Source organism: Streptomyces polyrhachis, assembly GCF_042663125.1.
Classification (GTDB): domain Bacteria; phylum Actinomycetota; class Actinomycetes; order Streptomycetales; family Streptomycetaceae; genus Streptomyces; species Streptomyces polyrhachii.
Genome location: NZ_JBHSZO010000031.1, coordinates 1 through 57,671, shown reverse-complemented (window position 1 = coordinate 57,671; position 57,671 = coordinate 1). Strand labels below are relative to the sequence as shown.

The following is a 57,671-nucleotide window of genomic DNA, read 5'->3' as shown; positions in this document are numbered from 1 at the left end:
CAGGCTCGCCGGTCCGGGTTACGCGCTGCCCACCGCCGGGTGAACGCAACGCGGCGGAGCGGCAGGGGCCGTGCGGCGTACGGGCGTACGCCGAAGCCCCGGCCCCCTCTTTGGGCGAGGGGCCGGGGCTTCGTACAGCGGGCCTGGGTCAGGCGCCCGCGCGTCCCACAGGATCTGGCGCGGGATCATCTCCGCATCAGCGGAGCCGACGTGGGGTGAGATCAGCTTACGGGCAATGCCGCCAGCTGGCTCCCGATCCGTGCGATCCCCTCATCCGCCATCGCCAGTCGGGCGCGGATCTTCTCCACTACCTGGTCAGGAGCCTTCGCCAGGAAGTCGCTGTTCCCGAGCTTGGCCTCCGCCTGCTGCTTGTCCTTGTGTGCCGCCGCCAGGTCCTTCTCCAGCCGCTTGCGCTCCGCGGCGAAGTCGATCGCGCCGGAGAGGTCGAGGGCGACCGTCGCGCCGGCCACCGGGAGGGAGGCCGTGGCGGCGAAGCCCTCGCCCTCGGGCTGCAGGCGCAGCAGTTGGCGGATCGCGCCCTCGTGGGCCGCGAGGCCCGTACCGGAGAGCTCCAGGCGGGCGGGGACGCGCTGGCCGTCCTTGAGGCCCTGGTCCTTGCGGAAGCGGCGGACCTCGGTGACGACCTGCTGGACCTGGGCGATCTCGGCCTCGGCCGCCGCGTCGCGGAAGCCGGAGTCGGTCGGCCAGTCGGTGATGACGATGGACTCGCCGCCGGTGAGCGTCGTCCACAACTGCTCGGTGACGAACGGCATCACGGGGTGCAGCAGCCGCAACGTCACGTCCAGGACCTCGCCCAGGACGCGGCGGGTGGCGGGGGCGCCCTCACCGGCCAGGGCGGTCTTGGACAGCTCCAGGTACCAGTCGAAGACCTCGTCCCAGGCGAAGTGGTAGAGCAGGTCGGAGAGTTTGGCGAACTGGAAGTCCTCGTAGAGCGCGTCCACGTCGGCCACGACCGTGTTGAGCCGGGAGAGGATCCAGCGGTCGGCGGCCGACAGCTCGGCGGCGTCGGGCAACGGGCCCTCCACCGTGGCCTCGCTCATCAGGGCGAAACGGGTGGCGTTCCAGACCTTGTTGGCGAAGTTGCGCGAGGCCTTGACCCAGTCCTCGCCGATCGGCACGTCCACGCCGGGGTTGGCACCGGAGGCGAGGGTGAAGCGCAGGGCGTCGGAGCCGTAGGCGTCCATCCAGTCGAGCGGGTTGACCGCGTTGCCGAAGGACTTCGACATCTTCTTGCCGCGCTCGTCGCGGACCATGCCGTGCAGCACGATCTTCTCGAACGGGATCTGGCCGTCCATCGCGTACAGGCCGAACATCATCATCCGGGCGACCCAGAAGAAGAGGATGTCGTAGCCGGTGACCAGCACGGAGTTCGGGTAGAACTTCGCGAGGCTGTCGGTGCGTTCGGGCCAGCCCAGCGTGGAGAAGGGCCACAGGCCGGAGGAGAACCAGGTGTCCAGGACGTCCGTGTCCTGCTTCCAGCCCTCGGCCTCGGTGCCGGGCGGCTCCTCGTCGGGGCCGACGCAGACGACCTCGCCGTTGGGGCCGTACCAGACCGGGATGCGGTGGCCCCACCAGAGCTGGCGCGAGATGCACCAGTCGTGGAGGTTGTCGACCCAGTCGAAGTAGCGCTTCTCCATCTCCTGCGGGTGGATCGCCACCCGGCCGTCGCGCACCGCGTCGCCGGCGGCCTTGGCCAGCGGGCCGACCTTGACCCACCACTGCATCGACAGCCGCGGCTCGATGGTCGTCTTGCAGCGCGAGCAGTGGCCGACGGAGTGGGTGTACGGGCGCTTCTCGGCGACGATGCGGCCCTCGGCGCGCAGCGCGGCGACGATGGCCGAGCGGGCCTCCAGTCGGTCCTGGCCCTGGAAGGGGCCGGGGACGGTGATCACCGCGTGCTCGTCCATGACGGTGGGCATCGGCAGGTCGTGGCGGCGGCCGATCTCGAAGTCGTTGGGGTCGTGGGCGGGGGTGACCTTGACGGCGCCGGTGCCGAAGGCGGGGTCGACATGCTCGTCCGCGACGACGGGGATGCGCCGTCCGGTGAGCGGGAGTTCGATCTCGGTGCCGACGAGGTGGGCGTAGCGCTCGTCCTCGGGGTGGACGGCGACGGCGGTGTCGCCGAGCATCGTCTCGGCGCGGGTGGTGGCCACCACGATGGAGGCGTCGCCCTCGCCGTAGCGGATGGAGACCAGCTCGCCGTCGTCGTCCTGGTACTCCACCTCGATGTCGGAGATCGCGGTGAGGCAGCGCGGGCACCAGTTGATGATGCGCTCGGCGCGGTAGATCAGCTCGTCGTCGTAGAGCCGCTTGAAGATCGTCTGGACGGCCTCGGAGAGGCCCTCGTCCATGGTGAAGCGCTCGCGGTCCCAGGCGACGCCGTCGCCCAGGCGGCGCATCTGGCCGGAGATCTGGCCGCCGGACTCGCCCTTCCACTGCCAGACGCGCTCGACGAACGCCTCGCGGCCCAGGTCGTGGCGGGACTTGCCCTCCTTGCCCAGCTCGCGTTCGACGACGTTCTGCGTCGCGATGCCGGCGTGGTCCATGCCGGGCTGCCAGAGGACCTCGTAGCCCTGCATCCGCTTGCGGCGGGTGAGGGCGTCGATCAGCGTGTGCTCGAAGGCGTGGCCGAGGTGGAGGCTGCCGGTGACGTTGGGCGGGGGGATGACGACGGTGTAGGGCTCCTTGCCGCTGCTCGCGTCGGCGTCGAAGTAACCACGCTCCACCCAGCGTTCGTACAGGGGACCCTCTACCTCGGAGGGCGTGTACTGCGTGGGGAGCTCTGCTGCGGACTCGGGCTGCGGCTGCGTGTGGTCACTCACGGGCACAGTGTACGGGCCCCGCTGCCCCGCCCGTGAACCGGTTAAACCTCTGCGTAACGGATCGGACACCGTTGTGGTCGCACCCCCGGCCCACTGTCGTGGTGATCAGACAGGATGGGCGCACAGGCAGTCGCAGGAGGGGACCGAGATGAGCTACAACCAGCCACCGCCGGGACCGTACGGGGGCGCCGGGCAGCAGGGGCCGTACGGCTCGCCGCCCGGACCGTACGGCGCGCAGGGGGCACCCAGTCCGTACGGGCAGCCGCCGCAGGGGGGTTACCCGCCCCCGGGACAGCAGCCCGGCCCGTACGGGCAGCCGCCGCAGCCCGGATACGGGCAGCAGCCCTACGGGCACCCCGGCTTCCCCGCCCCGCCGCAGCCGCCGGGGAGGGGCGGGCGGACCGCCGCCGCCGTCATCGCCGCGGCCGTGACGCTGGTGGTGATCGTCGGCGGCGCGGCCTACCTCATCGGCTCCGGTGGCGAGGAGGGCGGCGGGGACGGCAAGCGCACCTCGGCGGGCGGCGGCGAGGAGCCGACGGCGAAGCCCGTGAAGTACCGGCTCACCACCCCCGCCACGCTCGCGGGCGACTGGACGCAGGACACCTCCAAGTCCGGCGGCAAGTCGCTGGGTACGAGCGAGGTCGAGCATCTGGAGGAGCTGGGTGTGAGCGCCGACGGCACGGTGGGCGCCCACTACAAGGACGGCACGAAGGCCGCCCCCAGGCAGCTGCAGTTCTCCGGTGTCTACGGCACGGTGACGGACCCGGGGCGCGCGGTGGACGGCGCCTTCGAGAAGCTCACCGCCGACTCCGCGGGCGAGTCCTCCGACGGCGCGAAGGCGGAGCCGGTCGGCGCCCCGCAGTCCTTCCGGCCGGCCGGGCTGGAGGAGGGGGCGGTGCTGAAGTGCGTCAGCGTGCGCTTCACCAAGACCAGCGACAGCGGCAAGGAGCTGAGCTTCGAGTTCCCCAGCTGCGTGTGGGGTGACGCCAGCACCGTCGGCTACACCGCCGTCAGCGATCCGGCCGCCCTCTTCAACGGCCGCACCATGGAGCTGAGCGAGGCGGCGGACCTCACCGCGCGGGTGCGCTCCGAGGCGCGCCAGGAGCAGGCGGTCGCGGGCTGACCGCGTCCGTACGGGAGGCCGGCCGCGTCCGTACGGCAACGGGAAGGGCCGCCCGGATCACACCGGGCGGCCCCCTCGTCGTCCGTACGGCCGCGGGCTACGCGCTCTTCTCGTGCCGCGCGCCCTGCTGCTCGCCGACGCGCGAGCGCGGCACCAGGGTGGGGTTGACGTTGGAGTGGACGACGTCGGCCGTGATGAGCACGCGCGCCACGTCCTTGCGGGACGGCACCTCGTACATCACCGACATCAGCACCTCCTCCATGATCGCGCGCAGGCCCCGCGCGCCCGTGCCGCGCAGGATCGCCTGGTCGGCGATGGCCTCCAGCGCGGGGAGGTCGAACTCCAGCTCCACACCGTCGAGTTCGAAGAGCCGCTGGTACTGCTTGACCAGTGCGTTGCGCGGCTCGACCAGGATCTGCAGCAGGGCGTCGCGGTCGAGGTTGTGCACGGAGGTGATGACCGGGAGGCGGCCGATGAACTCCGGGATCATCCCGAACTTCACCAGGTCCTCCGGCATGACCTCGCGGAAGTGGTCGGAGGAGTCGATCTCGCGCTTGGAGCGGATCGTCCCCCCGAAGCCGATGCCCTTGGCGCCGGCCCGCGACTCGACGATCCGCTCCAGCCCGGCGAAGGCGCCGCCCACGATGAACAGCACGTTCGTCGTGTCGATCTGGATGAACTCCTGGTGCGGGTGCTTGCGCCCGCCCTGCGGCGGCACCGAGGCGGTGGTCCCCTCCAGGATCTTCAGCAGGGCCTGCTGGACGCCCTCGCCGCTGACGTCGCGCGTGATCGACGGGTTCTCGCTCTTGCGGGCGACCTTGTCGATCTCGTCGATGTAGATGATGCCGGTCTCGGCCTTCTTGACGTCGTAGTCGGCGGCCTGGATCAGCTTGAGCAGGATGTTCTCGACGTCCTCGCCGACATAGCCGGCCTCGGTCAGCGCGGTGGCGTCCGCGATGGCGAAGGGGACGTTTAGCATCCGCGCGAGGGTCTGGGCCAGCAGCGTCTTGCCCGAGCCCGTCGGGCCCAGGAGCAGGATGTTGGACTTGGCCAGCTCGATGCCGTCCTCGCGGCCGGCGGTCTCCCCCGCCTGCACCCGCTTGTAGTGGTTGTAGACGGCGACCGAGAGGGCCTTCTTCGCGGCCTCCTGGCCGACGACGTAGCCCTCCAGGAACTCGTAGATCTCGCGCGGCTTGGGGAGCTCCTCCCAGCTCACCTCGGAGGACTCGGCCAGCTCCTCCTCGATGATCTCGTTGCAGAGGTCGATGCACTCGTCGCAGATGTACACGCCGGGACCTGCGATGAGCTTCTTCACCTGCTTCTGGCTCTTTCCGCAGAACGAGCACTTCAGCAGGTCGCCGCCGTCACCGATGCGTGCCACGAGGTGTTTCCCCTTCGCCGTGCGTTCCGTCTGGGATCTTTGAGGTTCGCTACGACGGAACCTGGGTTGCCTATCGAAGGTACCTTGCCGGAAGCCCCGAACGGCCCCCCTTGGAACGAACTCACTTGGTCGTGAGGGTCACAGGAGGGCCGTTGTGGTATGGGCCCCGGCTTCGAACCGAGCTTCGAACCGAGCTGCGGACCGAACCGCTGATCGGACCGCGAACCGCGGGTCAGCCGCCCATCGGGACGGAGGTCTTGCGGGTCGAGACGATCTGGTCGATCAGCCCGTACGCCAGCGCCTCCTCGGCCGTGAGGATCTTGTCGCGCTCGATGTCGTCGCGGATCTTCTCGATCGGGTGGGTGGAGTGCTTGGCCAGCATCTCCTCCAGCAGCGCGCGCATGCGCAGGATCTCGTTCGCGGCGATCTCCAGGTCCGAGACCTGGCCGCGGCCGGTCTGACCCTGCGGCTGGTGGATCAGGATGCGGGCGTTCGGCAGCGCCATGCGCTTGCCCGGCGTGCCCGCCGCCAGCAGCACCGCGGCGGCGGAGGCCGCCTGGCCCATGCAGACCGTCTGGATGTCGGGCTTGACGAACTGCATCGTGTCGTAGATCGCGGTCAGCGCGGTGAAGTCGCCGCCGGGGCTGTTGATGTAGACCGAGATGTCGCGGTCGGGGTCCATCGACTCCAGGCACAGCAGCTGCGCCATGACGTCGTTGGCGGAGGTGTCGTCGATGGGCGCGCCGAGGAAGATCACCCGCTCCTCGAAGAGCTTGGCGTACGGGTCGTACTCGCGGACACCCTGGGAGGTGCGCTCGATGAAGCGCGGGATCATGTAACGGGACTCGGCGGCGAGGGCGCCGCGACCGTCCGCCTGGTAGCGGTCGAACAGGCCGCCGGGGAAGTTCTGCATGGTTCGGATCCGTCCGTGAGAGCTGTTACGAATACGGGGGCTGAGGCCCGACGGGGCGACTCAGGCGCCCGTGCCGCCGCCGCCCGGGATGTCCGTGGCGGAGCCGATGACCTCGTCGATGAGGCCGTAGTCCTTGGCCTCCTGGGCGCTGAACCAGCGGTCGCGGTCGGCGTCACGCGTCCACTGCTCCAGGCTCTGGCCCGTGTGCTGCGCGGAGAGCTCGCCCAGGCGCTTCTTCGTACGGATCAGCTGCTCGGCGTGGATCTTGATGTCCGAGGCGGAGCCCGCCAGGCCGGCCGACGGCTGGTGGATCAGGATCTCGGCGTTCGGCAGCGCGAAGCGCTTGCCCGGGGCGCCGGCGCTGAGCAGGAACTGGCCCATGGAGGCCGCCAGGCCCATGGCGATGGTGACGACGTCGTTCTTGATGAACTGCATCGTGTCGTAGATCGCCATGCCGGCCGTGACGGAGCCGCCCGGGCTGTTGATGTAGAGGTTGATGTCCTTGTCCGGGTCGGCGGCCAGGAGCAGGAGCTGCGCGGTGATCTTGTTGGCGATGTCGTCGTCGACCGGCTGGCCGAGGAAGATGATCCGCTCGTTGAGCAGCCGGTTGTAGACCTGGTCGCCGAGGCCGCCGAAGGCCGGCTCGCCCGCACCGGAAAGCATCGGGTTCGTCACGTTCCACCTGCTCGCTAGTCCGACGGCCACTTCCTGGCCGTCTCATGTCTTCTCAACTTGCTATGGACCCTAACGCGCGGCCTGGCGGGTGCCATCCCGGTTCCGGAACTGTTCGCTGTGAGCGCAGGGCACGGGAGCGCGGGGCCGTTCGGCGCCGATACGCGTCCCCGGACACGGCAACGGGGCCCCGGCGCGCACACCGCGCGCCGAAGCCCCGTACACCTGCGTCAGACGATCACGCCTTGCCGGCGTCCCCGTCCGTGTCGGCCGCGTCGGTGCCGGCCGCTTCGGTGGCGTCGGCCGCCGAGGCCTCGACGGTCTCCGTCTCGTCCTCGCCGTCGAGTTCGTCGAGGTCCACGACCTCGCCGTTGCTGTCCTTGACCGTCGCCGACTCCACGACCAGCGCCAGCGCCTTGCCGCGGGCGACCTCGCCCACGAGCACCGGCACCTGGCCGCCCTCGACGACCGCCTGCGCGAACTGGTCGGGCGACATGCCGGAGGAGGCCGCGCGGCGCAGCAGGTGCTCCGTCAGCTCGTCCTGGCCGACGTTGACCTTCTCGCGGGCGACCAGCTCGTCCAGGACGAACTGCGTCTTGATGCCCTTGACGGCCTGCTCGCGCAGCTCCGCGTCGAACTCCTCGGCGGTCTTCTCCTGCACCTTGAGGTAGCCCTCGATGTCCAGGCCCATCCGGGAGAGCTGGTGGTGCTCCAGGTTGTGCTTGCGGGTGTTGACCTCGTCCTCGAGGAGCTTCTCGGGGACGGGGATCTCGATCATCTCGACGAGGGCCTCGAGGACCTTCTCCTGCGCGGCGGTGGCCTGGTCGTACTTCTTCATCTGCTCAAGGCGCTTGACGCTGTCGGCCTTCAGCTCGTCCAGCGTGTCGAACTCCGAGGCCAGCTGGGCGAAGTCGTCGTCCAGCTCGGGCAGCGTACGCTCGGCGACGGCGGTCACCTTGACGCCGATCTCGGCCTCCTTGCCCGCGGCGGTGCCGCCCTTGAGCTCGGAGGTGAAGACGGCCTCGCCGCCGGCCTCCAGGCCGGTGACGGCGGCGTCGATGCCGTCGAGCAGCTCGCCGGAGCCGATGGTGTACGAGACACCCTCGGCGACGCCGTCCTCCAGGACCTCGCCGTCGACCTTGGCCTCAAGGTCGACGGTGACGACGTCGCCCTCGGCGGCGGCGCGCTCCACCGGCGTGGTGGAGGCGAAGCGCTCGCGGAGCTGCTCGATGGACTGCGCGACGTCCTCGTCGGTCACCTCGACGGCGTCGACCTCGACGGCGATGTTCGAGAAGTCCTCGGGGAGCTCAAGGGAGGGGCGGACGTCGACCTCGGCGGTGAAGGACAGCAGCTCGCCGTCCTTCAGGTCGGTGATGTCGACGTCGGGCTGGCCCAGCGGGTTGACCCCGGCCTCGTTGACGGCCTCCGTGTAGAACTTCGGCAGCGCGTCGTTGATGGCCTCCTCCAGCACCGCGCCGCGACCGACCCGCTGGTCGATGACGCGCGCCGGGATCTTGCCCTTGCGGAAGCCCGGGACCGCGATCTGCTGGTTGATCTTCTTGTACGCCGCGTCGAGGCTGTCCTTGAGCTCCTCGAAGGGCACCTCGACAGTGAGCCGAACCCGAGTCGGGTTCAGGGTCTCCACGGCGCTCTTCACGGTTCGGTCTCCTTGGGGCTGACTGCTGTGGTTGTGGCTCTATGGCTCTGGCCGACGGCCGGGTGCGGCGCGGCGACTCGTCCGAGAGGCGCTGCCCGTCACGTCCGCGTGTGATGCGCCGGACACAGGGGAGCGCAGCATGCATAGTACCGGCAGCGGGAAGGGGCCCCGAAAGGCGCGCCTCCCGCCCGTGGACGCTCGGCGCCGACCATGCCGACGATGCCGACGCCCACGATGCCGGAAGGCACCTCGCGCTCTGCAGTCGGGGTGGCCGGATTCGAACCGACGACCTTCCGCTCCCAAAGCGGACGCGCTACCAAGCTGCGCCACACCCCGCAGGTGCGCGAGTAGACTACCGCGCCGCGACCACGCCCCGTACCGGATCGCCACCCTCCGCCGCCGGCGTGCGGATCACCCCCGCGACCCGCTACGATGCCTCCGGTACCGCGTCGTGGACGCGGTGCACGCGGGCGTAGCTCAATGGTAGAGCTCCAGTCTTCCAAACTGACTACGCGGGTTCGATTCCCGTCGCCCGCTCCACACGGCCCGGGGCCGGGTCGGAGGATCATCCTCCGACCCGGCCCCGACGCGTTCGCGGTCTTCATTCCAACCCTGCGCGCCGACTCGGTCCGCGGTTCGGAACCCCAGCCAGGTCACCGCCGCCATCCGGCAGAACCGGCCCTTCCCCCGACTCCCGCCCGGCCCCGTCCGCCCGTTACGATCGAAGCCACCCGCGGAGGGGGACGAGGCCGTGAACGAGGAGCACTCCGTCACGCGGGGCGAGGCCGCGCCCAGGCCGCACCCGCGCGCGGCCCGTGGCTGCACGGCCGTCTTCCTTTTCGCCTGCGCCGTGCTTGCGGTGCTGTTGAGCTTCATGGCGACCTCCGAGATGGAGTCGTCTCCCGGACTGCGGGAGAACATGGCGCCATTGGCCGTCTGCACACTGGCGTTCGGAGCGTTGTCGGCCGTTGGCGGACTGGCGCTCACCGGCCGGCGGTCCTACGGCGGATCGGCCGCCGCCATCTGCCTCGGCCTCCTCATAGCCCTGCGGATGTGGACACTCGCGCCGGCACTTCACTGCTGGTCGTACGACAGCGTGGGACGCGATGCCGACGGCTCGTACCGCTGCGTCAACCGGGAGCACACGGCTCCCTGAGGTTTTCTCAACGCCCTAGTGCGTTTCGCGGTTGGAGGAGTAAGTGCATGGCCAAGAACCGTCCGCGCAGCGTGACACTCGCCGAGATTGTCGCCTCTTTGCCGCCGGCCCCGGAGCCGTCCGTGGAGGGGGTGCTGTCGCCTGCCGGTCGCAAGGAGTTCGTGGACGACACGGGCCGGCGCTGGCTGAGGGTCCGCGGACCACTGGATCCCAGGGTCGCGCGGCGGTTGGTGGCCAGGGCAGACGCGTTGATCGTGGGGGAGGTGGGCGGCGGGCGGCTCCGGCACGTGCCTCCCGCCGACCGGGAGACGACCTGGCACCGGGTCAAGGAAAGACCCACGGGGGACTCCGTGCCGGGTTACGCCCCGTACGAGTTCGTCTCCGAGGACGGGATGACGCTGCTGTACTTCGAGGAGGGCTGTTGAGCGTCCCTCCCGGGCCGGCGGCAGCATCCGCCGTACCACCCGCGGGGGTTGGTCAGCATCCGTGGTGCAGGGGGTTGAGGGGGCTGCCGGTTCGAGGGGCGAGTTCCACTGTGTACGTCCGGCCGCCGGCGTCCGTGAGGAGCAGGCGGTCGGGTGTGGCCCAGGTGGTGCTCTTCAACGCGTATGCCTCGCCGTCGCCGTTGAGGCAAGCGACCTGCCACTCCCGGGCGTTGAGGCCGCCCCCCTGGATGACCGTCACCCGGAAGAGCAGGTCGATCAGGGCCGATCCGTGCCAGAGCACCGCGCGGCGGTCGGCTCCGTTCGGGGCAGGGAGCGTTTCCACCTCGGTCCAGTTGTCGTCGACGAGGAGGCTGGGAAGGAGACCCGACAGCAGGACGAGAATGCCTCCCGCCAGGATCGGGATGCACAGGATGAGCGGAAGCGGGCGTATCGCCGCGCCGGCCATGGCGATTGCCGCCACTGCCGCGGCCCATTCGATCAGGGAGACAGGGCCGTCGAAGACCCTGAGCAGGACGACCAGATGCGTGCTCTGCGCGTAGTGGCCTCCCACCGGGTAGGCAGCCGCCAGGAGGAGTGCCGCGCACAGCAGGGCCGAGCCCGTTCCGCGGTGGTGGCGCTGCCAGGGGCGTGCGGTCTTCCCGGTCGGCGCCTCCGTGGTCGCCTCCATAGCCGCCGTCTCCCTAGTCGCGGCAGATCAGGAGGAGGGCGCGGTCGTCCTTGATGTGTTTGGCGACTGATTCGATCAGGTGCCAGGCCGCGCCTCGGAAGCTGGTGGCCACGTAGCGGTCCGCTTCGCCGGTGAGGCGGTCCATGCCGTCGGAGAGGTCGCGGTCGGGGCCTTCGACCAGGCCGTCCGTGAAGAGCATCAGGACGTCGCCGCGGCGCAGGCGGCCTTTCGCCGGGTCGAAGTGGGCCTCCTCCAGGACGCCCAGGAGGGGGCCTTCGGCTGTCTTCTCCTCCCAGCGGCCCGTGCCCGCGCTCAGTTGGACGCCGGGGACGTGGCCGGCCGAGAGGAGTTCGTAGTCGCCGGACTCCAGGTCCAGGACCAGGTGGACGGAGGTGGCGAAGCCCTCGTCCCACTCCTGGCGCAGCAGGTAGCCGTTGGCCGCCGGGAGGAAGTCCTGCGGGGGGAGGGAGCCGAGCAGGCCGCCGAAGGCGCCGGAGAGGAGCAGGGCGCGCGAGCCGGCCGCCATGCCCTTGCCGGAGACGTCCGTGAGGACGACCTCCAGGACCTGGCCCTCGTGGGTGCGGGCGGCGACCACGAAGTCGCCGGAGAAGGACTGGCCGCCGGCCGGGCGCAGGGACATCTCCGCGTGCCAACCGCTCGGCAGGGAGGGCAGCTTGCTCTGGACGCGGATGCGCTCGCGCAGGTCGAAGAGCATCGTCCCGCCGCGCCGCCAGGGGACGCCGACGCGCTGGCGGAACTGGGCGAAGACCAGCCCGGTCAGCCCCACCGCCGCCACCACCAGCACCGTCCCCGGTGTCACGCGGGCCGGCCCCTGCGCGTACGGGCCCAGCGCCATCGTCTCCACGATCAGCGCGGCCGCCGCGGCGGCGTACAGCGCGAGCAGGCTGGCCGGGCGCAGCAGCAGGCCGCCCAGGACTATCGGCAGGACGAGGGCGGAGGCGGAGACCCACTCCGGCTGGGTGATCGTCCCGAGCGCGAGGGCGGGGACGGCGAGCAGCAGGGCGACCAGGGCTATCCAGTCGGAGCCGTCGCCGCGGAAGTAGTCGACGGCGGAGCGGCGCAGGCTGACGCGCGCCCGGTGCAGCGACTTGCGCCACCGGGGCCCCGGAGCGCTCCTCCGGCCCGTCCGAACTCCACCTGCCATGCCCCGGGACCCTATCCACCCGGACGGCCGTGCGTCGATCTCCCGGACCGTCACCCGTATGCAATTACGAAAGGGTATGCGAAATTCGCTCGCGTGGCTGTGAAACCCCTGTTAGGGATGGGGACATGGGCATGGAACTGCGTGAGATCGAGGCCGCCGGGTGGGATGCCTGGTTCGGCCAGGTGATGGTCGCCTTCGGCGGGGTGACGGACGGCGTCGAGGAGCAGCGCTTCTACCGCAGCGTCAACGAGCCCGAGCGCTCCATCGCCGCCTTCGACGGCGGACACATCGTCGGTACGGCGGGGGCGTTCTCCTTCCGGATGGCGGTGCCGGGCGGTGCTGTGGTCCCCGTGGCGGGGGTGACCTGCGTGGGGGTGGAGCCGACGCACCGACGGCGGGGCGTGCTGACCGCGATGATGCGCCGCCAGCTCGACGACGTACGCCGTCGCGGTGAGGCACTGTCGGTGCTGCTGGCCTCCGAGCCGCAGATCTATCCGCGCTTCGGGTACGGGGTGGGCTGCTCGACGCTGCGGGCGGAGGTCGACACCGCGCGGGTGGGGCTGCGGATGCCGGCGGGGGCCGAGCGCATCCGGCTGGTACGGGCCGACGTGCACGCCTCGCTCGCGGAGTGCGAGCGGCTCTACGCGGCGCGCTTTCGCGGGCGGCCGGGGATGTTCGAGCGGGCGCCGGGGTGGGAGTACCGGCCGGTCCTGGACGAGCCCTCCGAGCGCGGTGGGGCGTCTGCGCTTTTCTGCGTACAGGCTTTCGACGGCGAGGAGTTGGCGGGCTACGCCCGTTACGCCGTCGCACCCCGGTGGTCGCCCAGCGGGCCGGACGGCGCCGTGTACGTACGGGACGTCGAGGCGCTCTCCCCCGCGGCGTACGCGGCGCTGTGGCGCTACCTCTTCGACATGGACCTCACCTCCACCCTGCACGCCCGCCATCTGCCGGTGGACGATGCGCTGCTGCGGCTGGTCACCGATCAGCGCCGCTGCCGACTCCAGCTGCGGGACGGGCTGTTCGTCCGCGTGGTGGACGTGCCCAAGGCACTCGCGGCGCGCACGTACCAGCTGCCGGTGCGGGTGGTGCTGGAGGTGTCCGACCCCTTCTGCCCCTGGAACGAGGGGCGTTGGCTGCTGAGCGGCGACGCGCAGGGGGCGACGTGCAAGCGCACGGAGGAGGCGGCCGAACTGGCGCTGGGCGCCGAGGAGTTGGGCGCGGTCTACCTCGGGGACACCTCGCTGCTCTCGCTGGCGGGCGCGGGGCGGGTCGCCGAGCTGCGGCCGGGGGCGCTGGCGGAGGCGTCGGCGGCCTTCGGGAGCGCGGTGGCGCCGTTCTTCTCGCACGGGTTCTGAGCGCGGGCCCCGAGCGGGTTCTAGGCAGGGGCCGGCGGCTGGCAGCCCGGGCACCAGAAGAGGTTGCGGGCGGCCAGTCGCTCGGTGCGGACCTCCGTGCCGCAGACGTGGCAGGGCAGGCCCGCGCGGCGGTAGACGTACACCTCGCCGCCGTGGTCGTCCACGCGCGGCGGGCGGCCCATCGCTTCCGGGAGATGCTCGGGGCGCACGGTGTCGATGCGGTTGTTGCGGACGCCCTCGCGCATCAGCGCCGCCAGGTCCGCCCAGATCGCCGTCCACTGCCCGTGCGTGAGGCGGTTGCCGGGGAGGCGGGGGTCGATGCCGTGGCGGAAGAGGACCTCGGCGCGGTAGACGTTGCCGACGCCGGCGAGGGTCGCCTGGTCCATCAGGAGCGTCGCGAGGGGTGTGCGGCTGCGGGAGATCCGGGCCCAGGCGGCCTCGCCGTCGTCGCCGCGCAGCGGGTCGTCGCCCAGGCGGGCGTGGAGGGCGTCCTTGTCGGCGTCCGTGAGCAGTTCGCAGGTGCTGGGGCCGCGCAGGTCCGCGTAGCCGGCGCCGGTGTGCAGGCGCAGGCGCACGGCGCCGACGGGCTCGGGCGCGGGTCCGTCGCCGAAGGCGACCTTGCCGTACAGCCCGAGGTGGACGTGGACCCAGCCCGCGCCCGCGAAGCCCAGGAAGAGGTGCTTGCCGTGGGCGTCGGTGCCGGTCAGCCGCTTGCCGTCGACCAGCGCGGCGCCCTCGGCGAAGCGCCCCTGCGGACTGGCCGCGCGCAGTGCGCGGCCGCCGAAGCGGATGCCGAGGTCGCCGGCCAGCCGGTGGATGGTGTGCCCTTCGGGCATCAGCCCTGCTGCTGGGGGTGGTGCGCGGGGATGGGGGGCAGTTCGTGGGTGCGCTCGTAGTCGCCCAGCATGTCGATGCGGCGGACGTGGCGGGGGTCGCCCGTGAAGGGGGTGGTGAGGAAGACCTCAAGCATCGACTCGGCCTGCTCGGGGGTGTGCATCCGGGCGCCGATGCTGAGGACGTTGGCGTTGTTGTGCTCGCGGCCCAGCCTGGCGGTCTCGTCCGACCAGGCGAGGATCGCCCGCACGCCGGGCACCTTGTTCGCGGCGATCTGCTCGCCGTTGCCCGAGCCGCCGATGACGATGCCCAGCGCGTCGGGGTCGGCGGCGGTCTTCTCGGCCGCCCGCAGGCAGAAGGGGGGATAGTCGTCGGCCGCGTCGTAGATGTGCGGTCCGCAGTCGACAGGCTCGTGGCCATGGGCCTTCAGCCAGTCGACGAGGCGGTTCTTCAGTTCGTAGCCGGCATGGTCGCTGCCCAGGTACACGCGCATGGCAACGAGTGTGGCATGCCGGTCCGGGCCTGGCTCCCCGGGGTCGCGGGCCGCTTCCCGGGTACGGCGAAGGGCCGCCACCCGGGCGGCCCTTCCTCTCGTACGGGCGTCTCGTACGGGTGTCTCGTACGGACCGACGCGCCCGGTGTCAGCCGCGGTCGCCCAGCAGCTTCCACGCGGTGGGCAGGACGCCCATCGCCAGCGCGGCCTTGAGCGCGTCGCCGAGCAGGAACGGCGTCAGGCCCGCGGCCACGGCGGCGGAGGCGGACATGTCCAGGGAGAGGGCGAGGTACGGGACGCCGACGGCGTAGATGACCGCGCTGCCCAGGAGCATCGTGCCGGCGGTGCGCCACACGTCGCGGTCGCCGCCGCGGCGGGCGAGGGCGCCCACCAGGGTGGCGGCGAGCGCCATGCCCAGGACGTAGCCGAAGGACGGCAGCGCGAAGGAGCCGGAGGCGCCGCCGGCGAACCACGGCATCCCGGCCATCCCGGCGAGCGCGTAGAGCAGCAGCGAGGCGAAGGCGCGGCCCGTACCCAGCGAGGCGCCCACCAGCAGTGCGGCGAAGGTCTGCCCGGTGACGGGGACCGGCGAGCCCGGGATCGGCACGGAGAGCTGCGCGGCGGCGCCGACCAGGGCGGCGCCGCCGACGACGAGCGCGACGTCCCGGACGCGGGCGCCGGGCAGCAGGTCGGCCAGCGTGGCGCGGGTGGCCCGCGGGGTCAGGACGGCGGTGGTCATCAGTGCTCCATGTTCGATGGGGGCGCCGGAGGCGCGGGGCGCGGACCTACGGGGGGACGGTGCGACCCTAACGCCCGGCGTCGGGGCGCGGCTTGGTCAGAGTCCGACAAAGGTGCGGCGTGCTCTTTTGTCGCCCTCCACCCCAGCGGGCGGTCAACCACGCAGGTCGCGTGAGGTAGGTCACGCGGGAGGGTAGTGGGGGGTGCTGTGGGATTCCTCCAATCCGGGGTGGGAGGTAGCGGGAGGTGGGGGCGGGGCGTCGCGGGACGCTGTCAGTGCCGCGGCCTACCCTTGGGCGGGTGTGGGGGCTTTACGGGGAGTTGGAGCTTTTGCGGGTATCGGCATTCCTTCGCCGCGCCTGATCCCCCTCCACCGACCCGCTCCCCCTCGCCACCGCCCCCTCTCTCGCCACCGCCCCCTCCTCCCCCCGTGACATGATTTCGGCGTCTGTCCGTATGTCGAAGGAGACGGCGAAGTGCCTGGTGAGAATCTGACCCGCGAGGAAGCCCGGGAGCGGGCCCGGCTGCTGTCGGTGGACTCCTACGACGTCGAGCTGGATCTGCGCGGCGCCCCGCTGGCGGAGGAGAAGACCTTCCGCTCGGTGAGCACCGTGCGCTTCCGCGCCGCCGAGCCGGGCGCCTCGACCTTCGTGGACCTGCTGGCCCCCGAGGTGCGCGCGGTGACCCTCAACGGGCGCGCGCTGGACCCGGCCGAGGTCTTCGACGGCACCCGGATCCGGCTGGACGGCCTGGCAGCCGACAACGAGCTGACGGTGGACGCCCGTTGCGCCTACAGCCGCACCGGTGAGGGCATGCACCGCTTCACCGACCCGGAGGACGGCGAGGTCTACCTCTACACGCAGTACGAGCCCGCCGACGCCCGCCGGGTCTTCGCCACCTTCGAACAGCCGGACCTGAAGGCGCCGTTCACCTTCACCGTGACCGCGCCCGCCGACTGGCTCGTCCTGGGCAACTCCGCCGAGAGCGGCCCCGCCGAGCGGCACGACGACGGCTCCGCCACCCGGCGCTTCGCACCGACGCCGCCCATCTCCACGTACATCACCGCCGTGCTGGCGGGCCCGTACCACCACGAGGCCGACCACTACACGCGCGTCCTGCCGGACGGCTCCGTGCTGGAGATCGAGCTGGGCGCGCAGTGCCGGCGCTCGCTGGCCAAGCACTTCGACGCCGACGCGGTCTTCGACGTGACCAAGCAGGGGCTGGACTTCTTCCACGACAACTTCGACTACCCCTACCCGTGGGGGAAGTACGACCAGGCGTTCGTGCCCGAGTACAACCTCGGCGCGATGGAGAACCCCGGACTGGTCACCTTCCGCGAGGAGTTCATCTACCGGGGCAAGGTGACGCGCGCGGCCTACGAGCGCCGGGCGAACGTCATCCTGCACGAGATGGCGCACATGTGGTTCGGCGACCTGGTCACCATGCAGTGGTGGGACGACCTGTGGCTGAAGGAGTCCTTCGCCGACTTCATGGGCTCCTTCGTCCTGGCCGAGGCGACGGAGTTCACCGAGGCGTGGACGACCTTCGCCAACCAGCGCAAGGCGTGGGCCTACCGGGCCGACCAGCTGCCGACCACCCACCCGATCACGGCGGACATCCGCGATCTGGAGGACGCCAAGCTCAACTTCGACGGCATCACCTACGCCAAGGGCGCCGGCGTCCTGAAGCAGCTGGTGGCGTACGTCGGCCGGAACGCCTTCCTGGAGGGCGCCCGGCGCTACTTCAAGCGCCACGCCTACGGCAACACCCGCCTGGCTGACCTGCTGGCCGTGCTGGAGGAGGTCTCCGGCCGCGACATGGCCGCCTGGTCGCGCGCCTGGCTGCAGACGGCCGGCGTCAACACGCTGACCCCGCAGGTCGTCTACGACGCCGAGGACCGCATCACCGAGCTGGCGGTCCTGCAGGAGGCGGCGGCGGAGTACCCGCAGCTGCGCCCGCACCGGGTGGCGGTGGGCCTCTACCGGCGCGAGCCCCAGGACGGCACCCTGGTGCGCTACGCCCGCGCCGAGGCGGACGTCACCGGGGCCCGTACGGTCGTGGCGGAGCTGGCCGGCGCCGAGCGCCCCGACCTGGTCCTGGTCAACGACGACGACCTCACCTTCTGCAAGATCCGCTTCGACGAGCAGTCGCTGGCCACCCTGCGCGACCACCTCGGGGACCTCACCGACCCCCTGGCCCGCGCGCTGGCCTGGTCGGCGGTGTGGAACCTGACGCGGGACGGGCTGATGCCGGCCCGCGACTTCCTGCGGCTGGTCACCGCCTTCGCCGGCACCGAGTCCGACATCGGCGTGCTGCAGAACCTCCAGGCGCAGGCCCGCCTGGCCGTCGACCGCTACCTGGACCCCGCGCACCGCGCGGACGCCGAGCGGGCGTTGGCCGAGGCGGCGCTGCGGGAGCTGCGCCAGGCGGAGCCGGGCAGCGGCCACCAGCTGGCCTGGGCGCGGTTCTTCGCCGCAGTGGCGCACCAGGAGTCCGAGCTGCAGCTGCTGGAGCAGCTCCTCGACGGGCACGCGGTGATCGACGGGCTGGCGGTCGAGGCGGAGCTGCGCTGGTCCTTCCTGCTGCCGCTGGCCGCGAGCGGGCGGGCCGACGAGGCCCGGATCCGCGCGGAGTCGGCGCGCGACCACACCGCCTCCGGGGAGCGCCACGCGGTGCGCGCGCTGGCCGCGCGGCCCGAGGCGGGGGTCAAGGCGGCGGCCTGGGAGTCGGTCGTGGACTCCGACGCCCTGTCCAACGCGCTGGTCGAGGCGACCATCGCGGGCTTCGACCAGGCGGGGCAGCGCGAGCTGCTGGCGCCGTACGCGGCGCGCTACTTCGAGGTGATCGAGCGGGTCTGGCGCGAGCGGTCGATCGAGATCGGCATGGCGGTGGTACGGGGCCTGTACCCGGCGCTGCAGGACTCGCCCGGGACGCTGGCGGCCACCGACGCCTGGCTGGCGGCGCACGGGGAGGCGGCGCCGGCGCTGCGGCGGCTGGTGCTGGAGGCCCGCGACGATCTGGCGCGGGCGCTGCGGGCGCAGGAGTGCGACCGGCGGTGAGCTGAGGGTCCGGCAGGCGAAGGCCCCCTGTACCCGCCGCGCGGCGGGTACAGGGGGCCTTCGTACGGGACGTGTTACTCCTTGACGTCGATCCGCACGATCTGCGGGTCGTGGTCGCTCGCCTGGTCGGCGAACTCGGCGTTGATGTGCACCACGTCGTAGTCGTACGAGCGCACCCCGGGGCTGACCAGGGTGTGGTCCAGCGTCTGCGAGTTGCCGTCGAAGACGTAGGTGTAGCGCTCGGCGGCGGGCAGCGTGGTGATCAGCGGCTTGAGGACCTTCCCGCCGTCGGTGAGGGTGGTCACCGTCTGGGAGAACTCGAAGTCGTTGAGGTCGCCCAGGACGAGCACCCGGGTGCTCTTGTCGGCGGCGAGCAGCTTGTCGACGAAGGCGTTGACCTCGGCGGCCTGCTGGTGGCGCTTGGCCTCCGAGGAGCGCGCGGGCTCCTGATAGCGGCCGTGCAGGGGCTGGTCGCCGCCCTTGGAGGTGAAGTGGTTGGCGATCAGGAAGACCCGCTCGCCGCGGAAGGTGAACTCGCCCACCAGCGGCTTGCGGCTGTCCTCCCAGGCCGCACTGGCCGGGTTGATGCGGCCGGGCGAGTGGGTGAGCTGCGGGCCCCTGTTGGTCTTCACGACGGAGGTCGCGGTGGTCGCGTCGCCGGCGGAGCGGTCGTTGAAGGTGACGCGCTCGGGGTTGAAGAGGTAGGCGAGGCGGATGTTGCCGCCGGGCTCGCCGCCGTCCTGGTTGTTCTCCGGGGCTATGTAGCGCCAGGAGTAGCGCGGGCCGCCGGCGGCGACGATCGCGTCGGTGAACCGGGCCAGGGTGCCCTCGGAGCCGACCGTGCCGTCGTTGACCGCGCCGTTGTCGTCCTGGATCTCCTCCAGGGTGACGATGTCGGGGGAGGCCAGGCTGACGGCGACCCCTTCGGCGAGGCGGTCGAACTTCTCCTGCGGGTCGAGCGCGTCGAGGTTCTCCACGTTGTACGTGGCGACCGCCAGTTCCTTGTCGTGCTGGGCCCGGGTCACCTCGCGCTCCAGCCCGGCCGGGGTGTGCGCGCCGAGCCGGGTGGCCTGGAGGGTGTAGCCGCCGAAGGAGGCGTAGTCCAGGGGGCCCTCGGTGGTGCCCGCCAGGGTGTCGCCGACGTTCGCCGTCGGGATCGGGGCGGCGGCGTCGAGGGACATCACCTTGATGCGGCCGGTGTTGGGCTGCGTGTAGGCGCCGTAGACGGTGCCGCCGCGCGGGGTCGGGTTCTCCCCGGGCTTGGCCGTCACCCACACCTCCTTGAACGGGGTGGTGGCGCTGACCGCCCGCGCGTCGGTGACCGCGGTGCGCATGCCCTCCAGGGACTCGTAGCGGTCCAGGGCGTAGGCGGCGGGCTCCAGGGGGAGCGCGTCGATGCTCGCGCCGCCGGCGCTGGGCGCGTAACCGCCGGGGATGGTCTGGGCGTTGAGCGCGGCGGCCTCGGGCAGCGCGTTGCCGGCGCTCAGGACCGTGGCGGTGGGCGCGGTGAGCTGGGTGAGGGACTGGGCGGTGCTGGACGGGTAGTACTCGCCGACCTTGCCGCTGACCAGGACGCTGTCCCCGGGCTTGACGGTGGGCAGCGCCGAGCCGGTGTAGACGAAGATGCCCTCGCTGGTACGGGCGTCGGCGTCGGCCTGCGGGTCCTGGATCCAGTAGCCCCTGGAGCCGGTGGTGCGCACGGCGGTGACGACGCCCGGGACGGCGGTGACGCTCTGCCCGGCGAGCGGCGACAGGCGCGTGGTGCCCTGGATGTCGTGGACGCGGACGGGGCCGGGCTCGGTCGGGTCCGTCGGGTCGGTGCCGCCGCCCGAACCGGGCGTCTGGCCGGCCGCGTTGACCGGCGTGGGCGCGCCCGCGCCCAGGTCGGCGGCGTTGTCGTCGGTGTCGGAGGCGGCGGTCAGGGTCGCGCGGGCGACGGAGGCGGTGTTGGAGGCGCCGGCCGCCGGGCCCGAGCCCTCGCGGACGACCGCGCTGCCGTAGCCCACGAGGTCGACGATCCGGCTGTCGGCGGCGCAGTCAGCGGCGGTCTTGCAGGTCAGCGCCTCGGTGCCGGAGACCAGGGCGATCGTGCCGGAGGTGGCGCTCATGGCGATCGAGCCACTGGCGTCCGGGGTGGGCAGCGCGGTGGTGCCGCCGGCGCCCGGGGCCTCGGCGATCAGGTAGCGGGCGCCCGGGGCGATCGAGCCGCTGAGCGCGGTGACGCCCCACTGCGAGGTGGCGGACGGGGTGCCGGGCAGGTACTGCACGGTGTAGCCGGCCAGGTCGTGGGCGGCGGTGCCCGCGTTGCCCAGCTCGATGAAGTCCCGGGTGAGGGTCGCGCCGGAGTTGCCGCCGCCGCCGTACACCTCGGTGATCATCGCGGTGCTCGACGGCGCCGCGAAGGCGGGCAGCGCGCTCAGCGCGAGGGCGCCGACGACACCGGTCGTGAGGAGGGGGTAGGCGGCGCGTCGGCACCAACGGGGTATGCCGTCTGCGGACTTGGGCACTCTGGCTGTCTCCTTGCACGGATACGCGCCGCGGACGGGCAGCGCGTGAGGCGGGGCTAGGGCACGCCCTAGGGAAATCAGCTCAAGTTACGCGCGTAGAGCCCGGTCCGCCAAGAGGTCGCGGGTTAATTTCGGGCAACAAGTGGGCAATGCGTGCATGCGGCACCGGGCCGCACACGCGCCTGCCGCGTGCTGTTTCTCCCGCACGCCTTCCGCTTCGGCCACTTGATGGCACGATGGTCGAAGGTGGGGCGTGCGGGCCGCGCGCCTCTGGCTTGCGCGCTACGTACAAGGGGTGACGGACGTGGTTATCTCACTGTCCCTGGTGCTGCTCTTCGCGATCGTCACCGTGGTGCTGATCCGCGGCGGGACGCTGAAGGCCGGACCGGCGGTCGTGGCGATCCTCTTCGGCTTCTTCCTGGCACAGACCGCCATGCAGGACGACATAAACAGCTTCCTCACCGAGATCACCAGGACGATCAGCGCGATCGGCACGTAGCCGGGTCCCGCGGTCCGGCATGCGGTACGGGACCGGGGGTGGCCCCGGACGGAGCAGCGGCTCCGATCTCGGCAGTCGAACGCCTGCGCTTTAGTGCCGCCTTGTCCCTGTTTGTCGACGGGCGTGTAACAGCGGTTAGCCCGCACGGCGGTGGTGGAATCCCCTCGCCATGAACCACGAGACCCCCCACTCCCCCCGTACCTCCTCCGTCTCCTGCAACCCCCTCCCCCTCAGCCATCTCGGCGGCGTACGACCCGCGTTGCTCACCGCGCACCAGCTCCGCGAGCACGGGGTCAGCGCCGCCGTCGCCGAGCGGCGGTGCCGGCCGGGCGGGCCGTGGCAGCAACTCCTGCCGGGCGTCTACCTGTTGCACTCCGGTGCGCCGACCGGCTGGGAGCGGCTGCACTCCGCGCTGCTCTACGCCGGGCGCGCGGACGGCGCCGTGCCCCGGCAGGGCGCCGACCCCGAGTCCCCCGGGCACGGTCCGGCGATGCTCACCGGGATGGCCGCGCTCGCCCTGCACGGCTTCGCCGACGCGCCCCGGCTGCCGGAACTGGCGGCCGTCGACGTCCTGCTCCCCCGCGAGCGCAGGCTGCGCTCCACCGGGCACGCCCGGCTCGTACGGGCGCACACGCCGCCGGCGGCCGAGGAGATCGCGGGGCTGCCCGTGGCGCCGGCGCCCCGGGCGCTGGCGGATGCGGTGGCGCGGCTGCGGGACGCCTCGCTGGTGCGCCGGCTGCTGGTCGAGGCGGTGCGCGCCGGACACTGCGACGCCGCCTCCCTGGTACGGGAGCTGGCCGGGCAGCGGCTGCTGGACGAGCCCCATGTGGCGGGCGGGGTAGCGGCGTTGCTGGCGGAGGGGCGCAGCCGGGCGGAGGAGCTGCTCTACGCGATGGTGCGGCTGCACGAGCTGCCCGACCCGCTCTGGCAGGTGGACCTGCGCCTGCCCGGCGGTCCGCATCTGGGCGGCCTGGACGCGTACTGGCCGGAGTACGCGGTGGCCCTGGAGCTGGACTGCCGCACGCCCGGCGCGGAGGAGGGCTCAGCGGGGGACGCGCTGTGGGAGGGGCACGTCGCCAAGCGCGAGACGCTGGAGCGGCTGGGGATCACCGTCGTGCACGTCACGCCGCGCAAGCTGGGCGAGTCGATGGGGCAGCAGGCGGAGGTCGTCCGCGCGGCGCTGCTGGCGGCGGCCGAGCGGGAGCCCTCGGCGTACGTGGTGGTGCTGCCGCAGTAGGGGCCGTCCGGCGCGGTGGCCACCACCTGCGAGCACGTGACCGGGACATGGCGGATATCCGCCATTCGTCACCCGAGGCTGCCGAACCTGCTTTAAAAAACGGGGAGTTGGTGCAGATTATGCGGACAGCCCACACCGGATGCCGACCACATCCCCCGAGAGGAAGCCCATGTCCCGTCCCCGCGTCCGCAGACGCACCCCGCGCACCGTCCGCATAGTCCTGGCGGCCGGACTGGCGGCGACGCTGGCCGCCACCGGCGCCGGCAGCCTCGCCACCGCCGCCCCCACCGCCGAGGAGCCGGGCGCGCCCTCCCCCACCGCGCCCAAGGAGCCGCACGCCAAGCTCGGCGCCCACGACGCCGAGCTGCTCGCCGAGGCCAAGAGCGGGCACGCGAAGAACGTGACGCTGCTGGTGGCCACCGCCCCGGGCGCGACCGGGCAGGCCGCGCGGGCGCTCGACGCCGTCCAGGGCGCCTCGCTGGGCCGGGTCGACGACAGGCTCGGCTACGTCCGGGCCACCGTCCCCACCCGGCAGGCCGACGCCGCCATCGCCAAGGCGGCCGAGCTCTCCTCGGTCGCCGCCATCGACCTCAACGAGCGCATCCAACTCCCCGACCCGCGCCCGGAGTCGGCGGACACGAAGGCCGCCGCCACGGGTACGTACCCGGGCCCCGATGCGAGCACCCCGGCGAGGAACCCCTACCAGCCGGCCTTCGAGACCGGCGCCGTGGACTTCGTCGAACGCCACCGCGGGGCGGACGGGCGGGGCGTCACCATCGGCATCCTGGACTCGGGCGTGGACCTTGGGCACCCGGCGCTGCAGAAGACCACCACCGGCGAGCGCAAGATCGTCGACTGGGTGACGGCCACCGACCCCCTCGTCGACGGCGACGGCACCTGGCGGGCGATGCTCACCTCCGTCGAGGGCCCGAGCTTCGCCTACCGCGAGCGGACCTGGACGGCGCCCGCGGGCGCGTACCGGATCAACCGGATCGTGGAGGCCGCCACCGCCGGCGGCGACATGGCCGGCGACCTCAACCGCGACGGCGACACCACCGACTGGTGGGGCGTGCTCTACGACCCGGCCACCGGCACCGTGCGCGTGGACCTGGACGACGACGGCGACTTCACCGACAACGCCGCGATGCGCCCGTACAACCAGGCTTACGACATCGGCTACTTCGGCACCGACGACCCGGCCACCGCGATCGCCGAGCGCATCCCCTTCACCGTGGAGATCCGCGAGGACGTCCCCCTGGACCCGCTGGGCGGCTCCAACATCGGGCAGAAGGCGGACTTCGTCAACATCGGCGTCGTCGAGAGCGCCCACGGCACGCACGTCGCGGGCATCACCGCCGCCAAGGGCCTCTTCGGCGGGCGGATGAACGGCGCGGCGCCCGGCGCCAAGCTGGTCTCCTCGCGCGCCTGCACCTGGACGGGCGGCTGCACCGCCGTCGCGCTCACCGAGGGCATGATCGACCTGGTGACCAGGCGGGGCGTGGACGTCGTCAACGTCTCCATCGGCGGGCTGCCGCAGCTCAACGACGGCAACAACGCCCGCGCCGAGCTGTACGGCCGGCTGATCGACGAGTACGGCGTCCAGCTGGTCATCTCGGCCGGCAACTCCGGACCCGGCACCAACACCATCGGCGACCCCGGACTGGCCGACAAGGTCCTCGGCGTCGGCGCGGCGGTCTCCAGGGAGACCTGGGCGGCCAACTACGGCTCGCAGGTGGAGCGTTCGTACGCCATGTTCCCCTTCTCCTCGCGCGGCCCGCGTGAGGACGGCGGCTTCAAGCCGGACATCAGCGCCCCCGGCGCCTCGGTCAACTCCATCCCGACCTGGCTGCCCGGCGCCCCGGTCGCCGAGGCCGGCTACCCGCTGCCGCCGGGCTACGGCATGCTGCAGGGCACCTCGATGGCCTCCCCGCAGGCGGCCGGTGTGGCGGCGCTGCTGCTCTCGGCGGCCAAGCACGAGCGCGTCGCGCTCTCCCCGCTGACCCTGCGCACCGCGCTGACCAGCAGCGCGGCCCACATCCCCGGCACCAAGGTGCACGAGGAGGGCGCGGGACTGATCAACGTGGAGCGGGCCTGGCGGCTCGTCGAGGACGGCGCCACCGCCTACGGCTACGACGTCAAGGCGCCGGTGGACACCGGCCTGGCGCCGTACCTGAAGACGCCGGGCTTCGGCGCGGGGCTCTACGACCGGGAGAACGGGCCCGCCCCCGGTGCCTCGAAGACGTACGACATCACCATCACCCGCACCTCGGGCCCCGGTTCGGCCGGCTGGCACGAGCTGGACTGGCGCGGCAACGACGGCACCTTCCGGCTGCTGGGCGACGACGAGGTCTGGCTGCCGCTGCGCAAGCCGGTCACCGTCAAGGTCCGTGCCACGCCCGGGAGTTCCGGTATCCACTCGGCGGCGCTGCTCGTGGACAGCGAGCGCACCGAGGGAATCGACCGGCAGGTCATGACGACGGTGGTGGCCGCGAAGGACCAGGTCCAGCCGTCCTACGCGGTCGCGGAGTCCGGCTCGGTGCAGCGCAACGCCACCCGCTCGTACTTCGTCACCGTCCCCGAGGGCGCCAGGTCCCTGCAGGTGGCGCTCGGCGGGCTCGCGGCGGGCAGCCAGACGCGGTTCATCGCCATCGACCCGTGGGGCATCCCCAACGACCCGACGGCCACCACCGCCTGCTACCCGAACTACAACCCGGCCAACACCTGCCGCCCGGACCTGCGTTCGTACGCGGACCCGCTGCCGGGCGTCTGGGAGATCGAGGTCGAGTCGCGGCGCACCTCGCCGCTGCTGGACAACCCCTACGAGCTGACCGCCACCGCGCTGGGCACGGACTTCGAGCCGGAGGTCCTGCACGTGGCGGAGGCGGCCGTCGGTACGCCGCTGCCGGTCGCCTGGCAGGTCACCAACGGCTTCGCACCGCTGGAGGGCACCCTGCGCGGCGGCTCGCTGGGCTCCGCCAAGACCGCCCGGCCGACCATCGCCCACCACGCGCTGCAGACCAGCACGCTGACCATCGGCGCGGGCGTGGAGCGCCTCGACGTGGCGATCGGCTCCGTCTCCGACCCGGGCGCCGACCTCGACCTGTACGTCAGGCTCGACGGGGTGGTGGTCGGCCAGGCGGCGGACGGCGACTCGGAGGAGGCGGTGACCCTGCGCAATCCGAAGCCGGGCACCTACACCATCGAGGTCGACGCCTACTCGGTGCCGTCCGGCAGCACGCAGTACGACTACTCGGACGTCTACTACGCGCCGTCCCTGGGCGCGGTGGGCGTCGACCCCTCGGCGGTCGTCTCCCTGGCCAACGGCGCCTCCACCGAGGTGGAGGCCCAGGTGACGGTGGGGTCGGCCGCTCCGGAGGGGCGGACGTTCTTCGGCCGGGTGGAGCTGCTCAACGAGAAGGGCACGGTGACCGGTTCGGGCAGCGTGTCCATCGGGCGGGTGGTAGGCCCGTAGGTCCTCCACGGGGGAACTCCGTACAGGACCTGGGAACACCGCGGGGCGGGCGCTGTCGCAGCGCCCGCCCCGCGGGTCGACTCCCCGGCGGGGCCGGCGCCTTCACAGCGCCCGCCCCGCCGTCGTGCTCAGCCCTCGTCGGCGGCTGCCGCCGCGTCCGCCGCCTGCGCCTTCAGCGCCCGCTCGACGCCCGCGCGCGACTCCACGACCATCCGGCGCAGGGCCGGGGCCGGGTCGGCGGCCGCCAGCCAGGCGTCGGTGGCGTCCAGCGTGGCCTGCGAGACCTGCACCGCCGGGTAGAGGCCGACGATGATCTGCTGGCCGATCTCGTGCGAGCGGGTGGCGAAGACGTCCGCGATCGAGGCGAAGTACCGCTCCGTGTACGGCGCCAGCAGCTCGCGCTGACCGGTCTGCACGAAGCCGCCGATCACGGCCTCCTGCACGGCGTTGGCGAGCTTGTCGCCCTCCACCACCGCCGCCCACGCCTCGGCCTTGGCCTCCGGCGTCGGGCGGGCGGCGCGCGCGGTCGCGGCGTGGCACTCGCCGGCGGCGGTCGCGTCGCGGCGCAGCTCCTCGGCGATGCGCTCCTCGTCGGCGCGGCCGACCGCGGCCAGGCGCTGCAGCAGCGCCCAGCGCAGCTCGGTGTCCACCGCCAGGCCCTCGATCTCCACCGAGCCGTCCAGCAGGCCGGCCAGCAGGCCGAGCTGCTCCTCGGTGCGGGCGGTGGCGGCCAGGGCGCGGGCCCAGGAGAGCTGGTGGTCGCTGCCGGGCGCGGCGGCGCGCAGCTGCGCCACGGTCGCCTCGCTCCAGCGGGCCAGGCCCTCCGCGCGCCAGGCGGGGTCGGCGTAGAGGTCCAGGGCGAGCTTGACCTGCCGCTGCAGCGACTGCACGACGCCGATGTCGCTCTCCTTGGCGATGCCGGAGAGGACCAGGTCGAGGTAGTCGCGGGCGGGCAGCTCGCCGTCGCGGGTCATGTCCCAGGCGGAGGCCCAGCTCAGGGCGCGCGGCAGGGAGTCGGCGAAGTCGCCGAGGTGCTCGGTGACGAAGGCCAGCGACAGCGGGTCCAGGCGCACCTTGGCGTAGGAGAGGTCGTCGTCGTTGAGCAGGACGACGTCCGGGCGGGCACGGCCGGCCAGCTCGGGCACCTCGGTCAGCTCGCCGTCGACGTCCAGCTCGATGCGGTCGGTGCGCACCAGGCTGCCGCCGTCCAGGTCGTACAGGCCGATGGCGATGCGGTGCGGGCGCAGGGTGGAGGCGCCCTTGGCGCCGGCGGGCAGCGCGGGGGCCTCCTGGCGGACGGCGAAGGAGGTGATGACGCCGTCGGCGTCGGTGATGATCTCCGGGCGCAGGATGTTGATGCCGGCGGTCTCCAGCCACGCCTTCGACCAGGACTTCAGATCGCGTCCGGAGGTCTCCTCCAGGGCGCCGAGCAGGTCGGGCAGGCGGGTGTTGCCGAAGGCGTGGCGCTTGAAGTACGCCTGGACGCCGCGGAAGAAGGCGTCCTCGCCGACGTAGGCCACCAGCTGCTTCAGGACGCTGGCGCCCTTGGCGTAGGTGATGCCGTCGAAGTTGACCATGACGTCCTCGAGATCGTTGATCTCGGCCATGATCGGGTGGGTGGAGGGCAGCTGGTCCTGGCGGTAGGCCCAGGTCTTCTCCGAGTTGGCGAAGGTGGTCCAGGAGTTGGGCCAGCGGCTGCCGGGGGCGGCGGCCTGGCAGGCGACCGAGGTGAAGGTGGCGAACGACTCGTTGAGCCAGAGGTCGTTCCACCACTCCATGGTCACCAGGTCGCCGAACCACATGTGGGCCAGCTCGTGCAGGATGGTCTCCGCGCGGCGCTCGTAGGCGGCGTCGGTGACCTTGGAGCGGAAGACGTACTGGTCGCGGAAGGTGACCGCGCCCGCGTTCTCCATCGCGCCCGCGTTGAACTCCGGGACGAAGAGCTGGTCGTACTTGGCGAAGGGGTACGGGTAGTCGAACTTCTCCTGGAACCAGTCGAAGCCCTGGCGGGTGACGGCGAAGATGTCCTCGGCGTCCAGGAACTCCGCCAGCGAGGGGCGGCAGTAGATGCTCATCGGCACCGTGCGCCCGTCGCCCTCCCAGCTGCTGTGCACGCCGACGTACGGGCCCGCGATGATCGCGGTGATGTACGTGGAGATGCGCGGGGTGGGCTCGAAGGCCCACACGCCGTCCACCGGCTCGGGGGTCGGGGAGTTGGAGTTCACGATCCAGCCCTCGGGGGCCGTCACGGTGAACTGGAAGGTCCCCTTGAGGTCGGGCTGCTCGAAGCTGGCGAACACCCGGCGGGCGTCGGGGACCTCGAACTGGGTGTAGAGGTAGGTCTCGCCGTCCACCGGGTCGGTGAAGCGGTGCAGGCCCTCACCGGTGTTGGTGTAGGCGCAGTCGGCGACGACCGTGAGGGTGTTGGCGGCGGCCAGGCCCGGCAGCGCGATGCGCGAGTCGTGGAAGACCTCGGCCGGGTCCAGGGCGGTGCCGTTGAGGGTCACCTCCAGGACGGCGGGGGCGGCCAGGTCGATGAAGGTGTCGGCGCCGGGCTCGGCCGAGAAGGTGACGGTCGTGGTGGACCGGAAGGTGTCCGCCTCCTTGGCCTTCGACAGGTCGAGGTCGATGACGTACGAGTCGACGTCCAGCAGGCGGGCGCGGCGCTGCGCCTCGTCGCGGGTCAGGTTCGTGCCTGGCACCAGGAAACTCCTTATTGCATAGGTCTGCGGCCATCCTCGCATGCGGGCGGCGGGCGGCGCCGCCGGGTTTCCGGGCCCACGCGGAACGCACCGGGCGGCCCGGCGCGGGGGGCGCGGGGCCGCCCGGTGGGGCGGTGCGGGGGGCGCGGGGCCGCCCGGTGGGGCGGTGCGGGGGGGGCGGGTCAGCCCTTCAGCTCCGCGGCCACCAGCTCCGCGATCTGTACGGCGTTCAGGGCGGCGCCCTTGCGGAGGTTGTCGCCGGAGACGAAGAAGGCCAGGCCCGTACCGGCGGGCTCCACGGTCTCGTCGGCCCGCACCCGGCCGACGAAGGACTCGTCGCGGCCGGCCGCGGTCAGCGGGGTGGGCACCTCGGTGACGACGACGCCCTCGGCGGCGCGCAGGACCTCCAGCGCGCGCCCGGGGCTGATCGGGCGCTCGAAGCGGGCGTTGACCTGGAGGGAGTGCCCGGTGAAGACGGGGACGCGCACGCAGGTGCCGGAGACCCTCAGCCCGGGGATCTCCAGGATCCGGCGCGACTCATGGCGGAGCTTCTGCTCCTCGTCGGTCTCGTTCAGCCCGTCGTCGACGATCGCACCGGCCATCGGCAGCACGTTGTACGCGATGGGGGCGACGTACTTCTCCGGGGCGGGGAAGTCGGCGGCGGCGCCGTCGCGGGCGAGCCCGGGGGCGTCCGCGCCGACGGCGGCGATCTGCCCGTACAGCTCCTCGACGCCCGCGAGGCCGGAGCCGGAGACGGCCTGGTAGGTGGCGATGACGAGGGCCTTGAGGCCGGCCTCCGCGTGCAGGGCCTTCAGGGCCGGCATCGCGGCCATGGTGGTGCAGTTGGGGTTGGCGATGATGCCCTTGGGGCGGTCCTTGACCGCGTGCGGGTTGACCTCGGAGACGACGAGGGGGACCTCGGGGTCGCGGCGCCAGGCGGAGGAGTTGTCGATGACGACGGGGCCCTGCGCGGCGACCCGGGGGGCCAGCTCGCGGGAGGTGGCGCCGCCGGCGGAGAAGAGCACGATGTCGAGGCCGGAGTAGTCCGCGGTGGCGGCGTCCTCGATGGTGATCTCCCGCCCCTGCCACTCGACGGCCTTGCCGGCGGAGCGGGGGGAGGCGAAGAGCCGCAGCTCGTCCACGGGGAACTTCCGCTCGGCGAGGATGTCGCGCATCACTCCGCCGACCTGTCCGGTCGCTCCGACGATTCCGATCCGCATGCGTGCTCCTGAGGGTGGGAGGGGGGATGGGGTGCTGCTGTCCCGTGCCGGCGATTCCCTGTCCATGCTGCCGGATGCGCGACGGGGCGCCAAACCCGTTCCCGGCAGGTGAGACGGGGCTGCGGACGGTAACGGGGGGCCGCGGCCCGGCACGCACGGCGGCCCCGTCCCGGGTCGAAGCCGGGGCGGGGCCGCCGTGTACGTGTGAGCGGTGTGCGCCAGGGGGTCAGAGAGTCTTGGCGGCCTTGGTCGCCTTGTCGCCCTTGGTGTCCGCGCCGGCGCCGCCGGTCCGCGTCTGCAGGCCCATGCCGACCTGGTGGGGCTTGTAGAGCACCATGACCAGGCCCGCGATGACCAGGCAGGCCAGCAGGGGGATGCCCACGTAGAGGCCGAGCGTCTGGCCGACGCTCAGGCCGGAGCCCGGGTCGTCGCCGTCATCACGGGTGAGGGCGAAGGCGGGGGACGACAGCAGCAGCGTCAGCGTCGTACCGGCCGTGACAGTACCGGCGCGCAGGGCGTTCTTAGTGACCACGGTCCCAACGTAGCGAACCTCTGAGCGACCCGCGCGCTCGGGGGTCTGCTTTAGCGGCCGGGGTTGCGACGCCCGGCACGCGCCCCCAAGCTGCTTCGAGCAGGGGGCACCCCCGGCCGCACGGGGGCCTTGGCCAGGTGACTCCGCCACATGACCTTCACCCCCGCACGCCGAGAGCTGGGGTATCCCCTGCTCGAAGAGCTTGGGGAGGCACCGGACGCCGCTGTCAGCCCCGAATGCTTGGGGTCGCGCTTCAGGTGTCGTCCTGTATCGCCCGCCGCACCTCCGTCAGCAGGGCGTGTACGCGCGGGGTGGCCGCCAGTGCTTCCAGGGTCAGGGGGTGGCCGTCCGGGGCGGAGAGGGGGAGGCGCCAGTTGGGGTGGGTGTCCGTGGTGCCGGGGACGTTCGCGGGGCGTACGTCCCCGGCCGCGTCCGGGAGCCAGACGCCCACCAGGCGGGCGGGGGTGCGGGCGAGCAGGCGGTGCACGGCCCGTACCGCCGCCTCCTCCCCGTACGGGCCCTCGGGCAGCAGCCCCAGCTCCCGCAGCAGCTCCAGCCACTCCCCCGTCTCGGCCGCGTCCGCGCGGCGGGCCTGCTCCAACGGGGCGTCCAGCAGCCCGAGTCGGTGGCGCAGCTCCACGTGGCTGCCGCGCAGCCGGGCCGCGGTGGGCGGCAGGTCGTGGGTGGTCGCGGTGGCCAGGCACGCCTCGCGCCAGCGCTCGGGGGGCAGCGGGCGGGCCGGGCCGGCGGCGTCCCAGTCCCGTTCGAACCAGAGCACGGAGGTGCCCAGCACCCCGCGTTCCGCCAGCTCCGTACGGAAGGCCGGCTCCACCGTCCCCAGGTCCTCGCCGATCACCGGGGCGCCCGCCCGCCACGCCTCGACGGCCAGCACGGCGAGCATGGCGCGCGCGTCGTAGCGCACATACGTGCCCTCGGCCGGGGGCCGGCCCCGCGGCACCCACCACAGCCGCGACAGGCCCATCACGTGGTCGATGCGCAGCGCCCCCGCGTGGCGCAGCAGCCCGCGCAGCACCTCCCGGTAGGGGCCGTAGCCGTCGGCCGCCAGCGCGTCCGGACGCCAGGGGGGCAGCCCCCAGTCCTGGCCGCGTGCGTTGAAGGCGTCGGGCGGGGCGCCGATGGACATGCCCGCCGCGAGGTGGTCGCGCAGCGCCCAGGCGTCCGAGCCGCCGGGGTGGACGCCCACCGCGAGGTCGTGCACCAGGCCGATCGGCATCCCGGCCGCACGGGCGAGGCGCTGGGCGCGGGCGAGCTGCTCCTCGGTGAGCCAGACGAGCCAGGCGTGCAGGTCGACGCGGTCCAGGCGCTCGGCGCGGGCCCGGCGCACGGCCGCCGAGCGCGGGTCGCGCAGCCTTGCGGGCCACGTGCGCCAGTCGGGGCCGTACTCCTCGGCCAGTACGCACCAGGTCGCGTGGTCCTCCAGCGGCTGCCCGCGCTCGGCGAGGAAATCGTGGTACGCGGCCCGGCGGCCGGGGGCGAGCGGGACGCGGCGGACGTACTGGAGGGCCTCGTACTTGAGCGCCCAGACGGCGTCACGGTCGATCAACGCGCCCTTCTCCAGGACCCCTTGGCGCAGGGCGGCGGCCCGCGCGAGGAGGGGGGTGAGCGCGGCGCGGTCCTCCAGGGCGAGGTGGCGGTACTCCGGGACGTCCTCGACGCGCAGGTGCACCGGGTCGGGGAAGCGGCGGGAGGAGGGGCGGTACGGGGAGGGGTCGGCCGGTGCGCCGGGGGCGGCGGGGACGCCCGCGTGCAGGGGGCCGAGCTGGAGGAAGCCGGCGCCGTGCACGCGACCGGACCAGGCGGCCAGCTCGGCGAGGTCGCCCAGGTCGCCCATGCCCCAGGAGCGGGTGGAGAGCAGGGCGTAGGGCTGGAGCATCAGGCCGTACGCGCGCGGGGGTCGGGGCAGCCCGGGCGGGGCGGTGACCAGGGTGGCGCGGGCGGTGCGGCCGTCGGGGGCGGCGGCGTACAAGGAGTGGCAGCCGTATGGGAGTTCGCCGGCGGGGTCCAGCTCCTCGCCGGTCTCGGCGCGGAGTTCCAGGCGGGTGCCCTCGGGCAGCTGCGGGAGGCGCAGGACGGTGGGCGGGAGGAGGGGCGGCGGCGCGGGGGCGGTGCGCGCCGGGTCGGCGCCCATGGCCGCCAGTACGGCGCGGACGGTGGCCTCGGGGACCTCGATCCGGCGGCCGGGGGCGGGCTCGTAGTGGGTGGCGACGCCGTACTCGGCGGCGATCCGGGCCAGTTCCATCCGCGCCCTCCCCCTTCGCCCCCTTACGGGGGATCCCCCCGGCAACGGTGCCAGAGGGGGCGGGCGGCGGGAAGGGCGCGTGGGGCGGGGGCGCCTCAGATGCGGGGGGAGCCCTCGAAGTGCGCGGGGGGCGTCGGCTCGCTGATCAGGTTGTCGTCGGCCGCGAGCGGGGGCTCGCTGGTCAGCGGCGCGCCCGCGAAGAGCGGCGGCTCGCTGGTCAGCGGGACCTCCGCGCAGGAGCAGGCGCCGGCCAGCCCGTAGTCCGGGTCCGAGCCGCCGTCGAGGGTCTGGTGGTCGTGCGGGCCGTGGGCCACGTCGGTCCTCCGTCTGGTCCGTCTGGTCCGTTGTCGGGGCTGTCTCGCGGTCGTGCTGCCGGTGTTCACAGTACGGCGCGGGCAGCCGAATCGCCGGTGCGGGTCCGTGATCCGCGCGAAGAGCTGGGGTCAACAGGGCGGTGGGGCGGCGGTTTTGCGGCCGGACGCGGGGGGATCGTGAGAGGGGTCACGGTCGCGGGGCGGGCCGGGGGCGGATCGACCCGTCCGGGCAATGGCGACACATACGACGAATGGCCCGGCAGGGTCCACCGCATTGACACCCGCACCGCGCGAGTGGTGGGCTCTGGACGAAACCGAACGTGAGCGCGGATCTGACGGGGCCGGGTGGACCGGCTCCGTCGATGAGATGAGGGGCGAGGAGAGACACAGTGCGCGGCGCCAGGCGGACCCTTGCGACAGCCGTGGTGCTGTCCACCACCGTGGCGGGCTGCCTGACGGGGACGGGCGCCCCGGCGTCCGCGGCTTCGCCGGCGGTGGAGCGGACGGCCCCCGGGCGGACGGCGCCCGAGCGGCCGGCTCCCGGGCAGGCGGCCCCCCGGGGCGGCGCCCCCGACGCCCCCGACGCCCCGGCCCTCTCCGACCTGCGGCGCGACGCCGCCGTGTCCCCGGTCCGGCCCCTCCCCCGGCACCTGCGCCTCGATCGCGGCACGACCCCGCTCGCCGGGCGCCGGGTGGCGGTGCTCGCCGCGCCGGACGCCGATCCGTACGCCCTGGACGTGCTCCTCAAGGCCCTGCGCGGCGCCGCCGCGCACGCCTCCGTGCTCTCGCCCAGCGCTCCCCCGCCGCGCGCCGCCGAGGTGGTCGTGCACGTGGAGGAGGCCCCGCGCGGCGGTGAGGCCGCCGCCGGTCCGCGCGGCGGGCTGACCGCGACCGAGCGGGCCCTGCGCGCGCTGGGGACGCGGCCGCAGGGCCGACTCCCCGAGGGCGGCTACCGGTTGGCCGCGGCGCGCGGCGTCGTGGCGCTCTCCGGCGTCGGGTCCGACGGCCTCTTCCACGCCGCCCAGACCCTGCGCCAGCTGATCGACGGCGGCCGGCTGCGGGACGTACGCGTGCGGGACTGGCCCAGCGCGCGGGTGCGCGGCACCGTCGAGTCCTTCTACGGGGAGCCGTGGAGCCACGCCGAGCGCCTCGCCCACCTCGACTTCATGGGGCGCACCAAGCAGAACCGCTACCTCTACGCGGCGGGCGACGACCCGTACCGCCTCACCAAGTGGCGCGAGCCCTATCCGGCCGAGCAGCGCGAGCGCTTCCGCGAGCTGGCCGGGCGCGCCGCGCGCAACCACGTCACGCTCGGCTGGGCGCTCGCCCCGGGGCAGGACTTCTGCTTCTCCTCCCCGCGCGACCGGCGCCGGCTCCTGGAGAAGGTCGCGGAGATGCGGGCGCTGGGCGTCGGGGCGATCCAGCTGCAGTTCGCCGACGTGAGCTACGAGGAGTGGCACTGCGGCGCGGACCGCTCCGAGTTCGGTACGGGCCCGGCGGCCGCCGCCCGCGCCCAGGCCGGTACGGCCAACGCGCTCGCCGCCGGCCTGGGCGCGGGGCCGGCGCTGTCGGTGCTGCCCACGGAGTTCTACCAGGACGGCGACACCGAGTACCGGAGCGCACTGGCTAAGGCGCTGGATCCGGGGATCGAGGTGGCCTGGTCGGGGGTGAGCGTGCTGCCGCGCACCATCACCGGGGCCGAACTGGGCGTGGCGGCCTCGGTGTTCCGCCATCCGCTGGTGACGCAGGACAACTACCCGGTCAACGACTTCGAGTCGGGCCGCGTCTACCTGGGCCCGTACACCGGCCGCGAGCCGGCCGTGGCCACCGCCTCCGCGGCGCTGCTGGCCAGCGCGATGCGGCAGCCGCTGGCCACCCGCATCCCGCTCTTCACCGCCGCCGACTTCGCCTGGAACGCCCAGGGCTACGAGTCGCGCGCGTCCTGGCAGGCGGCGCTGGCGGACCTGGCGCGCGACACCGGCGCGGACCCGGCGGCGCTCGCGGCGCTGGCGCGCAACAGCGCCTCCTCCGCGCTGGACACGCGCGAGTCGGCGTATCTGCGGCCGCTGCTCGCGGAGTTCGACACGGCGTACGGGGCGGGCGACCGGGCGCGGCTGGAGCGGGCGGCCGGGCCGCTGCGCGCGGCGTTCGCGGTGATGCGCGGCGCCCCGGCGCGGCTCGGCGCGCTGACGGAGGAACTGCGGCCCTGGCACCGGCAGTTGGCCCGGCAGGGCGAGGCGGGCGAGCAGGCCGTGGAGCTGCTGCTGGCCCAGGCTCGCGGGCAGGGCGACCGGGCCCGGCGGGCGCGGCTGGCGCTGGCAGAGTCGCGGCGGGAGATCGCCGGCGGGGACGCCCGGCTGGGCGGGGGCGCGCTGGCGTCGTTCGCCGCGAAGGCGGCGGCGTCGGGGCCCTTCAGGGGCGGGCGCGGGGGACGCCCCGGGGAGGGCCGGCCCCAGGAGAAGCACCCCTCCCCGGGTTCTTCGAGCAGGGGATACCCCAAGCCCGAACTGCCCCTTCCCTAGGGCTCGTCCGCCCCGTCTGCCCCGTCCGCCCCGTACTCCTCCCGCAGCCGCGCCAGTGCCCGCACCGGCGCCCCCAGCGCGTCCAGGCCCAGCAGCGCCGCGCCCAGCACCGGCGGGGCGGTGACCACGCGGGCCGTCGCCTTGGGGGCGCGGGCGGCCAGGCGGGTGCGTACGCCCGCGTCCAACCGCGGGTGGCGGGCCGCCAGTACGCTGCCGCCCAGGACCACGTCGGCGGGCTCGTCCAGCAGGTCGAGCTTCGCCAGCGCCGTCACCGCCATCGCCACCACCTCCGCCGCCTGCCGCTCCACCAGCGCGCCCGCCACCGCGTCCCCGGCGGCGGCGACCGCGAAGAGCACGGGGGCCAGCTCGTGGATACGGTGGGGCGCCAGGCGGCCGAAGTGCACCGCCTCGATCAGGGCGTACATCGACTCCAGGCCGAAGTGGGCGGGCAGCTCGCGGGCGAGCGCGGTCTCCTCGCCCCGGCCGTCCTCGGCGCGCGCGGCGAACCACAGCGCCTCCCGGGCCAGCCCGCCGCCCCCGCCCCAGTCGCCGGAGAGCTGTCCGACGGCGGGGAAGCGGGCGGTGCGGCCGTCGGGGCGCATGCCGACGCAGTTGGTGCCGGCGCCGCAGACCACCGCGACCCCGCAGGGCCGCTCGACGCCGGCGCGCAGCAGGGCGAAGGTGTCGTTGCGTACGTCGACGTGCTCCGGGCGCCCGGTCCAGCCCCGGCGGGCGAGCTCGGCGGCCAACTCCGCCTCCTCCTGCGGGAAGTCGGCGTTGGCCAGGCAGGCGGAGACCCGGGCGACCCGCACCCGCGCCGCGCCGGCGGCTTCCCGTACCGCCTGCTCCAGTACGTCCACCGCCGCCGCGACGCCCACGACCGGCGGCTCGAAGCCGCCGCCGCGCGCGGCGCCCAGCACGCTGCCGTCGGCGCCGATCAGGGCGACGTCGGTCTTGCTGTTGCCGGCGTCGATCGCCAGGACGGCGGCCTCGGCGCAGTGGGAGGGCCGGGGGTTCACGCCCATGCCAGGTGCTCCCGGTTGTGCGCGAGCAGCGCGTCGGTCAGCGCGTCCGCCCGCGCCGTCTGGCCGATCAGGGGGTGGGCGAGGAGGGCGCGGAAGACGCGGTCGCGGCCGCCGTGCAGGGCCGCCTGGAGCGCCAGGTCCTCGTAGGCGGTGACGTGCGCGATCAGCCCGGCGTAGAGCGGGTCGAGGGGGGCGACGGGCAGCGGGGCGGCGCCGGTGGCGTCCACCCGGGCCGGGACCTCGATCACGGCGTCGGCGGGGAGGAAGGGGAGGGTGCCGTTATTGCGGGTGTTGACCACCTGCACGTCGCCGGCGCCCTTGTCAGCACCGCCGAGCAGGGAGGCGGCGAGGGCGACGGCGGCCTCGGAGTAGAAGGCGCCGCCGCGCCGGGAGAGCAGTCCGGGCTTCACGTCCAGCGCCGGGTCGGCGTACAGGTCCAGCAACTCCCGCTCGATCGCGGCCACTTCCGCCGCCCGGGAGGGCTTCGCGCGCTGCTCGGCGACCACCTCGTCGTGGGAGTAGTAGTAGCGCAGGTAGTACGAGGGGACGACGCCCAGCCGCTCCAGGAGCGCGGGCGGCAGGTGCAGCCGCTCCGCGATCCGCGGCCCGTGCTCGGCGAGCAGCGCGGGCAGCAGGTCCGTGCCGCCGGGGCCGTCGAGCCGTACCGCGCGCTCCCAGGTGAGGTGGTTGAGGCCCACGTGGTCGAGGTGCACCCGCTCGGGGGCGACGTCCAGCAGGCCGGCGAAGGTGCGCTGGAGGTGGATCGCGACGTTGCACAGGCCCACCGCCCGGTGGCCCTCGTTCAGCAGGGCGCGGGTGACGATGCCGACGGGGTTGGTGAAGTCGATGATCCAGGCATCGGGGTTGGCGCGCCGTACCCGCTCGGCGATCTCCAGTACCAGCGGCACCGTGCGCAGCGCCTTCGCCAGCCCGCCGACGCCGGTCGTCTCCTGGCCGACGCAGCCGCACTCCAGCGGCCAGGTCTCGTCGCGCTCGCGCGCGGCCTGCCCGCCGACGCGCAGCTGGATCAGCACGGCGTCGGCGCCCTCCACCCCGGCGTCGAGGTCGGCGGTGGTGGTGATCGTCCCGGGGTGGCCCTGGCGGGCGAAGATCCGGCGCGCGAGCCCGCCGACCAGGGCGAGGCGCTCGGCGGCGGGGTCGACGAGGACCAGCTCCCCGATGGGGAGGGTGGCGCGCAGCCGCGCGAAGCCGTCGATCAGCTCGGGGGTGTAGGTGGAGGCGCCGCCTATGACTGCGAGTTTCACGGGTACCGGCCTTCGGGTCGGGGTGCGGGCAGGGCAGGGCGGGTCGCGCCGTGCCGATCAGGTGGTCTATACCTATCAGACGGCCCGCACCGGGCACATCCCGCCGAACCGGAAGCCCGCGGGGGCCGGCCCGCGGCAGGCCCTACCTGCGCCCGCCCTGCGGGGCGACCGGCGTCAGGGGGCTGGCCGCCGCCGACTGCGGGGAGGCGGGGTTCGCCAGGGCCGAGGGGGCCGCGACGCCGGCCGCCGCGTCGTCCGCAGGCTCCTCGCCGGGCAGGGGGGCCTGCATGCGGATGCCCGCCGCGTCCAGCTCGCGCTTGATACGCCAGCGCAGTTCCCGCTCCACGCCCAGCGCCTTGCCCGGCATCGTCTTCGCCGCCACCCGCAGGACCGAGGCGTCCAGCGTGACCTCCGACAGGCCCAGGATCTCCACCGGGCCCCAGAGCTGCTCGCTGAACGGCTCCGCCTTGCTCAGCGCGTCGCCCACGCCCGCGATGACCTCCCGCACCCGGTCGAGGTCCGCCTCGTACGGGACGCGGACGTCGACGCCCGCCACCGCCCAGCCCTGGGAGAGGTTGCCGATGCGCTTGACCTCGCCGTTGCGCACGTACCAGATCTCGCCGCTGTCGCCGCGCAGCTTCGTCACCCGCAGGCCGACCTCGACCACCTCGCCGGAGGCGACGCCCGCGTCGACGGTGTCGCCCATCCCGTACTGGTCCTCGATGATCATGAAGACGCCGGAGAGGAAGTCCGTCACCAGGTTCCGCGCGCCGAAGCCGACCGCCACGCCCGCGACGCCCGCCGAGGCCAGCAGCGGCGCGAGGTTGATGTCCAGCGCGCCCAGGACCATCAGCCCGGCCGTGCCGAGGATCACGAACGACGCCATGCTGCGCAGCACCGAGCCGATCGCCGCCGAACGCTGGCGGCGCCGCTCCGCGTTCACCAGGAGCCCGCCGAGCGCGCTGTCCTCCACCGCCGTCACCGTGCGGTTCATCCGCTGTATCAGGCGCGTGATCATCCGCCGCACGACCGTGCGCAGCACCATGGCTATCGCCACGATCAGCACGATCCGCAGGCCCGTCGCGGCCCACGTCTCCCAGTTGCGCTGGACCCATCCCGCGGCCTCCGCGGCTTCGGCGGCGGAGGCGGGCAGTGCCGAGGTCGGACGGGCTGAAGCGGAGGCGAACACGAGCGGGACCTTCCGGTGGGGACGCGGGCAGCGGACCGATCCACCGTAACGGTCCGCGGCGGCGGTCGGAATCGGACGGCGTTCATCCCCCCTTGACCAGGGTGATTCCTGGGCGTAACTCCATTACCATGCTCGGACTCGCAGCGAGCCCCTCATCGCCTGCCCTCCCTCGGAGAGCCATGCCGCCCGGCATGGCAGAGCGACAGACGCCAGCCAGCACACGACCAAGAAAACGGGCCCGGGATTGAAGACTGCGATATCGCGCTCCCTTTCGCGCGCAGCCGAGACAGCCGAGACAGCCGAGACGAACGACACGGCCGGGTCCGCGGACCCTGCGGACCCCGCGAGCACAGCCGCGTCCGCCGGCCGCTCCCGCGCGCGGACCCTGCTGTGGACCGCGGCGGTGGGGTCGGTCGTCGCCTTCCTCATCGCGCTGGAGTTCCTCGCCCGCCACTACGGGGTGCTCGGGCCGGTCACCGACCAGGTGCGGGAGGTGGTGTTCGCCCCCAAGTCCTGGCCGCTGCTGTACGGCTGCCTGGCGCTGGCGGCGATCACGCTCCCCTGGCGGCAGCGCTTCCTCGCGCTGGGCGCCGCCCTGGGCATCGACCTCGTCTTCCTGCTGGTGCGCTGGATATGCGGCGCCCAGCAGAACTTCGGCAGCGGCGCCCTGTGGGTGGTGCTGGCCTGCGGCGTCATCGCCGTCACCCGCCGCACCGGCCGGGACCGCACCCTGCTGCTGAAGGGCGTCGGCCTGGGCCTGCTGCTGGTGGCCGGCCGCAAGGCCGGCTACACCTGGCTGTTCATCACCTCCGAGACGCGCCTGATGGTGCTCGACCAGTACGTGGCCCTCGCCGACCACGCGCTGGGCAGCCCCTCGTGGGTGGTGGGCCGGCTCGTGCGGGCCTCCGGCACGGTCGGCTTCCACGTCCTGGAGTACGTCTACATACAGCTCGCGGGCGCCGCGGTCCTCGTCTCGCTCTACCAGCTGCGCAACGTGGCCGCCGAGGGCCGCTTCCCGCGCCACCACCTGGTACGCACCTTCCTGGCCATCGGGGCGCTCGGCCCGGCCTTCTACCTGCTCTACCCGGTGGTCGGCCCGATCTACGCCTACGGGGCCGACGGCGGCGTGTGGGCGATGGCCGACCTGTGGCCGAACACCCCGACGCCCACCGGCCTCCCGCAGCCGATGCCCTTCGACGGGATCACCCCGCGCAACTGCATGCCCAGCCTGCACACGGCGTGGGCCACGGCGATCTTCATCCACTCCCGCCAAGGGCCGCGCTGGATGCGCTACGGGGGCACGTTCTGGCTCGCCGCCACGCTCACCGTGACGCTGGGCTTCGGCTACCACTACGGCGCCGACCTGATCGCCGGGGTGGTGTTCACGCTCACCATCGAGGCGGCCCTGCGCGCGCAGGCCCGCGGCTGGGACCGGTCGGCGACCTGGCTGACCGGCTACGGGGCGGTGGTCTTCGCCGGGCTGCTGGCGGCGTACCGCTACCTGCCGGTGGAGATGGCCGCGCACCCGTGGGCGGCCGGTCCGCTGCTGCTGCTGGCGCTGGGCTCCGTGATCCGGCTCTACGTGCGCACCACCCGGCAGTGGGAGTCCGGGTTCGTCCCGGCGCAGCGGACGGGTCCCGCGGTCCGCCCCGGGCTCTCCGTGCCGGCTCCGTAGCCGCGCCGCGGTCGCGTCCGCGGGGGGACGGGGGCGGGGGTCCGTACGACATCCCGTCCCCGCGCCAGGTATAGAGCGGGCCCCGCGCGGGGCATCATGCATGCGGACGGGGCGGGGGGCGCGGCGTCCCGCCCCGGACGGCGGTGGGACACGCGTCACTTCCCTGCCCCGTTTACCGGTCCGTGGTGGCGCGAGGAGAGTGCTCCGGGACACACTGTGACCAGATCGTCCACGGCGCGAGCCACGCGCCGCCGGCGTATGAGGAGGCACCGTGCCGCATGTCCTGGTCCTCAACGCGTCGTACGAGCCGCTCGGCGTCGTACCGCTCCGTCGAGCGCTCGTCCTGGTGCTGGACGGCAAAGCCGTCAGCCTCGAGGACTCGGGCGCCTATCTGCGCAGCGCCACGAAAGTGCTGGCCGCCCCGAGCGTGGTGCGCCTGAAACGCTTCGTACGGGTCCCCTACCGGGGGCCCGTCCCCCTGACCAGGCGCGCCCTCTTCGCCCGCGACGGCGGGCGCTGCGCCTACTGCGGCGGCGTCGCCACCAGCGTCGACCACGTCATCCCGCGCTCGCGCGGCGGCCAGCACCGCTGGGACAACGTGGTGGCCGCCTGCCGGCGCTGCAACCACGTCAAGGCCGACCGGCACATCTCCGAGCTGGGCTGGCGGCTGCGCCACCAGCCCGAGCCGCCCTCCGGCCTCGCCTGGCGCATCATCGGCACGGGGCACCGGGATCCGCGCTGGCTGCCCTATCTGCAGCCGTTCGGCGCGGACGAGGCCCTGGCCCGGATCGACGGCGTTCCCGCCGCATAGATCCGGGCTTTCGCGTGTCCGGGGACGCGTACCCCCGCCGCGTACGGGCCACTTGGCCGGGAGGTCTCCCCCGCCCCGTGCGCAACCTCCCCGACTCCCCCGGCGTGTACGGGAGTAGACCGGCCGCCCGGGGCGGTTCCAATACGAACAAGATCCCGGCATTAGCGGTGTGGCCGCGCACGCCTGCGGCCATACTCGACACCGGTGTCAGACGTCGCCCGTATTCTGGCGGCAGCAAGTGACCACAGGGGGAGGTCTCGTGTCGTATCCGTCGCCCGCCGGCAGCGCCGGCGTGGGCTCGGCGCCGCCGGAGCAGCCGACAGCGACCGGTCAGGGGGCCGGTCAGGGGGCCGGTCAGGGGGTTGGTCCGTCAGCCGGCCTGTCGGGGGTGCCCGCCCAGGGCCGCTCCGAGGCGTCGCCCGGCACCTCCGGGGGCGCGACCCTCGTGGTGCCCGAGCGGCGCAGCGCCTTCCGCGAGGGGCTGGAGCGCTTCCGCCGCTCCGCCGTCACGGAGCCCGGTCGGCTGCGCCTCCTCGGCGCCGTCCTCGCCGCCCTCGTGGTGGTCTTCGGCGCCGTGACGGCCTGGCAGGTCTCGGACCGCGCCGACGCCGCCGACGACGTACTGCTGCGCAGCCAGCCGCTGAGTGCCGCCGCCGCCGACATCTACCGCTCCCTCGCCGACGCCAACACCACCGCCGCCAGCGGCTTCCTGGCCGGCGGCAAGGAGACGCCCGAGGTCCGCCGGCGCTACGAGAAGGACATCGCGACCGCCGGCAGGCTGCTGGTGGAGGCCGCGGCCAACAGCCAGGGGTCGGCCGGCGCCCGCCGGCAGATCTCCTCGCTCAACGAGTGGCTGCCGCGCTACACCGGCGCCATCGAGACCGCCCGCGCCAACAACCGCCAGGGCCTGCCGCTCGGCGGCGCCTACCTGCGCTATGCCAACGACCTGATGGAGACCCGGCTGCTGCCCGCGGCGCAGGACCTCTACCGGGCCGAGACCGCCCAGCTCGACCGCGACTACGCCGCGGCCAAGAGCTGGCCGTGGGCCGCGCTGGCGCTCGGCACGGTGGCGCTGGGCGCGCTGGGCTGGGCGCAGCGCCGGCACTACCGGCGTACCAACCGGGTGTTCAACCAGGGCCTGCTGGGGGCGAGTGTGGTCACGGGGGTGGTGCTGCTGTGGCTGGCCGCCGGGCACACCTTCGCGCGTGCCGGGCTGGAGGAGTCCGACCGCGACGGCGCCCGGTCCCTCCAGGTCCTCAACGAGGCCCGGATCGGCGCCCTGCAGGCCCACGGCAACGAGGGGCTGAAGATGGTCTCGCGCGGCGCGGTCACCGTGGGCGACAAGGACAAGTACGAGGCGGGGTACGGCGACAGCATGAACGGCCTGGCCGGCCCCGACGCCGCGCACCAGCAGGGTTCGCTGGTCCAGCGGGCGCTGGACCTCGCCGACGACGACGCCGGGCGCGTACCGGTCGAGAAGGCTATCGTCGGCGTGCGGACCTGGCAGGGCAGGCACACCGGGGTGCTGGAGGCCGACAACATCGGCGACTACCAGACCGCGGTGGACCGGGTGATCGGCACGGGCGACAAGGAGTCCACCGGCCAGTGCTTCGACGTGGTGGACGCCAGTCTGGCCAAGGCCATCGCGCACGAGCAGGCCGAGTTCGTCCAGGCGGCCCGCGACGGCCGCGACGCCCTCGGCGGACTGGCGATCGGCGCCGCGGTGCTCGCCGTGCTGGGCGCCGCCGGAGCGGTCCTGGGCATCGGGCGCAGGCTGTCGGAGTACCGGTGAGGGGGCACACCGAGATGACGGGAAGAGCAGTGATCAGGACGCGGATACGCAGGTTGCGCGGCTGGGGCGGGGTCGCCTCCATGGCCGGGGCGGTCGCGCTGACGGCGACCCTGCTCCCGCTGGCCGCGGCCGACGCCGCGCGCGGCGGTCCGTACGGGGTGGGCCAGGAGGCGCCCGCCCGCGGCGGGCAGACGCTGCGGCAGCAGGACGCCGGGGAGTGCGCGGGTGAGCGTCCGCCGGGCAGGCCGCAGGCCAGTTGGCGGCCCTCCGGCGCGGACGGTCCGGCCGTGTCGCGGATCAAGGGGAAGGGCAAGCTGGTCGTCGGCGTCGACCAGAACAGCTACCAGTGGGGCTACCGCGATCCGGCGACCGGGGAGCTGCGGGGCTTCGACATCGACCTGGCCCGGGCCATCGCCGCGGAGCTGGGCATCGGCGGGGACGACATCATCTACCGCGCGATTCCCACCAGTCAGCGCGTCCCGGCGCTGCAGGGCCGCAAGGTGGACATGGTGGTGCGCACCATGACCATCAACTGCGACCGGCTGAAGGACGTGGAGTTCTCCACCGCCTACTTCGAGGCCGGCCAGCAGGTGCTGGCGCCGAAGAACTCGAAGATCACCGGCTTCGACACCTCCCTCGACGGCAAGCGGGTCTGCGCGGCGCAGGGCTCCACGGCGGAGGAGTTCATCACCAAGGAGCTGAAGAACGCCGAGGTCGTGCCCGTCCCCAACCAGCTGGACTGCCTGGTGCGGGTCCAACTGGGCCTGGCGGACGCGGTGATCACGGACAACGCGCTGGCGGCGGGCCAGGCCGCCCAGGACCCCTCCATGGAGCTGAAGGGCCGGCCGCTCACCCGCGAGTACTACGGCGTGGCGATGAACAAGGAGGACCGCGACCTGGTGGCCCGGGTCAACAAGGTCCTGGAGGACTACCGCGCGAGCGGTGAGTGGAGGAAGGCGTACGAGCTCTGGCTGAGCAAGGTGATGCCGGGCGTCAAGGCGGCGCCGGTGCCGGAGTACCTGGACTGACGGCGGACTCCCGCGCCCGGCGGGGCGGGCGAGGGCAGGCAGCGCAGGACAGGGCAGGGCAGGGCAGGGCAGGACAGGGCGAGCGAGGGCAGGAGAGGGGACGGGATGGGGGCTCCGGACGAGACCGGACCCGCGATGGGCCGTGAGGAGGTCGACCGCGCCCTGGCGCGGCTGGGCGCCGAGCACGAGGCCGTGGAGTCCTCGCTGTTCGCCCTCCAGGACCACGCCGGCCGCCGGCTCCTGGACGGCGCGCAGCTGACCGGCACCACGGCCGAGCGCTGGGCCGCGGCCGAGGCCGCCCTCACCCTGCTCTGGTCCTACTTCGACACCTACACCGACGCCCTGGCCAGGGCCCGCGAGCTGCGCGGCCGGCGCCGCTGGCCGAGCGCGCAGGAGCTGGCCGAACTGACCGGGCTGCTGCGGGACTCGGGCCTCACGCTGCCCGCCCCCGCGGCCACCGCCGCCCCCGCCTCGATCACCGGACCGGCGCGGCTCTCCGAGCGCCTCGGCCTGGAGGCCCTGGTCGAGCGGATGAACGGCCACTACGCGGACGTGCTGGACGTGGTCGCCGCCGCCGACGCGGTCTGGTCCGCGCTGCCCGCCCGGATCGACCTGCTCGCCGCCGAGCTGCGCCGCACCCGCTCACTGGCCCAGTCCGTCGGCGTACGCCCCGGCGAGCACCCGGCCGGCGACGAGCTGGAGCGCGTCACCGGCGACCTGGCGGCGCTGCGGGCCGAGGTGATCTCCGATCCGCTGGCCTTCTGGCAGCGCGCGGCGGGCAGTTCGGCCCCCGGCGGCGGCCGCCCCGACACCGCGCGCTACGACGCCGCGGCGCGCCGGCTGGAGGAGATCCGCCGCGAGATCGAGGCCGTCCTGCACGTCCGCCAGGACGCGGAGACCCGGCTGACCCGGCTGCGCGACGTCCTCAGCCGCGCCGACCGCACGCTCAGCGAGGCCCGCGCCGCCCGCGGCGAGGTGCTGGCGAAGATAGCGGCCTCCGAGGTCCCGGCGGTCGGCGGCGTCTCGGCCGCGCTGAACGAGCAGTGGCGCACGGCGGTGGACTACCGCCGCCACGCCCAGTGGCACAAGCTCTCGCCGCTGCTGGAGTCGCTGGAGCAGCGCGCGGAGGAGGAACTGCTGCGCGCCCGCGAGTCCCTCGCCGAGGTGACGGCCCCCCTGGCGGTGCGGGCGGAGCTGCGCGGCCGGCTCGACGCGTACAAGGCGAAGGTCGCCCAACGCGGCCTGGCGGAGGACGCCTTGCTGATCGAGCGCTACGAGCGGGCGCGCCGGATGCTGTGGTCCGCGCCCTGCGACCTGCTCGCCGCCGAGCAGGCGGTGCTGCGCTACCAGCAGGCGGCCGTGGAGGCGATGAGCGGCCCGGTCGATCGGCCGGGCAGACCCGGGGGGATGCGGTGAGGAAGATCAGGGGCAAGGCGACGGGCAGCCGCGCTGTCCGGGCCCGGAGAAACATGGGGGCGTCATGAGTGAAGCAACCTCCTGCCAGCGGCCGGGCTGCGAGGGCGGCTACGAGGACATGGGCGGCGGTGAGCTGTACTGCGACACCTGCGGGCTGGCCCCCGTCGTCTCCCCCGACGCCCTCCTCGGCGCCACGCCCACGGGCCTGACCGCGCACCGCCGGGAGGGTGCCGGCAGTTCGTCGGCCGCCTCCTCGCGCGGCAGTTCCAGCTCCTCGCGCAGCTCGCGTTCCTCGCGCAGTTCGCGCTCCTCGCGCCGCTCCGTCTCGGGGCGCCTGTCGCGCGCGCTGACAGGGGAGTCCACCGCGCGCTCGGTCTCGGTGCGCTCCTCGCGTACGTCCGCGGCGGGCAGCGGGCGCGCCCAGCTGGGCGCCGGGCTGGTGTCCGTACCGCAGGTGCCGCGGCCCGACCCGCGCGCGGCGGTGCTGGACAACCCGCAGGTGCCCGAACGCAAGCGCTACTGCAGCCGCAGCGACTGCGGCGCCCCGGTCGGGCGCACGCGCGGCGAGCGCCCCGGCCGCACGGAGGGCTTCTGCACCAAGTGCGGGCACCCGTACTCCTTCGTGCCCAAGCTGGCCGCGGGCGACGTGGTGCACGGGCAGTACGAGGTGGTGGGCTGCCTCGCGCACGGCGGCCTGGGCTGGGTCTACCTCGCCGTCGACCGGGCGGTCTCCGACCGCTGGGTGGTGCTCAAGGGCCTGCTGGACACGGGCGACGAGGACGCGCTCGCCGCGGCGGTCTCCGAGCGGCGCTTCCTGGCGGAGATCGAGCACGCCAACATCGTGCGGATCTACAACTTCGTCGAGCACCTCGACCAGCGCACGGGCAGCCTCGACGGCTACATCGTGATGGAGTACGTGGGCGGCAAGTCCCTGAAGGAGATCGCCAACGAGCGGCGCACCCCGCAGGGCAAGCGCGACCCGCTGCCGGTGGAGGTGGCCTGCGCGTACGGCATCGAGGCGCTGGAGGCGCTGGGGCACCTGCACAGCCGCAACCTGCTGTACTGCGACTTCAAGGTCGACAACGCCATCCAGCAGGCCGACCAGCTCAAGCTGATCGACATGGGCGCGGTGCGGCGGATGGACGACGAGGAGTCGGCCATCTACGGCACGGTCGGCTACCAGGCGCCCGAGGTCGCCGAGACGGGCCCCTCGGTGGCCTCCGACCTGTACACGGTGGCGCGCACCCTGGCGGTGCTCACCTTCGACTTCCAGGGCTACACCAACGTCTTCGCCGACAGCCTGCCCGAGCCCGACTCCATCGACGTCTTCGCGCGCTACGAGTCCTTCTACCGCTTCCTGGTACGGGCCACCGACCCCGATCCGGCGCGCCGTTTCGCCTCGGCGGCGGAGATGGCCGAGCAGCTCACCGGTGTGCTGCGGGAGGTGGTGGCGCTGCAGACGGGCCGGCCCCGGCCGACGCTCTCCACGCTCTTCGGGCCGGAGACGCGGGTGGTGGACAGCCGGCTCTTCGCGGACGCCGCCCAGGAGCCGGCCGGCTCCCCGGGCGGGGGCGTCTCGCTCTTCGGCGGGCGGGCGCTGCCCCGGGAGAAGGTGCTGCCCGCTCCCACCGCGGCCTCCGTGACGCTCCCCCTGGACGCCCGCGCGGCGGCGCTCGCGCTGCCGGCGCCGCGGGTGGACGCCACCGACCCGAACGCCGGCTTCCTGGCCGGCCTGCTCGCCTCCGCACCGGCCGAGGTCTCCGCGGCGCTGCTCAACGCCCCGGTCCCCTCCCTGGAGTTGACGCTGCGGCAGCTGCGCGCCCATCTGGACAGCGGGGAGTTCACCTCGGCCGCCCGCGCGCTGCAGACGCTGGAGGCCGAGCACCCGGACGACTGGCGGGTGGTGTGGTACCGCGGGCTGACCGCGCTGGCCACCGGCGACCGCGAGTCCGCGGCGCTGGCCTTCGACGCGGTCTACGACGCCTTCCCCGGCGAGCCCGCGCCGAAGCTGGCGCTGGCGGTGTGCGCCGAGGTGCTGGGCCAGCTGGACAACGCCGCGGAGTACTACCGCCTGGTGTGGTCCACCGACCCCTCCTACGTCAGCGCCGCCTTCGGCCTGGCCCGCGTCCGGCTGGCCGCCGGGGACCGGGCGGGGGCGGTGCAGGCGCTGGAGTCGGTGCCGGAGTCGTCCATCCACTACACCGCCGCGCGCGTGGCGGCCGTGCGGGCGCGGCTGCGCCGGCGCGGGGCGCGCGAGGCGCTGCTGCCGGACCTGCGGGCGGCGGCGCTGCAGGTGGAGCAGCTGCAGCAGTTCGGCCTGGATCCGCTGCGGCGCGAGCATCTGGCCACGGAGGTGCTGGGCAGCGCCCTGGACTGGGTGCTCTCCGGGCGCTCGGACGGCGCTCCGGCGGTGCAGCAGGCCCAGCAGGCGCAACTGCCCCACCAGCAGCCGCCCGCCCCGCCCGTACCGCCGCCGCCGGCCGTGGCGCCGGGGGGGCCGCAGCTGCTGCTGGGCAGCCGACTCGACGAGCGGGGGCTGCGGTTCGGCCTGGAGCGCTCCTACCGCGCCTTGGCCCGCCTCGCCCAGCAGGGCGAGGAGCGCATCGCGCTGATCGAGCAGGCCAACCGCTTCCGTCCCCGGACCTGGGTCTGAGAGGTGTCCTTGAACATGGCCCCCGAGGCTGCCGGGCAGCTCGCCCCCTGCCCCGTCTGCGCGACCCCCACGGCGACCGGCGACCTCTTCTGCGAGGAGTGCGGCGCGAACCTGTCGGAGCCCGCGCCCGCCACCGCGCCCACCCCCACCGCGGTCAACGGCGCGTCCGCGCCGGCGGCTTCCGGTGCGTACGGGCCGAACGCCGCCCCGTCCGCGCCCGAACCCCCGGCCACCGACAGCTTCCGGATCGCCCCGGCGGGTGCCGCGGGCCCGGCCGCGCCCCATTCCGAGCACGCGGGCCCCGAGGCCCCCGACTCCGACGGCTTCCGCCTGGCCGCCCCCGGCGCCGAGCCCGCGGGCCGCAGCGGCTCCGGTGGCCCGGACGGCCCCGGCGGTCCGGCCCCGGCCGATCCGCGCGCCGCGCTCGGCGCGCCCGGTGGGCCGCCGGGCTTCGGGGCTGCGACCGTCGCGGGGGTGAAGACCTGTGTCGCCTGTCGTACGGGCACCATCGACGCCGACGGCTACTGCGAGAACTGCGGCCACGCCCAGCCCCGGGAACGCGACCGGATGGAGCGGGAGTTGCCGGGCCTCGCCGCGGTCAGCGACCGCGGCCTGCGCCACCACCGCAACGAGGACTCCTTCGCCCTCGACACCACCCGGCTGCCCAACGGCACCCCGGCGGTGATCGCGGTGGTCTGCGACGGCGTCTCCTCCGCCACCCGCCCCGACGAGGCCTCCGAGGCCGCCGCCGAGGCCGCCCGCGCCTCCCTGCTGGACAGCCTCGCCCGGGGCACGCACCCCCAGCAGGCGATGCACGAGGCGCTGCTGGTCGCCGCCCGCTCGGTGGCGGCGCTCGCGGGCGACGTGCACAACCGCGTCGCGCACAGCAACGCCCCGGCCTGCACCTGCGTCGCGGCGGTCGTCGCCGGGGGCATCCTCACCGTCGGCTGGGTCGGCGACTCGCGGGCGTACTGGGTGCCCGACGACCGCACGGCCCCGGCCGCGCGGCTCACCGAGGACGACTCCTGGGCGGCGCAGATGGTCGCGACCGGGCTGATGTCCGAGGCCGAGGCGTACGCCGACGAGCGGGCCCACGCCATCACGGGCTGGCTCGGCGCGGACGCCCACGAGCTGGACCCGCACACCCAGTCCTTCCAGCCGCAGGGGCCGGGGGTGGTGGTGGTGTGCACGGACGGGTTGTGGAACTACGCGGAGGGCGCGCAGGAGATGGCCGCGGTCGTCGCCGACGACGCCCGTTCCAGACCCCTGCACAGCGCCCAGGCGCTCGTCGGCCACGCCCTGGACGGCGGCGGCCACGACAACGTGACGGTGGCGATCGTGCCCTTCCCTGCCGGGTAGGGATTCAGCCGCCGTGGACGGGGTCCGCGGCGGCGACCGGTCTCCCCCACGGCCGGTGTGCTTTGTCTACAGCGAACCTCCGGGTTCCAGAGCATTCGCGGGAGCGGGATCCATGGCCAACTTCTCCAAGTCCAACGCGCCGGAGTTCTCCGTCGAGGTCTACCAGAACGAGTTCCTGCCGGAGGGTGCCCGCGAGGTCAACGCCATCGTCACGGTCACCTCGACCGGCGGCGGCACCACCGGCGGCGCGCCGCTGCCCGCGTCCGACCCGGGCCGGTCCGCCTTCGCCCCGGGCGGCCCGGACGCGGCGGTGGTGCTGATGGTCGACTGCTCGGGCTCGATGGACTACCCGCCGACCAAGATGCGCAACGCCCGCGACGCCACGGCCGCCGCGATCGACACGATCCGCGACGGCGTCGCCTTCGCGGTGGTCGGCGGTACGCACCAGGCCAAGGAGGTCTACCCCACCGGCGGGCGCCTCGCGGTCGCGGACGACGCCACCCGCGCCCAGGCCAAGCAGGCGCTGCGCCGGCTCTCCGCCGGCGGCGGCACGGCGATCGGTACCTGGCTGCGGCTGGCCGACCGCCTGCTGGGCTCCGCCGACGTCTCCATCCGCCACGGCATCCTGCTCACCGACGGCCGCAACGAGCACGAGACGCCCGAGGCGCTGCGCGAGGCCCTGGACGCCTGCGCGGGCCGCTTCACCTGCGACGCCCGCGGCGTCGGCACGGACTGGGAGGTCCGGGAGGTGACGGGCATAGCCTCCGCCCTGCTGGGCACGGCCGACATCGTCGCCGATCCGGCCGGGCTGGCCGCGGACTTCACGGCGATGATGGAGACCGCGATGGGCAAGGAGGTCGCGGACGTGGCGCTGCGGCTGTGGACGCCGCAGGGCGCGGAGGTGAGGTTCGTCAAGCAGGTCGCGCCGACGGTGGAGGAGCTGACCGCCCGGCGTACGGAGTCGGGGCCGCGCTCGGGCGACTATCCGACGGGCTCGTGGGGCGACGAGTCGCGCGACTACCACGTCTGCGTGGAGGTCCCCTCGGCCGGCGTCGGCCAGGAGATGCTCGCCGCGCGCGTCTCGCTCGTACAGCCGCGCGGCGACGGGAGTGTGACGACTCTCTCGCAGGGGCTGGTACGGGCCGTGTGGACGGACGACATGGCCGCCTCCACACGGATCAACCCGCAGGTCGCCCACTACACCGGGCAGGCCGAGCTGGCGCAGGTCATCCAGTCCGGGCTGGACGACCGCAAGGCCGGCGACCTGGACGGGGCGACCGCGAAGCTGGGCCGCGCGGTGCAGCTGGCGGCGGCCTCCGGCAACGAGGACACCGCCAAGCTGCTGGCAAAGGTGGTGGACGTGGTGGATGCGGCGAGCGGTACTGTTCGATTGAAGGCGAAGGTCGCGGAGGCCGACGAGATGACCCTCGAGACGCGGTCCACGAAGACGGTCCGCGTCAAGAAGCGCTGACGCATATCTGAGACAGGGGGATTCACCACCATGGCGACCTGCCAGAACGGCCACACCTCGGCCACCGAGGACTGGTGCGAGGTCTGCGGGATCCGTATGGCTTCCGGCGCGGGCGCGCCGGTCCCCCCACCGCCCGGCTCCGGCTACGGCTTTCCGGGCGGCCCGGAGGCGGCCCAGCCGCCCCGGCACACCGAGCTGTGCCCGCAGTGCCGCACGCCCCGGGAGGCGCTCGCGCCCTTCTGCGAGGAGTGCCGCTACAACTTCCTCACGCACTCCCCGACGACGTTCGTCCCCACGGGCCCGCCGCCCGGGGCGAACGGCGGCGCGGGCGGCTATCCGGGCCAGCAGGGCGGCCAGTACCCCGGCCACCAGGGCGGCGGTTACGCTCCGCAGCACCAGCAGCACCAGCAGCACCAGCAGCAGCCGGAGCCGCAGCACTCCTCCTTCTCCGGGCAGCCCGACCCGCGCTCCCCGGGCGGCGCCGGGGACTTCCTGCTCTCCCCGCCCCCGGCCGCCGGCGGCTACCCGCCCGATCCGTACGCCCGTGACCCCTACGCGCAGGACCCCTACGCCCAGGCACCGCCGGGCTGGGTCGCGGTGGTGGCGCCGGACCGCGAGTACTTCACGGCGATGATGTCGCGCAGCGGCCCGGACGCCTCGGGGCTGAACCTGCCGGCGTACTCGCCCGAGCAGCAACTCCCCCTGCGCGGCCCGCAGGTCACGATCGGCCGCCGCCGCCAGTCCACGGGCGAGTCCCCCGACATCGACCTGGCCCGCGCCCCGGAGGACCCGGGCGTCTCGCACAACCACGCGATGCTGGTGGAGCAGCCCGACGGCTCCTGGGCGGTGGTCGACCAGAACTCCACCAACGGCACCACGGTCAACGGCGAGGCCGACCCCATCCCGCCGTACGTCCCGGTGCGCCTCCAGGAGGGCGACCGGGTGCACGTGGGGGCGTGGACGACGATCCGCATCCAGCGCGGCTAGGTCCTGTACGGAGTTCCCCGTCTGCGCCCCGGCGCCCGGCACGCCCTCTCGGCGTGCGGCGGGGAACTCCGGACAGGCCCCGGTCCTCCGCCCGGGTGATGAGAGCATGGGCGGGTGAGCGATATCGGGCAGGCGAGCTTTTACGAGCAGGTGGGCGGGGCGGAGACCTTCCGCCGGTTGGTGCGGCGGTTCTACGAGGGTGTGGCCGCCGATCCCCTGCTGCGGCCGATGTACCCGGAGGAGGATCTGGGGCCGGCCGAGGAGCGCCTGACGCTGTTCCTGGTGCAGTACTGGGGCGGTCCGCGCACGTACAGCGAGGAGCGCGGCCATCCCCGGCTGCGCATGCGGCACGCCCCGTTCACCGTGGACCGCGCGGCGCACGACGCCTGGCTGGCCCATATGCGTACGGCTGTCGTGGAGTTGGGGCTCAACCCCGTGCACGAGCAGCAGCTGTGGGACTACCTGGTCTACGCGGCGGCGTCGATGGTGAACACCCCGGGCTGAGACCGCACGCCCCGGGGGGATCACGAATCGGTTCCGACCGGCGTCCGGCCGCTGTGGTCCGCAAGCGTGTTCTGCCAGGATCGGTCCTGTGCCGTGGGGGCGGCGCGGACACGGTCAACGGGGGTGCGGATGCCGGGTTTTGTGTTTCTGCGGGTGCGTGCGCACCGGTTGCTGCTGGCCGCCGCCATGCTCACCGTGCTGCTCACCACCGCCGTGCTCGCCGCCCTCACCGCCTTCTCCACCACCGTCGGCGACGCGGGCCTGCGCCATGTGCTGCGCTACGGCTCTGCGGCGGACGCGGCGCTGGTGGTGGAGACCACGACGCTGTCCCGGAAGGAGCTCCCCGCCGCGGACCGGGCCGTACGCGCGCAGGCCGCGAAGGCGTACGACGGGCTGCCCGTGACGGTGCTGCCGATAATCCGCAGCGGCCCCTTCGAGCTGCCGGACCGCAAAAGGCAGGACGATGACCCCGATCTGACGTACTTCGCCCAACTGGACCGTGGCATGGTCGAGTTGCTCAGCGGCACCTGGCCGGCTGCGGCCGCCTCCGGGACCGTCCCCATCGCCCTGCCGGAGGTCGCCGCGCGGCGGCTGGGCCTGGAGCCGGGCGACGAGCTGACGCTGAAGAGCCGCGGCAGCAGCGGGCCGGCGAGGCTCCGGATGAGCGGCGTCTACCGGGCCCGGGACACGACGGACCCGTACTGGCAGCTCGACGACGTGGCGGGACTCGGGGTGTTCACCGGCGGCTACACCACGTACGGGCCGCTGATGGTGGACCCCGGCTCCTTCTCCTCGGGTGCGCTGGACATCGCCTCCGGCGGCTGGGTGCTGCGCGCGGACTTCTCCACCGTCACCGCCGACCGGCTGAGCGCGCTGGACAGCTCGGTGCGCGCAGCGTCCAACCGGCTCGGCTCCCTGGAGGAGCTGAGTGGCGAGTACGCCGACAGCCGGCTGGACCACGTACTGGACACCGCCCAGCGGGCGTTGCTGGTCAACCGCTCCACCCTGCTGATCGTGGCGCTGCAGCTGGTGCTGCTGGCGGGCTACGCGCTGCTGCTGGTGGCCCGGCTGCTCAGCGACGAACGGGCCGGGGAGAACGACCTGCTGCGCGCCCGCGGCGGCTCGCGCGGCCGGGTGGCGGGGCTGGCCGCGCTGGAGGCGCTGCTCATCGTGGCGCCCTCCCTGATCGCCGCGCCGCTGCTGGCCGCGCCCATGATCCGGCTGCTGTCCGGCAGCGGCCCGCTGGCCCGCGCGGGCGTCGAGGCGGTGGACGACACCGGCCCCGTCCTGTGGCTGGTCGCCGCCGGTTCCGCGCTCGGCTGCGCGCTCGCCGTCACCGCGCCGGCGCTGCTGCGGGCCACCGGCGCCGCCTCGGCCCGTACCCGCGCGCACGCGCTGCCCGCGCCGCTGCGGGCGGGGGCGGACCTGGGGCTGCTGGTCGTCGCGGGCGTGGCGTACTGGCAGTTGGACCGGCAGACCTCCGACGGCGGCGTGCTGAACACCGACACCTCTGGAACGCTGGGCGTGGACCCGGTGCTGGTGGCGGCGCCCGCGCTGGCGCTGCTGGCCGGCACGGTGCTCACGCTGCGGCTGCTGCCGCCGACGGCCCGGCTGGCGGAACGGCGCGCGGCCGCGGGTCGCGGGCTGCCGACGGCGCTCGCGGGCTGGCAGCTCTCGCGCCGGCCGCTGCGCGGCGCCGGTCCGGTGCTGCTGCTGGTGATGGCGGTGGCGATGGGCCTCCTGGCGGTGGCGCAGGGCGCCTCGTGGGAGCGTTCGCAGCGCGACCAGGCGGCGTTTCGGGCCGGCTCGGACATCCGGGTGCTGGGCAGCGGCCGCCCCGGGGGGTACGCGGACACGCCCGGCGTGGCGGAGAGCTCGCCCGCGGTGCGGATGACGGCGCCGCTCAGCGGCGGGCGCAGCGCCGACGTACTGGCGCTGGACACGGCCCGCGCGGCGGACGGGATCCCGCTGCGCGGCGATCTGGCGGACGCCGAAACCCGGGCGCTGCTGCCGAGGTTGGGCGGCAAGTCCCCGAAACTGCGCGGCTTCCCGCTGCCCGCGGGGGCCGGGCGGGTCGAGGTGACCGCCCAAGTGGGCGCCGACCGGCCGTGGCGGGGGCAGGTCGACCTCTCCGCGCTGATCCAGGACCGGGTCGGGCAGACGTACGAACTGCCCCTCGGCCTCCTCGCCGCGGACGGGCGCGACCACCGCCTCACCCTCGACCTGGCGAAACCGCTCACGTCGGGCGCCTCCCCCGCGCCGCCGCTGGTACTGACCGGATTCACGGTCGACTTCGACGTCCCCACCAGGGCGGCGAGTTGCGATCTGGAGGTCAGCATCCTGCGCGTGACGGCCGCCGGGCGGACCACGGAGCCCGCTCCGACGGCCGGTCTGGTCTGGGACGTGGCGGCCGACACCGGCGGCAACGGGATCGTCGAGCCCCCGGAGGCCGGCTTCCCCGTACGGGGCTCGGCCGGCACTCCGCTGGCCTTCAACTTCACCACCGGTGCCTCGGACACCTTCGGGGGCACGCTGCCCCCCGGCACCCTGACCGTACGGGCCCGCCAGGACCGCCTGCCCCCGGTGCCCGCCCTGGCCACGGACACCTTCCTGCGGGTGAGCAGCGCGAAGGTCGGCCAGCGGCTCACCGTCCCCCTCGGCGGCACCGACACCGAGGTGCGGATCGTGGGCGCCGTACGGGAGTTCCCCACCACGGGGCCGGACGCGATCTCCCAGCTCGACGCCGTGGCGCCGGGCAAGGACGGGGGCGCGCTGATCGTCGATCTGGCCGCCGCGAACCGGAAGCTGGCCCAGGCCGACTCGACGGCGCTGCGGCCCTCGGAGTGGTGGCTGCGCACCGAGCCGGGCCAGGCGCAGCGCACGGCCGCCCAGCTGCGCGAGGAGGGCGGCCGCGGCTCGGCCGACCTCGTCGTACGCGAGGAGCTGGCCGAGCGGCTGGGCACCGACCCGCTGGGCGCGGGGCCGCAGGCGGCGCTGGCCGCCACGGCGGTGATCGCGGCGCTGCTGGCGGCGCTGGGCTTCGCGGTGAGCGCGGCGGCCTCGATCCGGGAACGGGGCAGGGAGTTCGCCGTCCTGCGGGCGCTGGGCGCGCCGCAGCGGCAGCTGGCGCGGATGTTCGCGGCGGAGCAGAGCATGCTGATCGCGGTGGCGCTGACCGCGGGGACGGCGCTGGGGGTGGTGCTGTCGCGGGCGGTGGTGCCGCTGACCACGCTCACGGGCGCCGCCGCCAAACCGCATCCGCAGGTGCTGGTGGAGCTGCCGTGGGCGCCGGTGGGGCTGGTGGTCGCGGGGGTGGCGGTCATGCCGCTGCTCATCACGGCCGCCGTGGCGCTGCGGCGCGGCGATCCGGCGACGGCACTTCGACTGGGGGGTGAGTGAGATGGGGAGGATGAAGTCCCGCTCACTGGAGGCGGGTTGGATCGGCAGCCGGTTGCGCACCGCGCGGGGGGCGGCCCTCGCGCTGGGGGTGCTGGTGTTCCTGGCGGCGTTCCTGGCGGCCGCCTTCCCGCGCGCCATGGACACCTACCAGGACACCGCCCTGCGCGATGCCGTCGAGCGCTCCTCGCCCGAGCAGCGCTCGCTGGTCGCGACGGTCGACCACCGACTCCCGGGGAGGCCGGGCGAGAGTCCGGCCTGGGCCCCGCTCGCCCCGCAGGACCAGGAGCAGGCCGTCCGCGACATCCTCGCCGGGGTGCACGCGCCGGCGCGCATCACCGCCGCCGACGTCTCGTACGGGGTGCGCAGCTCCGCGGAGTTGACCGCCACCGACCCGTGGCTGCCCCGGCCCGGCAGCCAGGACCCGCGCTTCCAGCTCGACGCCCGCGCCGACCTGGGCGAGCACACCGAGCCGGTGGCCGGCGCACTGCCCCGGGGGGAGGCGGAGAAGAACCTGGGCGAGGTGCTGTTCCAGGCGGCGGTGACGGAGGCGACCGCCCGGGCGCTGAGGATACGGGTCGGCTCCGAGCTGCACTTCACCCGCATCACCCCGGACAAGAGGCCGCCGACCGTCACCGTGCGGATCACCGGCATCGTCCGCCCGCTGCGTGCGAAGAGCGACTTCTGGACGATGGACCCGCTGCTGGCCGCCCCCCGGCTGACGGACATGCCGGTGGCGCCGGGCTCACCGGGGCTGCCGCCGCGGATCTGGCGCGGGGCGCTGCTGCTGCCCCCGGAGAGCGGTCCGTCCCTCTTCGCCGAGCTGGGCGCCGAGTTCCTGCCCGAGGGCAACACCGAGCCCCAGGTCTACTGGCAGCTTCCCTTCGACACCCGCTCGCTGGCCGGCCGCGACGCCGAGCTGCTGCGGAAGGAGCTGGTCCGGGTGCTGGACGGCCCCGGGCTGGAGGACCTCCGGGCGAAGGTCAGCGAGAACCTGGAGGTGAAGTCCGGGCTGCCGCCGGTCCTGGAGACGTACACCAGGCTCCGCGCCGCCGTCGTGCCCGTGGTCGCGGTCGCCGCCTTCGGGGTGGGGACCACCGGCGCGGTGGTGGTGCTGATGTCCGGCGGCCTGTCGCTCGTACGGCGGGAGGCCGAGCTGCGGCTGCTGCGCTCGCGCGGCGGTTCGCTGAAGGGGATCGCCGGGCGGCTGGCGCTGGAGACGGCGGCCGCCGCGCTGCCGGCCGCCGCGGCGGGGCTGGCCCTGGCGGTGGCGCTGCTGCCGGACGGGCGGCTGCTGCCCGCGCTGCTGGCCGTCGCCGCGCTGGCGGCGCTG

General features: G+C 73.9%; 39 protein-coding genes, 2 tRNA genes and 1 pseudogene. 22 read left to right on the top strand and 20 right to left on the bottom strand.

What is annotated here, in order from left to right:
* Nucleotides 1–221: 221 nt before the first annotated feature.
* Nucleotides 222–2,843, bottom strand: a complete 2,622-nt coding sequence (locus ACFQLX_RS19130) for a valine--tRNA ligase (RefSeq protein ID WP_386416820.1) — start codon at nt 2,841–2,843, stop codon at nt 222–224.
* 148 nt (nt 2,844–2,991) lie between these two features.
* Here ACFQLX_RS19130 and ACFQLX_RS19125 point away from each other — a divergent pair, with 148 nt between their 5' ends.
* Entirely contained in the window at nt 2,992–3,966 is a 975-nt protein-coding gene (locus ACFQLX_RS19125; protein ID WP_386416818.1) for a hypothetical protein, read from the top strand.
* Between the two features lie 97 nt (nt 3,967–4,063).
* Here ACFQLX_RS19125 and clpX read toward each other — a convergent pair whose 3' ends face one another.
* From clpX to ACFQLX_RS19100, 5 genes are all read right to left on the bottom strand, one after another.
* The gene (gene clpX, locus ACFQLX_RS19120; RefSeq protein ID WP_386416817.1) at nt 4,064–5,347 is read right to left on the bottom strand and encodes an ATP-dependent Clp protease ATP-binding subunit ClpX; all 1,284 of its coding nucleotides are present in this window, start codon (nt 5,345–5,347) and stop codon (nt 4,064–4,066) included.
* Nucleotides 5,348–5,579: 232 nt separating this feature from the next.
* A complete protein-coding gene (locus ACFQLX_RS19115; protein ID WP_386416816.1) occupies nt 5,580–6,260 on the bottom strand; it encodes an ATP-dependent Clp protease proteolytic subunit in 681 nt (226 codons plus the stop codon).
* 60 nt (nt 6,261–6,320) lie between these two features.
* Nucleotides 6,321–6,935, bottom strand: a complete 615-nt coding sequence (locus ACFQLX_RS19110) for an ATP-dependent Clp protease proteolytic subunit (protein ID WP_386416814.1) — start codon at nt 6,933–6,935, stop codon at nt 6,321–6,323.
* 235 nt (nt 6,936–7,170) lie between these two features.
* Nucleotides 7,171–8,589 carry a trigger factor gene (gene tig / locus ACFQLX_RS19105; RefSeq protein WP_386416812.1) on the bottom strand — a complete coding sequence of 473 codons (1,419 nt, stop codon included), beginning with the start codon at nt 8,587–8,589 and terminating at the stop codon, nt 7,171–7,173.
* Between the two features lie 262 nt (nt 8,590–8,851).
* Nucleotides 8,852–8,925, bottom strand: a tRNA-Pro gene (locus tag ACFQLX_RS19100).
* Nucleotides 8,926–9,055: 130 nt separating this feature from the next.
* On the opposite strand from ACFQLX_RS19100, the gene ACFQLX_RS19095 reads away from it, so the two are divergent.
* From ACFQLX_RS19095 to ACFQLX_RS19085, 3 genes are all read left to right on the top strand, one after another.
* Nucleotides 9,056–9,129: transfer RNA gene (locus ACFQLX_RS19095), tRNA-Gly, on the top strand.
* 211 nt (nt 9,130–9,340) lie between these two features.
* The gene (locus ACFQLX_RS19090) at nt 9,341–9,745 is read left to right on the top strand and encodes a hypothetical protein (protein ID WP_386416810.1); all 405 of its coding nucleotides are present in this window, start codon (nt 9,341–9,343) and stop codon (nt 9,743–9,745) included.
* A 47-nt stretch (nt 9,746–9,792) separates the two neighbouring features.
* Entirely contained in the window at nt 9,793–10,170 is a 378-nt protein-coding gene (locus ACFQLX_RS19085; RefSeq protein WP_386416808.1) for a hypothetical protein, read from the top strand.
* Nucleotides 10,171–10,222: 52 nt separating this feature from the next.
* On the opposite strand, the gene ACFQLX_RS19080 is transcribed toward ACFQLX_RS19085, so the two are convergent.
* Nucleotides 10,223–10,858: a hypothetical protein gene (locus ACFQLX_RS19080; protein ID WP_386416807.1), complete on the bottom strand. Its 636-nt coding sequence runs from the start codon at nt 10,856–10,858 to the stop codon at nt 10,223–10,225.
* Between the two features lie 13 nt (nt 10,859–10,871).
* Nucleotides 10,872–12,023, bottom strand: coding sequence for a PP2C family protein-serine/threonine phosphatase (locus ACFQLX_RS19075; RefSeq protein WP_386416806.1), 1,152 nt, complete (start codon nt 12,021–12,023; stop codon nt 10,872–10,874).
* Between the two features lie 125 nt (nt 12,024–12,148).
* Between ACFQLX_RS19075 and ACFQLX_RS19070 the strand changes: the two genes are divergently transcribed.
* Nucleotides 12,149–13,378 carry a GNAT family N-acetyltransferase gene (locus ACFQLX_RS19070; RefSeq protein WP_386416804.1) on the top strand — a complete coding sequence of 410 codons (1,230 nt, stop codon included), beginning with the start codon at nt 12,149–12,151 and terminating at the stop codon, nt 13,376–13,378.
* Between the two features lie 20 nt (nt 13,379–13,398).
* Here the strand turns inward: ACFQLX_RS19070 and ACFQLX_RS19065 are convergent, their stop codons facing one another.
* The 3 genes from ACFQLX_RS19065 to ACFQLX_RS19055 form a co-directional block, all read right to left on the bottom strand.
* Nucleotides 13,399–14,214 carry an Fpg/Nei family DNA glycosylase gene (locus ACFQLX_RS19065; RefSeq protein ID WP_386416803.1) on the bottom strand — a complete coding sequence of 272 codons (816 nt, stop codon included), beginning with the start codon at nt 14,212–14,214 and terminating at the stop codon, nt 13,399–13,401.
* On the bottom strand, nt 14,214–14,705 hold the full coding sequence (locus tag ACFQLX_RS19060) for a ribose-5-phosphate isomerase (RefSeq protein ID WP_386416801.1): 492 nt from the start codon (nt 14,703–14,705) through the stop codon (nt 14,214–14,216). The genes ACFQLX_RS19065 and ACFQLX_RS19060 overlap by 1 nt, the downstream gene beginning before the upstream one ends.
* A 148-nt stretch (nt 14,706–14,853) precedes the next feature.
* The gene (locus ACFQLX_RS19055) at nt 14,854–15,444 is read right to left on the bottom strand and encodes a biotin transporter BioY (RefSeq protein WP_386416799.1); all 591 of its coding nucleotides are present in this window, start codon (nt 15,442–15,444) and stop codon (nt 14,854–14,856) included.
* Between the two features lie 475 nt (nt 15,445–15,919).
* Between ACFQLX_RS19055 and pepN (ACFQLX_RS19050) the strand changes: the two genes are divergently transcribed.
* Complete coding sequence (pepN, locus tag ACFQLX_RS19050; RefSeq protein WP_386416798.1) at nt 15,920–18,502, top strand: aminopeptidase N; 2,583 nt, start codon at nt 15,920–15,922, stop codon at nt 18,500–18,502.
* A 74-nt stretch (nt 18,503–18,576) separates the two neighbouring features.
* Here pepN (ACFQLX_RS19050) and ACFQLX_RS19045 read toward each other — a convergent pair whose 3' ends face one another.
* Nucleotides 18,577–21,009, bottom strand: a complete 2,433-nt coding sequence (locus tag ACFQLX_RS19045) for an endonuclease/exonuclease/phosphatase family protein (RefSeq protein ID WP_386416796.1) — start codon at nt 21,007–21,009, stop codon at nt 18,577–18,579.
* Between the two features lie 304 nt (nt 21,010–21,313).
* On the opposite strand from ACFQLX_RS19045, the gene ACFQLX_RS19040 reads away from it, so the two are divergent.
* From ACFQLX_RS19040 to ACFQLX_RS19030, 3 genes are all read left to right on the top strand, one after another.
* Entirely contained in the window at nt 21,314–21,508 is a 195-nt protein-coding gene (locus ACFQLX_RS19040) for a hypothetical protein (protein WP_386416794.1), read from the top strand.
* A 169-nt stretch (nt 21,509–21,677) separates the two neighbouring features.
* Nucleotides 21,678–22,745: a hypothetical protein gene (locus ACFQLX_RS19035; protein ID WP_386416793.1), complete on the top strand. Its 1,068-nt coding sequence runs from the start codon at nt 21,678–21,680 to the stop codon at nt 22,743–22,745.
* A gap of 169 nt (nt 22,746–22,914) precedes the next feature.
* The gene (locus tag ACFQLX_RS19030) at nt 22,915–26,217 is read left to right on the top strand and encodes a S8 family serine peptidase (RefSeq protein WP_386416791.1); all 3,303 of its coding nucleotides are present in this window, start codon (nt 22,915–22,917) and stop codon (nt 26,215–26,217) included.
* A gap of 128 nt (nt 26,218–26,345) precedes the next feature.
* Here the strand turns inward: ACFQLX_RS19030 and pepN (ACFQLX_RS19025) are convergent, their stop codons facing one another.
* The 5 genes from pepN (ACFQLX_RS19025) to ACFQLX_RS19005 form a co-directional block, all read right to left on the bottom strand.
* Nucleotides 26,346–28,919: an aminopeptidase N gene (pepN, locus tag ACFQLX_RS19025; protein ID WP_386416790.1), complete on the bottom strand. Its 2,574-nt coding sequence runs from the start codon at nt 28,917–28,919 to the stop codon at nt 26,346–26,348.
* 182 nt (nt 28,920–29,101) lie between these two features.
* The gene (locus tag ACFQLX_RS19020; RefSeq protein ID WP_386416788.1) at nt 29,102–30,139 is read right to left on the bottom strand and encodes an aspartate-semialdehyde dehydrogenase; all 1,038 of its coding nucleotides are present in this window, start codon (nt 30,137–30,139) and stop codon (nt 29,102–29,104) included.
* 226 nt (nt 30,140–30,365) lie between these two features.
* Nucleotides 30,366–30,671, bottom strand: a complete 306-nt coding sequence (locus ACFQLX_RS19015; protein ID WP_386416786.1) for a hypothetical protein — start codon at nt 30,669–30,671, stop codon at nt 30,366–30,368.
* Between the two features lie 253 nt (nt 30,672–30,924).
* Nucleotides 30,925–32,931 carry a 4-alpha-glucanotransferase gene (malQ, locus tag ACFQLX_RS19010; RefSeq protein WP_386416784.1) on the bottom strand — a complete coding sequence of 669 codons (2,007 nt, stop codon included), beginning with the start codon at nt 32,929–32,931 and terminating at the stop codon, nt 30,925–30,927.
* Between the two features lie 95 nt (nt 32,932–33,026).
* Entirely contained in the window at nt 33,027–33,245 is a 219-nt protein-coding gene (locus ACFQLX_RS19005) for a hypothetical protein (protein WP_386416782.1), read from the bottom strand.
* Between the two features lie 425 nt (nt 33,246–33,670).
* Here ACFQLX_RS19005 and ACFQLX_RS19000 point away from each other — a divergent pair, with 425 nt between their 5' ends.
* Entirely contained in the window at nt 33,671–35,767 is a 2,097-nt protein-coding gene (locus ACFQLX_RS19000) for a beta-N-acetylhexosaminidase family protein (RefSeq protein ID WP_386416780.1), read from the top strand.
* Here the strand turns inward: ACFQLX_RS19000 and ACFQLX_RS18995 are convergent.
* The 3 genes from ACFQLX_RS18995 to ACFQLX_RS18985 form a co-directional block, all read right to left on the bottom strand.
* Nucleotides 35,764–36,792 carry an N-acetylglucosamine kinase gene (locus tag ACFQLX_RS18995; RefSeq protein ID WP_386416778.1) on the bottom strand — a complete coding sequence of 343 codons (1,029 nt, stop codon included), beginning with the start codon at nt 36,790–36,792 and terminating at the stop codon, nt 35,764–35,766. The two genes, ACFQLX_RS19000 and ACFQLX_RS18995, sit on opposite strands and share 4 nt — an antisense overlap.
* Entirely contained in the window at nt 36,783–38,057 is a 1,275-nt protein-coding gene (locus ACFQLX_RS18990) for a 6-phospho-beta-glucosidase (protein ID WP_386416776.1), read from the bottom strand. Before ACFQLX_RS18990 ends, ACFQLX_RS18995 begins: the two co-directional genes overlap by 10 nt.
* Nucleotides 38,058–38,199: 142 nt before the next feature.
* Complete coding sequence (locus tag ACFQLX_RS18985) at nt 38,200–39,246, bottom strand: mechanosensitive ion channel family protein (RefSeq protein WP_386416774.1); 1,047 nt, start codon at nt 39,244–39,246, stop codon at nt 38,200–38,202.
* 385 nt (nt 39,247–39,631) lie between these two features.
* Here ACFQLX_RS18985 and ACFQLX_RS18980 point away from each other — a divergent pair, with 385 nt between their 5' ends.
* The 12 genes and pseudogenes from ACFQLX_RS18980 to ACFQLX_RS18925 form a co-directional block, all read left to right on the top strand.
* Nucleotides 39,632–40,921, top strand: coding sequence for a phosphatase PAP2 family protein (locus tag ACFQLX_RS18980; RefSeq protein ID WP_386416842.1), 1,290 nt, complete (start codon nt 39,632–39,634; stop codon nt 40,919–40,921).
* Between the two features lie 271 nt (nt 40,922–41,192).
* Nucleotides 41,193–41,732: an HNH endonuclease gene (locus ACFQLX_RS18975; RefSeq protein ID WP_386416772.1), complete on the top strand. Its 540-nt coding sequence runs from the start codon at nt 41,193–41,195 to the stop codon at nt 41,730–41,732.
* 388 nt (nt 41,733–42,120) lie between these two features.
* Nucleotides 42,121–43,524 (top strand): hypothetical protein, encoded by a 1,404-nt coding sequence (locus tag ACFQLX_RS18970; RefSeq protein WP_386416770.1) that lies wholly within the window; start codon nt 42,121–42,123, stop codon nt 43,522–43,524.
* Between the two features lie 14 nt (nt 43,525–43,538).
* Nucleotides 43,539–44,552, top strand: coding sequence for a glutamate ABC transporter substrate-binding protein (locus ACFQLX_RS18965; protein WP_386416768.1), 1,014 nt, complete (start codon nt 43,539–43,541; stop codon nt 44,550–44,552).
* Nucleotides 44,553–44,657: 105 nt separating this feature from the next.
* Complete coding sequence (locus tag ACFQLX_RS18960) at nt 44,658–45,968, top strand: hypothetical protein (RefSeq protein ID WP_386416766.1); 1,311 nt, start codon at nt 44,658–44,660, stop codon at nt 45,966–45,968.
* A 64-nt stretch (nt 45,969–46,032) separates the two neighbouring features.
* Entirely contained in the window at nt 46,033–48,621 is a 2,589-nt protein-coding gene (locus tag ACFQLX_RS18955; RefSeq protein WP_386416765.1) for a serine/threonine-protein kinase, read from the top strand.
* A 15-nt stretch (nt 48,622–48,636) separates the two neighbouring features.
* Nucleotides 48,637–49,980: a PP2C family protein-serine/threonine phosphatase gene (locus tag ACFQLX_RS18950; protein ID WP_386416763.1), complete on the top strand. Its 1,344-nt coding sequence runs from the start codon at nt 48,637–48,639 to the stop codon at nt 49,978–49,980.
* A gap of 112 nt (nt 49,981–50,092) precedes the next feature.
* Nucleotides 50,093–51,451 carry a vWA domain-containing protein gene (locus tag ACFQLX_RS18945; protein WP_386416761.1) on the top strand — a complete coding sequence of 453 codons (1,359 nt, stop codon included), beginning with the start codon at nt 50,093–50,095 and terminating at the stop codon, nt 51,449–51,451.
* A gap of 30 nt (nt 51,452–51,481) precedes the next feature.
* Nucleotides 51,482–52,438, top strand: a complete 957-nt coding sequence (locus ACFQLX_RS18940) for an FHA domain-containing protein (RefSeq protein WP_386416759.1) — start codon at nt 51,482–51,484, stop codon at nt 52,436–52,438.
* A gap of 114 nt (nt 52,439–52,552) precedes the next feature.
* Nucleotides 52,553–52,942: a globin gene (locus ACFQLX_RS18935; protein WP_386416757.1), complete on the top strand. Its 390-nt coding sequence runs from the start codon at nt 52,553–52,555 to the stop codon at nt 52,940–52,942.
* 129 nt (nt 52,943–53,071) lie between these two features.
* Complete coding sequence (locus tag ACFQLX_RS18930; protein WP_386416756.1) at nt 53,072–56,341, top strand: FtsX-like permease family protein; 3,270 nt, start codon at nt 53,072–53,074, stop codon at nt 56,339–56,341.
* A gap of 10 nt (nt 56,342–56,351) precedes the next feature.
* A pseudogene (locus ACFQLX_RS18925) lies at nt 56,352–57,671 on the top strand (hypothetical protein); the annotation flags it as partial.

What these genes read in the sequence shown, in the direction of transcription:
- ACFQLX_RS18950 (WP_386416763.1), top strand. Translation starts at nt 48,637, where the DNA reads ATGGCCCCCGAGGCTGCCGGGCAGCTCGCCCCCTGCCCCGTCTGCGCG.
- ACFQLX_RS19030 (WP_386416791.1), top strand. Translation starts at nt 22,915, where the DNA reads ATGTCCCGTCCCCGCGTCCGCAGACGCACCCCGCGCACCGTCCGCATA.
- ACFQLX_RS18940 (WP_386416759.1), top strand. Translation starts at nt 51,482, where the DNA reads ATGGCGACCTGCCAGAACGGCCACACCTCGGCCACCGAGGACTGGTGC.
- ACFQLX_RS19115 (WP_386416816.1), bottom strand. Translation starts at nt 6,260, where the DNA reads ATGCAGAACTTCCCCGGCGGCCTGTTCGACCGCTACCAGGCGGACGGT.
- ACFQLX_RS19020 (WP_386416788.1), bottom strand. Translation starts at nt 30,139, where the DNA reads ATGCGGATCGGAATCGTCGGAGCGACCGGACAGGTCGGCGGAGTGATG.
- ACFQLX_RS19035 (WP_386416793.1), top strand. Translation starts at nt 21,678, where the DNA reads ATGAACCACGAGACCCCCCACTCCCCCCGTACCTCCTCCGTCTCCTGC.
- ACFQLX_RS18930 (WP_386416756.1), top strand. Translation starts at nt 53,072, where the DNA reads ATGCCGGGTTTTGTGTTTCTGCGGGTGCGTGCGCACCGGTTGCTGCTG.
- ACFQLX_RS18960 (WP_386416766.1), top strand. Translation starts at nt 44,658, where the DNA reads ATGGGGGCTCCGGACGAGACCGGACCCGCGATGGGCCGTGAGGAGGTC.
- ACFQLX_RS18955 (WP_386416765.1), top strand. Translation starts at nt 46,033, where the DNA reads ATGAGTGAAGCAACCTCCTGCCAGCGGCCGGGCTGCGAGGGCGGCTAC.
- ACFQLX_RS19080 (WP_386416807.1), bottom strand. Translation starts at nt 10,858, where the DNA reads ATGGAGGCGACCACGGAGGCGCCGACCGGGAAGACCGCACGCCCCTGG.
- ACFQLX_RS19060 (WP_386416801.1), bottom strand. Translation starts at nt 14,705, where the DNA reads ATGCGCGTGTACCTGGGCAGCGACCATGCCGGCTACGAACTGAAGAAC.
- ACFQLX_RS18945 (WP_386416761.1), top strand. Translation starts at nt 50,093, where the DNA reads ATGGCCAACTTCTCCAAGTCCAACGCGCCGGAGTTCTCCGTCGAGGTC.
- ACFQLX_RS18995 (WP_386416778.1), bottom strand. Translation starts at nt 36,792, where the DNA reads ATGGGCGTGAACCCCCGGCCCTCCCACTGCGCCGAGGCCGCCGTCCTG.
- ACFQLX_RS19085 (WP_386416808.1), top strand. Translation starts at nt 9,793, where the DNA reads ATGGCCAAGAACCGTCCGCGCAGCGTGACACTCGCCGAGATTGTCGCC.
- ACFQLX_RS19070 (WP_386416804.1), top strand. Translation starts at nt 12,149, where the DNA reads ATGGGCATGGAACTGCGTGAGATCGAGGCCGCCGGGTGGGATGCCTGG.
- malQ (WP_386416784.1), bottom strand. Translation starts at nt 32,931, where the DNA reads ATGGAACTGGCCCGGATCGCCGCCGAGTACGGCGTCGCCACCCACTAC.
- ACFQLX_RS19055 (WP_386416799.1), bottom strand. Translation starts at nt 15,444, where the DNA reads ATGACCACCGCCGTCCTGACCCCGCGGGCCACCCGCGCCACGCTGGCC.
- ACFQLX_RS19065 (WP_386416803.1), bottom strand. Translation starts at nt 14,214, where the DNA reads ATGCCCGAAGGGCACACCATCCACCGGCTGGCCGGCGACCTCGGCATC.
- ACFQLX_RS18965 (WP_386416768.1), top strand. Translation starts at nt 43,539, where the DNA reads ATGACGGGAAGAGCAGTGATCAGGACGCGGATACGCAGGTTGCGCGGC.
- ACFQLX_RS19125 (WP_386416818.1), top strand. Translation starts at nt 2,992, where the DNA reads ATGAGCTACAACCAGCCACCGCCGGGACCGTACGGGGGCGCCGGGCAG.
- ACFQLX_RS19075 (WP_386416806.1), bottom strand. Translation starts at nt 12,023, where the DNA reads ATGGCAGGTGGAGTTCGGACGGGCCGGAGGAGCGCTCCGGGGCCCCGG.